The sequence below is a fragment of the Angelakisella massiliensis genome (assembly GCF_900104675.1).
GTDB lineage: Bacteria > Bacillota > Clostridia > Oscillospirales > Ruminococcaceae > Angelakisella > Angelakisella massiliensis.
In genome coordinates, this window is the sequence record NZ_LT629945.1 from 2020613 (window position 1) to 2078283 (window position 57671).

Genomic DNA, 57671 nt, shown 5'->3' on the forward strand with positions numbered 1-57671 from the left:
ACAGGGCTGATTGCGGAGAAAACCGTAGTCTATCAAAATGGTGAAGCGCGGCAATTTGATGCCATGTGGGTTTCCAGCCTTTGCGATTCCACTGCAAAAGGAAAGCCGGATATTGAGTTGGTTGATATGACCTCCAGATTCCGTACCATTGATGATATCATGGAAGTGACGACCAAGCCCATTATTTTTGATGGAGATACCGGTGGGTTAACGGAGCACTTTGTATACACAGTCAAAACACTGGAACGTATGGGCGTTTCTATGATTATCATTGAGGATAAAACCGGACTGAAAAAGAACTCTCTTTTCGGTACCGAAGTTGCCCAAACACAGGATACCATTGAAAATTTCTGTCACAAGATCGCCATGGGAAAAAAGGCGCAAAAAACCAGAGATTTTATGATCGTCGCCAGAATCGAAAGCTTGATTTTGGAGCAGGGGATGGAAGACGCGTTGACCAGAGCGTTTGCTTATGTAAAAGCTGGCGCCGATGGTGTCATGATTCACAGCCGTAAGAAAGACCCTGCGGAGATTTTTGAATTTGTGGAAAAATTCCGTGTTGAGGATAAAACAACGCCCATTGTGGTGGTCCCCACTTCTTTCAATGCGGTGACAGAAGAGGAATTTAAGCAGAGAGGCGTTAATGTTGTGATTTATGCCAATCAGCTTACCCGCAGTGGTTTTCCCGCAATGCAGGAAACTGCAAGGACAATTCTGGAGCATCACCGCGCCAAGGAAGCGGATGATAAGTGTATGCCGATTAAAGATATTATCACACTTATCCCAGAGGAAGTTTGAGAGCCCGATTAGGAGAAGATATGGAACAACAGATTTTAAAATCATCCGATGATTTTCAAGCCTTGTTGGATTATTTGCAGCAAAAACAAATCCGTAAATTGTTTTTGGTCTGTGATCAATCCATTAAACTACTGTCGCTGGATCATTTTTTTACGATGTTGCCTGAGAAATATCAGATTCAAGTGGAGCGGTTCAGCGATTTCCATCCCAATCCTCTGTATGAATCCGTAGTTGCAGGAGTGGAAGCGTTCCGCCGTTTTCAGGGAGAATTGATCGTTGCGGTCGGTGGCGGCAGCGCCATGGATGTAGCCAAATGTATCAAATTGTACAGCAACATGGACCCGAGCAAAAACTATTTGGAGCAGGAGATCGTTCCCAATGAGATCCCGTTTTTGGCGATCCCAACCACCGCCGGAACAGGTAGTGAAGCGACCAGGTATGCGGTGATCTATTATCAGGGGAACAAGCAGTCGATTAATCATGTCAGTTGCATTCCATCGGCGGTACTTTTCGCACCATCCTTGCTGAAGACCCTGCCGGAATATCAAAAGAAAGCCACAATGATGGATGCTCTTTGCCACAGCATCGAATCCGGCTGGTCCGTAAATTCCACAGATCAAAGTATGGAATACTCCTTAAAAGCAATTCGGAACATTATCGTTAATATGGAGCCTTATCTGAATGGTGATGAGCAAGCGGCCGCAGCGATGTTGTCAGCGGCAAATCTTGCAGGTAAAGCAATTGATATCACCCAAACAACGGCTGGACATGCCATGAGCTATAAGCTTACCTCTTTGTATGGTTTTGCTCATGGACATAGTGCGGCGCTTTGCTTGCCTCATCTTTGGCGGTATATGATTGGACATATGGAGCTTTGTGTAGACGGCAGAGGCGCGGATTATGTAAAAGGTGAGTTTCAAAAGCTGGCCGAAGCCATGGGATGCAGCAGTGCGGAAGAAGCTGCGGATTACATTAGCGATCTTCTGGGAAAATTGCGTCTTGGGCCGCCCAGCTCTTGGACACAGGAAAAAATTGACCTCCTATCAAAATCTGTTAATCCGGTGAGACTCAAAAATAATCCGGTAGCTTTGACAGAAGAAGCTTTGAGAGAGTTGTATCAGCACATCCTGGCAGGAAACTGAGAAAAGAGGCCTGAAATGGAAATTAAAAGCTTTTTGGACCAAATTGGAGTGGAATTCTTTGTAGGTGTTCCGGATTCACAGTTGAAAGCGCTGTGCGATTACCTGATGAATACCTATGGGATTGATCCCCACAAACATTTGATTGCGGCGAATGAGGGGAATTGTACCGCTTTAGCTGCCGGATACTATTTGGCTACAGGAAAGATCCCACTGGTCTATATGCAGAACAGCGGGGAAGGGAATATCATCAATCCTGTTGCGTCGCTGATGAATGATAAGGTATATGCAATCCCCTGTATTTTTGTGGTTGGCTGGAGAGGCGAGCCGGGGGTTCATGATGAGCCGCAGCATATTTATCAGGGCGAAGTAACGCTGAAGCTGTTGGAAGATATGGAGATCAAGACCTTGGTCGTTGGTCCGGATACCACAGTCAATCAGGTAGCGGCACAGATGGAAGAATGGAAGCCTTGGCTCGCTTCAGGACATCAGGTTGCTTTTGTGGTCCGTAAGGGCGCATTACAGTATGATCAGAAGGTCCGTTATGTCAACAACTTTTCCATGACACGGGAGCAGGCAATCAAAGACATTATTGCGGTGACTGGGGACGATATTATTGTATCTACCACGGGTAAAGCCAGCCGTGAGTTGTTTGAAGCCCGTGAGGCTTTGAGGCAGGGACATCAATGTGATTTTTTGACGGTGGGCTCCATGGGACACAGCAGTTCCATTGCCTTAGGTATTGCTTTACAGAAGCCCACAGAAAAAATTTGGTGTCTGGATGGCGACGGAGCGGCTCTCATGCACATGGGTTCCATGGCAGTGATTGGAGCCAATCATCCGACAAACTTGGTACACATCTTAATCAATAACCAGGCCCATGAGACAGTTGGCGGTATGCCTACAGTGTCTGGAACCGTGGACTGGCAGATGCTCGCCAAAGCTTGTGGATACCAGAAGACTGCTTTCGCAGACAATGAGGAACAGCTTCATGCCATTCTTCAAGAAGCAAAAACAGAAAATTGTTTGACATTTCTGGAGGTGCGCTGTGCCAATGGAGCCCGGGCAGATTTGGGGCGTCCTACAACAACTCCGCACCAGAATAAACAGCATTTTATGGAACGATTGACGAATGGCGGTTAAACGATTGGTCGTTTTTACTCTTGACGCAGAATAAAACATTTTGTAGAATATACAAAGATTCAGCGGGTGTTGCTGTGAGAAAAAGTAAAGGGGATATTTAATCTATGAAATTGTTCAATCGTTTGCTGTTAGCTGTTGGATTGATGGTCATGTTTTCCACCACCGCCTTTGCCTATCTGGACCCCTCGGTGATGACCTACACCATTCAGGTTGTTGCCGGCGTGGTTGTTGCGGTGGGTGCCGTGATCGGTATTTACTGGCGCAGAGCGAAGAAAAAGGTGCAGAACACTTTAGGCATTGATGAGAATGCCAAAAAAGAAGTGGAAGAAGATGTCATCGAGATTAACGATGATACCGCCAAAAAATAATCTCTTCAGTGATTTATTTCAGGAAGAATATGCAGAGGGCGACAGTGTGGTCAAAACCCACTGTCGCCCTTTTGTCATAGATGCATACCGTTTGATAAGGTAGAATGATAAGGGATAAGTGATAAGGTGGATAAGGTGAGTATCATCTCAATTTTATTTTGTTGATAAATTATTACAGCTTTCATTTAGCCAAAATGTTTTTTTAGTGCGAGACAGTGGTTTGTCAGTACCACATCAATGCCTTTGTTAACATAATATTTTGCCTCTTCCGGTGTATCGGACCAGAACAGATTACAAATCAAATTATTTTTGTGAGCTTCTTTGATCATCTCCTCCGTCAGAAAGAGCTTACAAAACTGTACCCGCCGGCACTGAAGTTCCAATGCATGTTGGATGATGCTGAAATTCATATGTCCTTCCAGGCAGCAGCGCTCTATATCCGGAGCCATTTTTAAAGCTGTTGTCAGCACATCCTTTTCTCCTGTAAAATAGACCCAATTTCTACACTGATATTGGTCAATCAAATCCAGAATTTTTTGGAAAACGCTTTCGGTATAAGGGGGAAGATTTCTGCTTTCCATCTCTGGGATGACGGCACCTTTTTCCGGGAGAAGATATTTGGGGGCGCTGCGTTGGTGTAAATAAATATCTTCCAGCAGACGTCCACGTTCCAGCATCTTTGTATCGCTGATCATGGGCCGGCATAGAGATTTGATATGGATATTCATTTTCACCTTGCCGCCTAATAAGCGAAGCACCTCTTCAAATGATGGAAGACAAACCCCACTGTAGTCAGGAGAAAATTTTATTCCCGCGTCAAGACCTTTGAGATATTTTGTAGATAATACATTGATTTCACCCTGTCCGTTTGTTGTACGGTTCACGGTTGGATCATGGCAAACTATGAGCTTTCCTTCGGCATCAGGCCATAAATCAAATTCGATTTCATCCGCTCCCAGTGCATAAGCGCACATAAAAGCGGGCAAGGTATTTTCCGGAGCCACCACATTGAACCCACGATGAGCGCAAAGTTTGGGGGAGATCTGTACTGACATTTGGCGTTCTCCTTTCTGTTAAGTCATGTTCTGCAACTTTGGATCCAGTTTGTCTCTGAGCCAATCTCCGATCAGGGAAATCTGGAAAATCAGCAGAATAATAACCATACTGGGTATAATTGCCAACCACCACTGGGTTAACATATAGTTTCTTCCTGTGCTTACAAGCACCCCCAATGATGTATTGGGCGGCTGAATTCCCAGCCCCAAAAAAGACAAGGTGCTTTCCAGCAAAATAAATTCACTCAAACTCATAGTAGCCTGCACAATCAATGGGGATGCTATATTAACAAGGATATGTTCAAAAAGAATCCTCAGACCGGAGGCGCCTATGGCCCTGCTGCTTTCAATGAATTTTACATGTTTGAGTTGAATGATCTGGCTCCTGACCAGCCTGCAGAAAGAGGACCATCCTGTCAAAGCGATTACCAAAATGATGGTAAAGGAATTGGCTCCCAAAATGCAAGCGCAAATAATACCGATAAAGGTTGTAGGAACAGATAGCCGCACATCTGTGAGAAAAGAAATGATAATGTCCACTGTTCCGCCGCATAATCCGGCAATAATACCGAAAACCGCCCCTATGGCTGTAGCAATAATCATTCCGGAAAAGGAGATCATGATGGTGGTCCGCGTTCCATAAAGAAGTCGAATTGCCAAATCCCGCCCCAAATCATCAGTTCCAAACAAATAAGGAGAATCAGGATCTCGAAAAACGGGATCTTTCAGCCTGTTAGGCAGATCAGTGACTGCTAAATCCACCGGAGCAATTACAGGAGCCAGTAAGGATAAAATCATGATTGCAACAAAGGTTATGATTAAAAACAGAATAAAAATGGGGATACCATATTGCCTGCGATATCGTTTCGGATTTTTCATTACTCTCACCTCAATAGCTGTCCCGGATTCTGGGATCAAGTAAGCCATAAGACAAATCCACCAGCAGATTTACAATGGTAACCGAACTTGCAATCACCAGAACACCAAATACCACAACTGGGAAGTCTCTTTGTTGCGCGCTGTTGACAATCAGTGTACCAATACCGGGCCACGCAAACACTGTTTCCACAACTACTGAGCCGCCAATGAGGGTGCTAAGCTGTGCGCCTAAAATGGTAATCACTGGTATCAGCGCGTTTCGTAAGCCATGTTTGAAAATTACTTTCCATTCCCGTACACCCTTTGCCCGGGCTGAATCCAAATAATCCTGACGAACAACGTCCAATAAGGAGCTTCTCGTTAATCGCGCGGCTGATGCTGTTGGCACAACCGCCAATGCGATCACTGGCAATACGTAGTACCGCCATAACGGTTCTCCAATATTTCCACTGGGAAACATCCGCAACTTCAGTGAAAAGAAAAAAATCAATAAAATTCCCAATACAAAATTAGGCATCGTATTGCCTACGATTGCAACCGCCATCGTCAAACGATCAGCGGGACGATTATGTTTGACGGCGGCGAAGACCCCCAAAGGAACACCGATGAAAATCGTAACCAAAAATACAATTCCACCCAGGGACAATGTATAGCCGATTCTTTCTGCGAACAGCTCTGAAACTGGACGGGCATAATAGTAGCTGTTGCCACTGTCACCGGTAAAGAGTCCTGCGAGAGAACGAATATATTGAGTGGATAGTGGAAGATCCAATCCAAGGTTGTGTCTAAGTTGTTGTTTTGCTTCTTCCGATGCTCCACCGGCTGCCGTCATCCATTCCACAGGATCTCCCGTCAGTCGCGCCAGGAAAAAGACCAACGTATAAACAAACCAAATGGTCAATATCGCTTTCAAAACACGCATCAATACATAGCGTTTCATAAAGTCTCCTCACATCCTTCCGCAAACAGGTGGCAGGCAACATAATGCTGCGCCGATGTATGCCGGAGGCCAGGCTTTTGACAATGGCATATTTCCTTTGCTTTGGCGCACCGGCCGGAAAAAGGGCATCCGGGGGGAGCGTTTAGTGGACTGGGGATTTCGCCTTTGAGAGGTATGCGCGCTCTTTGTCTTTCAGGGTCAGCTACAGGAATCGCACTCATCAGCGCTTGAGAATAGGGATGCAGGGTATGATCAAACAGTTCTTTTTTGGGGGCGATTTCCATAATCTGCCCCAGATACATCACAATGATCCGGTCACTGATATGACGAATTACACTCATATCATGGGAAACAAAAATCATTGTCAGATGATATGTCTCCTCCAAATCTTTGAACAGATTTAAAATCTGTGCCTGAATGGATACGTCCAATGCGCTGACAGGTTCATCACAAAGTAATAATTCCGGCTGAAGAATCAAAGCTCTAGCGATACCGATTCTTTGACGCTGCCCACCGGAGAATTCATGGGGATATTTCTGCAAAGCATTTTCATCAATGCCAACATTCTTCAGCAAAGGCAAAAGAATCTGCCTTTTTTCATTGGCGGATAATTTGGTATGTACACGCAGAGGTTCCTCAATAATGCGCCGGATATTCATTCTGGGATCGAGGGAAGAATACGGGTCCTGAAACACCATCTGAATTTTTTTGCGAAGATCGGCAGGCATCTCCGTATCAATTTTTTTCCCCAAAAAAGTGATTTCTCCTTCCGTTTGCTTTTCCAAACCCATAATCATTCTGGCCAAAGTAGTCTTTCCACAACCGGATTCTCCAATAATCCCCAGAGTCTCCCCGCGATATACTTGAAAAGAAACGTCATCCACGGCTTTTACCTGACCTACCGTTTTTTGTAAAATCAAGCCACGACGTACAGGAAAGTATTTTTTTAGACCGGATACGGACAGAATTATGTCCCGATTCATTATTTCACCTCCGCTGCATTAATCGTTTTCTTTCCCCTGCCGCTCCTCCATCAACCAGCATCTACACTTGCTGCCATTGGGCAGAGAAAAAAGCGGCGGTTCTTCCTTGCGGCAACGCTCGGTACAAGATTCACATCGGTCCAAGAACCTACATTGAGAAACAGGAACCGAAAAAACTGGCACCTGACCTTTGATGGAGTACAACCTCTGCCGGTCCTCTGTGACACTGGGGATGGATGCCAACAGCCCTTTGGTGTATGGATGACTGGGAGAGGCAAAGACCGTTCTGCAAGAACCCTCCTCCACCACTACGCCGCCATACATCACCAGCATACGGTCGCACATTGCCGCTACCACTCCCATGTTGTGGGTGATCAAGATAATGGCCATGCCCAACCTGCTGCGCAGTTCCTTCAATAAATCCAATATCTGAGCCTGTATGGTCACGTCAAGCGCTGTGGTAGGTTCATCCGCAATCACTAATTGGGGATTACAAGCCAGCGCGATTGCAATCAGCACTCGCTGCTGCATCCCGCCTGAAAGTTGATGGGGATATTCTTTCAGTCTGGTTTCTGGAGAGGGGATATGAACCAACCGCAATAATTCCACCGCACGGTCCTGGGCCTCTTTTCTTGATACAGAAAAATGAGTGGTCAAAGCTTCCGTCAGCTGATTACCAATAGTATACACGGGATTAAGAGCGGACAGAGGGTTTTGAAATACCATGGAGATTTCTTTGCCACGGATTTTGGAAAGCTCCTTCTCCTTCATTTTTAACAGGTCTGCGTCGCAAAACAGTGCTGTTCCTTCTTCCACACGAGCATAGGTGGGGTCAATCAAGCCGGTAATAGCTCTGACGACGGTGCTTTTTCCGCAACCCGATTCTCCCACCAGTCCCAGCACTTCGCCTTTTTCCAAGTGAAATGAAACGCCATCTACCGCAGGAACAATCCGCTTTTTTGAATAATAATAGGTTCGCAGGTTATCTACTTCCAAAAGATAGTTCATAAAAAACCTCCTTGGACATCTGTGTGAGTAAAAACGCCCGATTCATTTTGTGATAAAGATGAATCGGGCGTCCAAGATATTACATTACTTTACGAGGTTGCTCGAATATCACCGGCACGGAAAGGCATAATCTGATTTTCACAATAGGTCAGATCCCACTGAAGTCCATCACGAATACCATACAGATCTTCCGCCTGGTATAGGTAGGTACCTGGGCAATAAGTATCAAATACCTCCATCAGTTTCCAGGCTGCCTGCTGCTGCTGCTGTAGGTCGGAGCTGTGGATCAGTGTATCTCCCGCCGCCAGAAATTCCTCAGTGGGAGTCCAGCAGCCCTGTGTAACAGGATTGGAACCAGGGCCAAAGAGCAGCCAGAGCGCACCCAAAGGATTATCGAATCTGGAAGCCGAAGACCATGCATGAATATAATCAAACTCCCAGCTGAAGCTATCTTCATACTCCACCTGCGCCTTGACACCGATTTCGCCCAGCATGCTGCAAATTGCTTGAGCAGCTTGATCTCCGTTGGTATAATAGCCCTGCTTGAACTGAATTTTGATCACTTCGTTGCCATCATAGCCGGATTCCTGAACCAACTGACGCGCCTTTTCCAAATCATATTCGATTCCAGGATAATCCTCCAGGTACAAATCGCCGTAGGATGTGAATTGATGACCATTTGGAACAGTAGCGTAATCGGTCCATAGACTGTCCACAAGCATTTGCCTGTTAATCGCAATAGTTACTGCCTGTCTGAATTTCTCGTTGGACATGATATTGTCTTTTTGTGTTTGAAATACATAGATGTGAATGTTTTTGATACCGGTTCCCACCACATTCAAACCGGGAGTCTGGTCCACTGTGTCGCGCATATCTGTGCCAACATCATTAATAATGTCAACTTCTCCGGTCATCAAGGCGGTTACCCGTGCAGAAGGCTCCGGATAAAGAATAAATTGTATTTCTCTTGCTTCCGGAGCTTCTCCCCAAAATCCGTCATACCTTTCCAGAACATATTTCTCAGGGGAGTAGCTGACCATTTTGTATGGGCCTGTCCCAATGGGAGCGGTAGCGAAAGCCTCGTCTCCAACTTCGGTGGTATAATCCTTTGGGATGATGCTTGCGCCCCAAATGGACCCCAGCCGATCCTCAAATGCGGCGTCTGGAGACGACAGATGGAATTGGAGCGTTAAATCGTCAATGATGTCCACCGATTCAAGAGTTTCATACAAAACCGAAATGGTACCGTCGCCATACCCATTTAGGATTCTATCAAAAGTAAATTTAACATCTTCAGCTGTACAAGCCTCCCCGTTGTGAAAAGTAACATTGGGTCTGAGTTTGATATTCAGCGTGGTATCATCCAGCCATTCCCAACTTTCCGCCAATTGGCCAGTAATATTGCCTTCTTTGTCTGTAAAAAGCAGGGTGTCAAACATATTATAAAACACTTTAATACTGGCAATGCCAATACCATAGTTGGGGTCCAGTGTTGTAGGAAAAGCCGCCAGGCCGATTTTCAGCGTATCCAGCTGTGCTGGTTCAGCAGTTCCTGTCGATGAACCATCCGACGCAGGGGCCGACTGTGAGGAAGCAGAAGTGCTTCCACAAGAAGACAGCAGCATGACCACTGATATCAGAAACGCTAACCATTTCTTCTTTTTCATGACAAAGCTCCTTTCTCATCTCTCGGCTCTTATTGAAGATTTTTAAACATTAATTAAAAATCTCTTAGTACAATATTAGGTTATCACACAATTGTTGTAAAATTAATCTATTATTTAGATAAAAGCTGATATTATTTTATATATAATATACATAACAAGCTTTATTTTTGTACATATATTGAGTAAACATTAAATATATTTTGCGCATTTCCAAATTCCCTTATTGAAAAAAAACGTAAAATTTGCTTTAATTAAAATAGATTTATTTTTGACAACATGGTTTTCCAGAATGACAAAAGGGATGTGAGTTTCTTGCCAAAATCATCTCGAGCAACATTAGCGCAAGTTGCACAATTGGCAGGGGTTTCCCAAGCGGCAGCTTCGCTGATTCTAAAAGGGGATTCCAAGGTGTCTTTCGCTGAAAGTACTGTTGCCAGAGTTTGTGCGGCGGCAAAATATCTTGGCTATATCACGGAGGAAAGTACCGCCACCCCCGGGGGGATTTTTGAAAAAAAAGTCCTGGCCATCATTACTCCTTCTATTGCAAGTTACAGCTATTACAGTACGATCATTCAAGCAATTGACCAGGCGGCCAATTCCAAAGGCTTCGATACCTTATGTTTTCAGAGCTATTATGAAGAAGCACGGGAGATGCGTTGCATTTCCTATCTGTTGCACAGTGATATTGCAGGAGTTATTTTCACTTTTACACCCCATAATTTGGAATGGATTGTACAAATTTCCAATCAATTACCCGTTGTGATTTTTGGCAATAACGATCTTGATGTGCCGCTGGATATTGTCAAAACCGATAATTATGGCGCCGGCGTGATGCTTGCTGAGCATATCATTGATCTGGGACATCGGCGGGTTGCCTATTTACACTCTAAATCTGATCGGTGGGGATACCCTAGTTCGATTCGGAAAGAAGGCGTCATAGATACCTTTCGCCGTAAATGTCCTTCGGCGGAATTATTTGTCACTGAAAGGGAATGGAAAGGCGAGCTGGAATTAGGAATGTATGGTTTGAGCATCAAAAGCGGTTATGAAATGACTTTGGAATGTTTAAACGGTCCCCGTGATGTAACCGCTATAATCGCAAACAGTGATGCAGCCGCATACGGTGTTTTACAAGCTATCCATGAAAAGGGATATTCTGTTCCGGCGGATTATAGCGTTTGCGGTGTAGACAACCTGATTCAATCCTCCCAACCAGGAATAGATTTAACGACAATAGAACACCATATATGGGAAAAAGGACTGTTGGCTTTTCGTATGCTTTACCGGCAAATTTGCGGTGCCAACTATTCTGAACCTACGGGCATTACAACTACAGAATTTACAAATGAGCTGATTGTTAGGGGGTCTACTGGGCCGCCTGGAAGATAAGAATGGGGAATGGATTTATGACGCAAAGAGGGAAGGTTACTTTGACCCAAATCGCGCAAATTTCCGGTGTATCAAAGGCCACTGTCTCTTTGATCCTAAACGGCAATAAGGAAAACGCGTTTGCGCCTGATACCGTAAAAAAGGTGTTGGAAACCGCGTCGGTACTAGGTTATCGAAAAAATAAAGAACAACTGTTTGAAAACAAAGAAATTTGGATTCTGGCAGAAGCTCTTTATCGGGAAGAACAATTAAGACTTTTTCAGTCTTTACAAATAATGGCGCAAAAGCGAGCTTGCCCCATGCTCCTATATATCACCTCTTTCTCACCCCAGCGTGAGCAATGGTTTTGGGACCATATCAATCCGAAAAATGTATTGGGTGTCATTTGTCTGATGCCGCCTCGAAAAATCGATTCAGCACGGAACATCGCAGAGAAAATTCCTATCGTTACCCTCGTTTCTCAAAAGAATCATCCCATTGGCGATCAAGTGCTCATCAATTATTCTCAATCTGGAGCAATGCTGGCACACTATTTAATTGCGCAAGGGCACCGTTGTATCGGATGGATAGGCTTGCGCTCATCCAAGCCCGTCTACGCCGCCTTTTCAGAACTTTTTTCTCAAACGGGAAAAGACTCCTTGGTATTGAATGAGTTTTTAGAAGATGATTATATTTCTTCCAGGGAGCTGTGGCAATGGAGTACGCAGATAGCAGCTAAAATGCAATCCAGAGGGACAACAGCTATCATCTGTTCATCCACTGTGATTGCCTATGGTGTTATAGATTATTTGAAGAGCAGGAAAGTAGCCATACCTGAACAATGCGCTGTACTTACCTTCGGTGATCCTCAGCTTCAGCGATTCTCTGTTCCCATTACGATTGTTGACCAACATGAAGATCTAGCCGCAAAGACCCTTTTCGAACTATTGATGGATCGATCCGCAGCCGTGTATCACCGTATTCCTGCCGGCGTTTCTACTGTGGAGTATGTTTGTGATTTTACTGAAGAAAATCTCTTCCCTTTGATTGACGAGGCGGAATGAGGAAGCTGTCGCGGGCCTCGAGACCGGTTAAGAAATATGCAATTATTCTCGCATATGCGAAGGCGGTATCCAGAATAAGATTCGTTGATAAAGTTATGACCTCCCCGGCTTAGCCGGGGGCTTGTGTAAGTCCTAGAAGAACATCGTACCGGCAAGTCTCTTAAGAGGCACTGAAAAAATGCCACTTGCCCAACAGCCTGTAAGTGGGCACTGTTTATCTAAGATCAACTTTCTGACAATAGTAAAGTTGTCGATCTCTTTTCGCTTCTCTTGATGCTTGAAACTAAAGCTTTTTTACTCTCCCCAGCAGAGTTAGGGTTCTCATTTCGCTAAAGTATACAAAAGAAATTCGGACTGAGACTGGATATTCTCGACCCGGATTTTCAACTTATGTAGGAAGAACATGATATCCGTAGACATCCCTTTGAGGTCTAATGCCATGGCAGGAAGAGACATTCCTCTGTCGTAGATGGGATGCCCTGTTTCCTGACTTTAGAGAGACGATATATCGCCAAAGGAAGTATAATAAGCCACATGGCGTCAAACAAAAATTCACCCATGCTTAAAGATCAGCTATCTTAATAGACTTTTAAGGGAGATAGCCGAATGATTTAAGAGTGGTAGGTTAGGTATACTGATGATAAAAGATCCAGTATCAAAAGGTAAGAGCACACATGCAATTAGGCAAGAACTTGACATGCGAAGAATATTATTTGAAAGTGGATTTTCGAAGGCTTCAAAACTGCCCCCCCAAGCTGTAAAGGTTTGCCATGTAAGAGCGACACAGATAAAGAGCAAAGTTAGAGTGGTTAGTGCGGTATTGTAATCCTGGTCGCAGTTTTGTGTATCTGGAAAATCTGAACCGCCAAACTATTGCCTAGTGCAAGTTTGTGGGTTTTAAGTCCCACGGAACAACCTACGAAGTTTCGATACAGCGTTGGTACGGAAACCTTACTGCCTTTGTTGTAGCAAGAAACCAGAGATTCTACCGCTGAGAGATAAAAGTTGTGACCAAAGATGACCTGGTAAGTTTTGATGGAATCTGATATGGTGTGATACTATTTCACAGAGCCTGAAAGCCAAAAGGGGTCAAGGATTTTGTGCAAATTGATTTGTAATCTCTGGCCTGAACAATGAAGTCTGCCAGCAATAGAGGTGTTCTCTAGGGGAGACTCCAGGTATTTCATGTTCATATACTTCTTGTTGCCCCACTGGGTACCAGCCACATGGCGGAGCCGGGCACAGACCAGCATCAGTGCCGAGTTGCCGTCCGGGAAGCTGCCAACCACACGGGTCCGGCGGCGGATCTCCCGGTTCAGCCGTTCAATGACATTGTTAGTACGGATACGGGTCCAGTGCTCACTGGGAAAATCGCAGTAAGTCAGGGTTTCCTCAATGCCATTCTCCACCTTCTTGGCGGCCTCTTTCAGTTTCATGGAGCGCATTTCCTCCACCACAGCTTTAGCCTTTTCACGTGCAGCTTTCTTGCTCTCCTGAGCGTGGATCGCCTTGAGCATTTTAGCTACCAGCTTCACCTTGGAGCGAGGCGTGACTGAGAACACATTGCGGTAAAAGTGGACAGTACACCGCTGGTATCTGGCCTCAGGAAACACTTCGCCTACAGCCTCCAGCATACCAAGGCATTTGTCACCAACCACCAGTTTAACCCCGTCTAGGCCACGGCCACGCAGCCACTGGAAGAAGCTGACCCAACTGGCTTTGTCCTCTTTCATACCCTCAGCGGCACCTAAAACCTCACGGTATCCGTCCTCATTGACCGCAATCGCTACCAGAATAGCTACATTTTCAAACTCTCCGCCCCAGTTGCGGCGCAGGTAGATCCCATCCACATAGACATACGGATAGCGTCCGCCCTGCAGAGGACGGTTCCGCCAATCCTCAATATGGACATACGCTTTTTTGCTCAGCTCACTGATGGTGGAGGGAGAGACCTTGCTGCCCCAGAGGGCCTCGGTGATGTCCTCCACACGCCGGACGGATACGCCGGCCAGGTACATCTCAATGAGAGCCTCTTCCACACTGCTCTCCCGGCGGCGATACCGTTCAATGATGGCAGTATCAAAGGAGATTCCCTTGAGCTTAGGCACCTTGAGAGTGACATCCCCGGAAGTGGTGGTGAGGTTGCGGTTATAGTGGCCGCTCCGGTAGCCCTGGCGCTGCTCGTTGCGCTCGTACCGGGCCGCTTGGGTCAATTTCTCTGCCTCGGCCTCCAGCAACTCGTTGAGCGTTTCCTCTACGCTGCCTCGCACCAGCTCCTTGAGCTGCCCCTTGATTACTTCCTCGTTTAGCTGTACAATCTTCTCGGACATGGTTTGCTGTCTCCTTTTAAATGGTGTGTCGCAACTTCATCCTACCAGAGATCTGCAAACCATGTCTCTTTATTTTTACGAAACATATTCCGCCTTAGCATTGACGGAAACGAACATTTGTTCTATACTGAACTCAGGCGAAAGCCTGAATCTGCAGCTTTCCGGTGAGGTTCACACCCTGTGTGACCTCAGACATTCATGGACCCCGTAGGGCAAAATTGATCCCGTTACGATGGGAATTTTCATGAACGTCCACAGTATTTGGCGCTGTGCCGGCAGCGCAGGTGTGCGCTTTTCCGCGGAAAGCGGAAAGGATGCATATGGATTACGTTTCAATTGAATATAACGGGAAGCATTTATCAGTGCCAAAGGAGGTCGCAGACTTTCTCAGCCAGGACCGAAAGAGGCAGCAGGCACAGGAGCGACAGGACAGAAGGCATCTTAGTAAAAGTGATTTTGAAACGGTGCTGTCCTGGCACACCACCTATGATTCCTCAGAGGATCTGGTCTTGAGAAACCTCCGTCTTGAAAATCTGCGAAAGGCAGTTTCAGCATTAAGCGATGAGGAGCAGCAGCTGATCTCATTGCGGTATGACCAGGAACTGACCATGGAAGCGATAGGTAAAATCCTTGGTGTTTCCAAAATGGCTGTCTCAAAGCGACTGAAAAAGCTTCACAACCAGCTGAAGGGCTCTGTCCAGTAACAGAGCCCTTTGGCTTTTTTATTTTCTGGTTTACAAACTCCTTTTTCGTGTCCTGATAGATGAGGGGAATATGAAACCACCGGTTTCCCTCAATTCGAAAGAAAGGAGTTACCCATGAAAAAACGCCTACAATATGTGGATGGCGAAACACTGGCAAATACCATCCTGCCGCCCATCCGATTTGTGATCCATGAGCTGTTACCCCAGGGACTTCATGTGCTGGCCGGTGCGCCCAAGGTGGGAAAATCATGGCTGTCCCTCTGGATCTGTCTTTGTGTGACTCAGGGAGAAAAGCTCTGGGACTTCCCCACGCAGAAGGGCTCCGTTCTCTATCTTTGTCTGGAGGACAGCTACGCCCGGATCCAAAACCGTCTGCTGGACCTGACGGACGATGCTCCAGGGAACCTCTTTTTCTCCATCCTGTCTGAAAAACTCCATGAGGGTTTGGAAGAACAGCTGGAATCCTTCCTGGCAGAACATCCGGATACCGTGCTGGTAGTCATCGACACCCTCCAGCGTGTCCGCAATCCCATGAAAGACTCAAACCCTTACGCCAGCGACTATCGAGATCTGGGAGTTCTCAAGCAGTTGGCTGACCGCCATGGAATTGCTCTGCTGCTCATCCATCATCTGAGAAAGATGAACGACGACGACCCCATGAACATGATCTCCGGCACTACCGGCATCAGCGGCGCCACAGACGGGAACTTTGTACTCCGCAAGGACAAGCGCAGCACCGGCACCGCAACCCTCTTCTGCACAGGCAGAGACATCCCCTACCGGGAGCTGTCCCTGGCATTCGATGAAGACACCCACCGCTGGGAACTGCGGGAGGACAGCCAGGAACCGCTGCCGGAGCAGAAAACTGATCCCCTCATTGAGGATCTTCTCTCTTTTCTGAAACAGCATGGTGACTTCACTGGAACCGCCACTGAGCTAGCGACATCCATAGCCGATTTGTCCGGAGAAACGATCCAGCCCAATGTGCTGATAAAAAAGCTGATCCGCCGGCAGCAGGAACTGTCTCAGCTGGGAATCAGGCTCTCCAGCCGCCGCACTCACACCCGCCGGGAACTGTCTCTGACCATGGTTCGCGTCGGCTGCGTCAGCAATGACGGTAAAACAGATAGTTTACCAGTATCAGATTTCCCGTCGCAGCCGTCACAGCTGTCGCAAACAAACCAACAGGAGGTATCACAATGAAAGATTTTCATACCGCGCATAACCAGTTTCTCAAATCCCTGATTCAGCAGTCCCGGCAGGAGACACTCCAATATGTCAAAAACGGGATGGAAGAACAGCTGGGCAGTGCATCCCCCGATGAACAGACCCTGTGGCGTTATCTGCGAAATCCACAGCGCCATACCTCCCTCACCTCCTCCCAACAGCTGGTCGCCATGGATTTGCTGCTGGAATGGACGGAAATCAATTTCCGCACTTGCTGCGATCTGCTACGCTATCAGATGCTCCGGCAAAACGGTGTTGTTGATTCGGTGGAGGAGTTTCTCCAGCTGCTGCAAAAAGAAGCGGAATAGCCGCGGTACCAGGAGCCGAGATTTCCCTCCTTTGAGGAGGGAGCCAGCATCGCGTTTGTCTGGACGCCGCCACAGCCGCCGCCCCGCCAAACACCCTTTCCGGGCGGAAGCCCGGACCCACTTTGGAAAGGAGGAAAACACCATCAAAGACACAACCTTCAGCATCCGGGTCTCCACAAAGGATCTGGAGACTATCCGGGAGAAAGCAAAGCTGGCCCGTCTTTCCCAGAGCGACTATGTCACTCGCTGCTGTCTGGGCAGGCAGGTGGTTGTGGTGGAGGACCTGAAAGAGGTGCACCGTCAGCTCCGGGCTATCGGAACCAATCTCAACCGTCTGACTGCCCTGGACAATATGGGAAAGATCCAAACCGTGTACCTGGATCAGACCGTCGATGAGCTGGCAAAAGTGAGTACCGCTCTCCGGGAAATCCAGGAGCGTGGGAGGTGGAGAAAATAGCCATTGTTCATTTCGTCAACTCGCCCAAGGGACAGAACCGCAGCGGTATGGCAGCAGTCATGCGCTATGCAGCCCAGGAACAAAAGACTCTGTGGCAAGGTCAGTCTCTGATCTCCGGTGTGAACTGTCAAGCCAAAAGTGCCTATGATGACTTCCTCAGCACCAAGCTGCTCCACCACAAGGAATCCGGTCGGCTGTATTATCATCTGGTGCAGTCCTTCCCAAAAGAAGCACTGGTGGATCCTGTCACTGCTCACCAGGCAGCGGTCCGACTGGCAGGATTCTTTCAGGACTGGGAAGTGCTTGTTTGCACCCATGTGGATCGGGAGCATATCCACTCCCACCTCATCATCAACAGCGTCAGCATGGAAGAAGGGCGAAAGCTCCATGTATCACAAAGAGAGCTGGAAAATCTCCGCTGTCAGAACGACCTCATCTGCAAAGAGCTGAACCTGCCAATGTTTGAGGAAAGCGAACACACACGCTCCTCCGCTCTCTCCGGTGGGGAGTATCACGCCGCCGCCCGGGGAGAGAGCTGGAAGTTCCAGTTGATGAATGCCATTGACCGGTGTATGACCAGAGCCGCAACCCGGAAGGAGTTTCTCTCGCTGATGGAAGACCAGGGCTATCAGGTAAGATGGAGCGACAGCCGGACAAGCATCACCTACACCACACCCCAGGGGAAGAAGTGCCGGGACAACCGGCTGCATGAACCCAAGTATCTGAAAGGAGCGATGGAACTTGAATTCACCATACGAGCAGCGATACTCACTGGACGAACTCAAAGAGCGAAATTCCCTTCCGCCGAAGAACCAGCGTCCGGAGAATCCGACATCGAATACTCCAGTGCAGCCCATTGTGATTCAGTGCTGTCTGCCCAAAGAGATGGAGCAAATGCGTCAGAGCCTTCGCAGTCTGGAGCGGAATGTGGAACGACAGACCGAACTGCTGAGTCTTCTCTGGGATCAGATCCGCTCCTCCGGGACGTCCTCTCAGCTGTACACCATCAACCAGACGTTGACGGAAATGGACAAATCCCTGCAGCAGATACAATGGATGGTACGACAGGCTGGGAACCGGAACGAGAGGCGTTTCTCTCTTCCCTCACTGACATTCCCGCATCTGGAATGGAGTCCGGTCTACGGTCTGATTCTGATATCGGCGGCAGCCTTGCTGGCGATCTTGTTCACTTGGGTCGTTCTTTGGAAATGACCCAGCAGTCCAACGCAGATACTCCCTCCGGTCATCCTCACACCGACCGGAAGCTCCGAAAAAAGCAGCGGGAGAAAAAGAGGGCGCTGGGGCAGAAAGGAGAGGAGGGGATCACATGGCAGCCGAAGCTGTGACGATGAGTTTAGAAGGGTACAAAATGGTGAAAAATAAAGTCACAACGATATGCCAGGGGTGATAGATGGTTGAAAATCCGTGTCAGGGATGACAGCAAGATCGTGGAAGTGTGGCTGACCCGGGAGGAAAAAGAGGACGAAGCTCTGCGGGAAAGTTTGAAGCCGCTGTATCAGCAGTACAAGGAGCAGAAATATCTGGTGAGCGTGTTCCTGTCGGGGGAGGAAGATTTGTACCCCCTGACGCTGGACCTGCTGCGGAGCAACCGCAGGCAGAGCGCTCGGCGGGAACTGGAAGGGGGAGAGGAAATGGAATCGGTGGCGCTGGGATTTTAGCGGTGTGCGGAGGGGAGAGCGGGGATTTTCCATCGGTTTCCCCTGCCTTGGCCCTTGCTTTTGGGGAGGAGATACGGTACAATGTTATCTGTAAATATGGAATTGAGTTTGAATCTATATGGATAGAAAGGAGCGGGACCATGGAGAAAAGCCGAAAGAAACCGGACCACGCCCCGGGGAGAGGTGAGGGCGGATGATAGAACGGTTTGATATTGCCGGTTACTGCCGTATCTCGGTGGATGAGGAACTGGACCGGGACAACACCTCCATCGAAAACCAGAAAGCCATCATCTCGGATTTTGTCAAACGTCAGTTTCCCGACAGCACCCTCACCTTTTATGAGGACAGGGACCGGTCCGGCTACACCTTCGAGCAGCGGGAAGGGTATCAGACCATGCGCCGGGAGCTGATGGCCCACCAAAAGGACATCCTCATCGTCAAGGACTTCTCCCGTTTTTCCCGGCGGAACAGCCGGGGACTGGTGGAGCTGGAGGACCTGCGGGACGCCGGTGTGCGGATCATTTCTATCGGGGACAACATCGATTTCCCGGGTGGCGACGATTGGCTGAAGATTCAGTTTCAGTTTCTCATCAACGAAATGCCGGTCACCGACACCAGCAAAAAGGTCCGTTCGGTGGTCCGCCGCCGCCAGCAGGACGGCCAGTGGATCTGCGCTGCCCCCTATGGTTACATCATCAACAGCAAGCAGCAGTTTGAGGTGGTGCCCACCGAGGCAGAGGTGGTGCGGGAAATTTTCCGCCTCTATAACGACGAGGGTTGGGGCTATAAAAAAATCGCCAACCATCTTACCGCCCAGGGCATACCCACCCCCCGGATGTCCGAGCGGATGCGCAAGGAGGCGGTGGGGGAGGAGTGCCGACGGGAGGCGAAGTCCGCCTGGGCCATCGTCACGGTCCAGGGGATTCTGGACAACGATTTTTACATTGGTACTCTCCGTCAGGGGAAGTACACTCGGGCCAAAATCAACGGCAAGGACATACGCCGGGATGAGATGGAGCAGATCGTCATTGAAAACCACCATCAGCCCATTATCGACTACCGCACCTTCGCGGTGACCCGGGCCCTGCGGGAGCAGCGGACCCGTTCCAACTACCGGGGCACCAAGGTCAACGACAATGTCTATTCCGGCTTTCTGGAGTGCGGGGACTGCGGCGCTCCCATGTTCGCCATGAGCCGCCGGGACCTGAAGCCCGCCTATACCTGCGGCACCTACCACCGCCAGGGCCGGGCCGGATGCACCAGCCACCACATCCGGGTGGATAAGCTGGACGAGATCGTCAAGGGCTATGTGGCCCTGGTGCGGGAGAATTCCGCCGCCATGGTGGAGCGCCTCAACGCCGACCTTGCCCGGGAGGAGGAGGACGTGGCGGAGACGGAGCGGAGCGCCGCCAATCTGGAGGAGGTGCTGGCGGACCTCCAGGAGGAGCTGAAGGCCACCAAGCGGCAGCGGGTGCGGGACATCATGAAGCACCCGGACCAGGAGGCCATCCTGGAGGAGACCTACGACGAGCTGGAAAGCGACCTGACCCGGCGGATGGAGGGAATCCGCCGCCAGCTGCAAATGGCGGTGGACAAACGCAACACCATCCTCCAGGTAAACCGCACCGCCAAAACCGCCCTGGAGGTCTTCGACGACATCCTCCGCAAGGAAAAGCTGGACCGGAAGGACCTGCAGCTGGTCATCGAGAAAATCAGGGTGTACGAGGACCATATCGAGGTGCAGCTGAAGGGGGACATCGACAGCCTCCTCAAATGCGGCAGACTGCCGGAGAAAGAAAGAGAAACCACGGTAAATTTTAAGTCTGACATGGCAAACAGCTTACCGACGGCCAGCTCACCACTATCCAGTCCTTCAAAAAGCGGGCAGACAAGGCCGGCCATGTCAATGCAATCAGTCACGATCAGGCAGCACAGATAGTTGAAATATGATTTCCAGGACCTGCCATGGAGAAAAAGATACATAACTTTTTCCATTCTGCGCACAATACAGCTAAAAGAAAAAAACGGCAACCCGTTTTAATAGAAGGAGGATTTTTTCATGAAGGCGACAGGGATTGTGCGGCGGATTGATGATTTGGGCAGAGTCGTGATCCCCAAGGAGATTCGCAGAACGATGCGTATCCGTGAGGGAGATCCGCTGGAGATTTTTACTGATAATGACGGCGAGGTTATTTTTAAGAAGTATTCCCCCATCGGCGAGCTGGGTAACTTCGCGTCCGCCTACGCCGATGTATTGTATAAAACCTCTGGTTTTCCGGTGCTGGTCTGTGATCGGGACCATGTGGTGGCTGCGGCAGGGGTATCAAAAAAAGAAATACTTGAGCGGCGCATCTCCACTTCTCTGGAGGATATGATTGAGAACCGCAAAAGCTACAACGCCGGAAACGGAGAAAAGAAATTACAGCCGGTGGAGGGTGTGGACCATTACTGCCTGGCCCAGAGCCCCATTATCGCGGCTGGAGATGTTTGCGGCAGTATTCTGTTCCTGGCAAACGGTACCAGTGATGACGCCCGGGAGGTGGAAGTGAAGCTGATCCAGGCAGCGGCAGCCTTTCTGGGCAAGCAGATGGAAGAATGATGCCTGATGTTCTGCTAAAAAGATAAATACAGCTTTTACAGGCGATTTGTTCCATTTCATGTTCAAACCGGAAACTGGTTTTATCTTTTCAAAAAGGTTGGAAAAAATTTTGGTGCAAAGAAAAACTCCCGGGAAACGATGTTCGTCCTCGTTCCCGGGAGTTTTTATGATGGTCCTATTTTACGTTATCCATTGCCCTTTTTCAGATGTGTCATCAGGACGCTGGCGATATTCTCACAAGAGGCCTGTATCGTTACCGCCCCAATTTCCTGAGCGACCCCGGGCATTCCGTACACCACACAGGAATCTTTATCCTGTCCGATGGTGTAAGCGCCTGCTTTTCGCATTTCCAGCAGTCCGCTGGCGCCATCCCGTCCCATGCCAGTCATAATAATGCCTACCATGTGACACTTGACTGCTGAAGCCATGGAAGAAAACAGTACATCCACCGAAGGACGATGTCCGCTGACCTTTTCTCCCGGCAGGCAGGAAACAGTATACCGGTTGCCGATACGCACCACCCGGGTTTGATAATCCGCCGGAGCGATCAGAGCCAAACCCCGGTGAATCTCATCCCCATGAACCGCTTCACGCACCTCCATCTGGCACAGGCGATTGAGGCGTTGGGCGTACATTTGGGTGAAGCCAACAGGCATATGCTGAACAATCACCATGCCGGGAATATCTGCCGGCAAACGCTTCAGCACCTCCAGCGTGGCTTCTGTACCTCCGGTAGAGGCGCCTAATCCGATAATGGTATCGTTGAGGAAGCTGCCGGGGATGTTTCCCAGCAGGGGAGAAGCCGCTGGTTGAGGAGTATGGGCAGCAGGGCTGGGGGGAGTGGTGCTGCGGACAACGGGACTGCGAACCTTGGCGCAGGAGGCGATGGTAATTTTTTGAGCCAGAGAATGGATGAAAGAAGAAACGCTTTCGGTTCCGTCCGGCTTGCGGACAAAGTCCACCGCTCCAGCTGCCAGAGCGTCAAACACCCGAAGATTCAGGGAGGATACCAAGATCACCGGAAGGGGATGGGAGGGCAAAAACTGTTTGAGAAAATCAATTCCGCTGGTACCCGGCATCTCCACATCCATGGTAACGACATCAGGCGAAAAACGAAGAATTTTATTTTTTGCGTCCAAAGCATTGATAGCAGTTCCTATCACCTGAATATTGGGATGAGACGCCAGTCCCTTGGTAATCAGGTTCCGGGCTACGGCGGAGTCATCCACCACCAGAACGCGGATGGGATTTGAAGTGGAAAACATCAGGGTATCCTCCTTTTGGAATCAGGGATAGCAGTGCTGCTTTTGAAGCAGATAGAATGAACCGCGATCTCCTGAAATACCGATCTGTGTTGGTACTGGGAAAAATGCGGTACCTGATCAAGGCAAGGGAAGATGGAGGGAAGAAATCCTTGTTTCCTTCCAAACCTTTCAGCGCTTCATGGATATCCCTGTTATTTTTTTTGATAAACTGAAGGAGCCACCAGACGGAACAACGGATTGTGTCCCAGAGACTCCGAATGGCTGATGAACAAATATCCATTGGGGTTGAGTGCGTTGCAGAAGCGGGAAACCAGAGCATCCCTGGTTTCCTGATTAAAATAGATCATCACGTTGCGGCAGAAAATAACATCAAATTTTAATTTGAACTTAATGGGATCCATCAGGTTGAAGGAACGGAAAATAACATTTTTACGGATCACCGGAGCAACCGTATAGAGAGTGGAATCTACCTGTTTTACAAAATATTGTTTCAGCCATTGCTGGGGCATATCCGCAGGGAGCTGATAAACTCCGGCCTGGGCTTTGGCCAGGGCCTGCTGGGAAATGTCAGTAGCCAGAACCCGGGTATCCCACAGGGAGGCTTGGCTTCCAAAAAAATCCTTCAAATAGATGGACAGGGTATATGGCTCTTCACCGCTGGAGCATCCGGCGCTCCAAATGGACAGTGTATGATCTTTTTGATGCTTCTTGACCAGCTCCGGCAGGATATGGGACTGGAAAAAGGTAAAATGATCCTTTTCCCGAAGAAAATAGGTATAATTGGTTGTCAGCTTGTTGAGAACCAATTCCAGATCCGCAGGATCGCGGGTGGTGAACAGACGATCCAGAAAAGGATCCAGCTTGGTATAGCCTTTTTGTTTGAGAGCATGGGAAAGGCGGCCGGTGATCAAAGTCCTCTTTTTGCTCAGATCGATGCCATAGTTTTTTTGGATAAAGTCCACCAGTCGTTGGAAATCTGCATCAGAGACAGTCAAATCATTGAAAAAATCCATGGTTTTCAGCCCTTTCCTCTTTAAGGCTGCCGCAGCAGTTGAGCGCAGTCCAACAACAGCATGGTCTGCTCATCCGACAGTGAGCACATGCCGGATACCAGCCCGTTGAGGGTTTTGGAAGGACTGGGAAGAATAGTGGAAGGATCCAGCTCAATGATTCTTTCCACGCTGTCTACCAGCAGGCCCAGGATATTGTCCTCGATGTTCAAAGTGACAATGCAGTCATTTTCCGTTTTTTCACCGCCCAGCATGGAGCGGACATCAATAATGGGAATGATCTGTCCCCGCAGATTGATGATTCCCCGGATATAAGAGGGGACCAAAGGCAGTGTGGTGAAGGAATAGCCATTGATGATCTCCAGAGTATATTTCACCTGCACGCCGAAAAGAAGCTGATTGGATGTGAACAAAAGATATTTCTCTTTTCTTTCCGCATCTTCCAATTCAGATGGGACGGTCAAAGCGCCTTCTTCTGCTTCCACCAGATAATGCTCTTCCATATTTTAAATGCCTCCTGTCTGTTCCAGAGCGGACAAGTAAAAATTGCCCACATCCAGGATGATGCTGATGTTTCCGTCTCCCAGAATGGTGCAGCCGGCGATACCCCGCTGCTTGATGTTAAAGCTGTTGAGATAGGCGGGCAGAGGCTTGACCACAACCTGCTGTTCTCCCAGCAACTCGTCCACAAACAGACAATAAGAGCTTTCTCCGGCCTCCAGCCAGATGAGAATACCATCCTCAATGTTGGAACGACCGCCTTCGATTTGATACAATTCATTCATTCTTATTACCGGGTAGAAGCTGCCCATTCTCTTGAACAGTTCTCCTCCCGCGGCATCATGGGTCAGATCGGCGCTGGTTACCTTGAAGGACTGGCGGATGTTATGGATGGGAATGGTAAAGGTGGAAGGACCTACCGATACCTCCATACCATTCATAATAGCCATGGTCAGAGGGATTTTCAGGGTGGTGGTCATCCCTTTTCCAGGTTCGCTGGAAATGGTCACCGTTCCGCCGATATCCTCTACATTTTTCTTCACCACATCCATGCCCACACCACGGCCGGAAAACTCTGTTACCTCTGTGTTGGTGGAAAAGCCGGGAGCAAGAAGGAAGTTGAGGATATCCTTGTGGGAATATTCCCTGTCGGGCGAAGCAAGCCCCTGACGGATGGCTTTGTTGAGGGTCTTTTCATAATTTACCCCCTGTCCGTCATCCTTGACCTCAATGATCACTTCGCTGCCGGTATGGCGGGCGGAAAGAATGATTTCGCCCACAGGATCCTTTCCGGCGGCGATCCGCTCTTCAGCGGTGCACTCGATACCGTGGTCCATGGAATTGCGGACAATATGCATGATAGGATCGCCGATGCTGTCCACAATGGTTTTATCTACCTCAGTGTCCTCGCCCACCAGGGTCAAACGAGCCTGCTTGTTGAGCTTTTTGCACATGTCTCTTACAATACGGTTCATCTTTTGGAAAGTGCCGGAAACGGGCACCATCCGCAGAGACATGGACACGTCCTGCAGCTCATCGGTCAGCTTGCGCAGCTGTCTGGTGGATTTGGTGAAAGCATCCAGCTTCAGTCCTTTCAGATCAGGGGAAGAGGTGATCATGGATTCGGTAATCACGATCTCTCCCACTACAGCAGCCAGATGGTCCAGCTTACTGAGATTGACGCTGATCAAGCTTTCCTTGTGGTGGCTGACGCCTTCGGTCTTGGCGGCAGCGGCCGGTACAGGAGCAGCAGGCGGGGCCTTTTCGATTTGAGGAGTTTCCGCAGCAGCGGATACAGGCTGTGCCGCGGGAACTGGCGCAGCAGCAACAGCAGCGGGAGTGGGGGCAGGAGCAGGAGCGGGGGCGGGAGCAGGCTGGTCAATGGCCTGATAGGTGCGTACTGCTCCGGCGCCGGTGACTGCGTGAATGGCATTGTCCCGGTCCGTCTGATTACGGAAGCAGAGGAGAAAACCGGATTCCGCAATCTGGGCTGCGGTAGCAGAGTTATGCTCCACATCCGCGGGCTCAAAGGAAAAATCAGATTCACCGCAGATTTCCTGAATGGAAGTCACCAGCATCAGGGCCCGCAAATTTTCCATTCCGCAGCCTTCGTCGAAAAATACCTGCAGGCAATAGGGGAATCCCGGCTCGGACGAAACGGCCCCCTGGGAGGCCCCGGAGGAGGCGGACTTGTCAGGAGAAGCATTTGGTGAAATTTGCTCAATAAAGCTATTAATCTTTTGCTGTAAGCTGTCGATATTTTGTGTTAGAGGTTGTCCATTTTCGATTTGTTCCATCTGGGAACGGAAGAAGTCAATGGTCTGAAACAACAGATCAAACAGTTCCGGACGCAGTGCCTCGGGAACGACGGAGATGGATTTTTCCCGAATAATGGCAAACATATCCTCCGCCCGGTGCGCGATGGTCATCAGTGAGTTGAATTCCATCATGGCCGCGGAACCTTTGATGGTGTGCATAATGCGGAAGATGGTATTGATATCCTCGTCGGAAAATGTGTCCTCTTGCTCAGCGGCAAGTACGATGCTGTCCAATTGTTCCAGCAGACCGTTGGTTTCATACAGAAATGCTTCCAGAATGCTGTCGTTACCTGTATCCATAAGCAGAATCCTTCCTTTTAACATAACTTCTGCTTATTTATCGGCTCATTTTCTTAAAAAATAAGACCGGGCTGAAGCAAATGTGAAGCTGCTGTCTGTGGCAAAGGGAAAACAGATGAAGAGGATAGATCAGATCAAAAACAGGAAAGCAAGGGTGATACCATGGCAAACCTGATGGGAGTGACAAATCCGGTTCCCAATTATGATGGAGCCAATAATAATCGTGTTGCATCCGCAACAGTCAAACCGACGGATACCACGGTGCAAAATATACCGGATGCCACTCAGGTAGGGCGCAGCGATGCTAGGACGGAGGCAAACGGTGCTAAAAACACATTGCAGCCCGGCGTACATCGTTACGATTCCAATCTGCAATTTTATCTTCAGGTGCTGCGGGAGGCTCCTGATGTTCAGGAGGAGATGGCCCGTGCCATCAATGGGCTGCGGGGACAGATTTCCGCGCCGGGATTGTCGGAGGGAATTGCCCAGGAAATGGCCGGGTTCCTTCAAATGCTCCATCTGGATGCCGATGGATTCCGCAAGTTTTTTCTGCGGCAGATGGAAGCCGGCAATCGCTTTTCCGGTCCGCTGCTTTCTTTGCTGCGGCAGGAGTATCAAAAAATGTCCGGGGAAAATGTGCATCGGGCCATACTCCTTTTTCTCAAACGATACAGCGATTTTTCCTCCAGTGAGCATATTGCGAATAATCTTTCGATGCTGCTCAAGCAGCTTTGTGAGCATATGCCTAAAAGCTGGGCCGGACGTCTGGTGGAGATGTCTGCCCAATTGGAAAACGGTCTGAAAGCGGGCAGCCGGGAAGAGAATCTGAAGCTGCTTCAGAGCAAGATCATGCCTTATCTGGCAGCTTATGTGGAACGGACCCACGATATGGGTACGGCCAGAAAGCTCATCAGCCTTTTGATGCTCAATGTCACCCGATATGAAAATGGTGACGAGAAAGGGCTGCTGATGGCGTTCCGGCAGCTGAGCGGCTACAATGACTTTTTATCCGGTCTGAACAAGCTGGATGACGCGGCGCTGCTGAAGCTGCTCAAGGACAACAGCTTTACCCAGGCGGTAAGCGAGGACGTATTTGCCCGCCGGTTCGCCCAGCTGAGCGCCAAAGCCCTGCGGGGAGAATTTGGAAGCCAGGCCAAAGAGGCGTTCCAGGAGATTCTCCGGGCGATCCTCCTGAATGAAAGTGTGTATATGCCGCTGCGCCATGGCATTATTCCCATGGAGTGGGAAAATAAAATGGTGTATGCAGAGTATTGGGTGGATCCGGACGCGGAAAAATCCCAGGGTCATAACAGCGCCAAGGGCGGATCAGGCAAAGCGCAGTTCCTGTTTAAGATGGATGTACAGGATCTGGGATTTTTGGAACTGGCCATTGCCTCTCAGGAGGAGCAGGTGGACCTGGAGGTATATGGTCCGGCCAAGCTGGCAGAGCATCAGGCGCTGGTGGCGGAGGATTTACGGAATATTTTGGAGGATCATGGCTTGAAGGGAAAAAATATTCGTGTGGCCAAGGCGGAAAAACCGTTGGCCATTACCGATGTGTTCCCGGGTCTGTTTGAAGGGAAGCGAAGCGTCAATGTCAAAATCTGATTCCGCTGCCCGCTCAAAAGCAGAGCGTGCGGTTGCGCTTCAATATGGGGCGGATAAAGGTGTGCCGGTGATTGTTGCCTCTGGAATGGGCAACCTGGCGGAAAAAATGGTAGAGGTGGCCATGGAAAACGGTGTACCCGTTTATGAGGACAACTCCCTTGCCACCATTCTCTCCCAGATGGAGCTGGGACGGGAGATTCCGGAAGAGCTGTATGAGGCGATTGTGGATATTTATCTTTATTTTCTCAATTTTGATCCCAGTGATCCGGAGAAATACAGAAGACAGCGTCAGGAAAGAATGGCTCAGTCACAGCAGAAAGGCGGGGGACAATCATGACTTATAGATATCTGATCCTGGACAGCAAGGGCAGACCGGTAGCCCATTGCACATCTTTCCAGGGACTGGACGCGCCCACCTGGCAGCTGCAAGTGGACCCGGAGGATCTGGAATGCGTGATGGGGCACACCAGCATCAGGCTGGTGGGTACCTCCGACAAATATATTGCCGCGGAAGGCCAGATCCTTCGCTGGAATGGTCATTCCGTTTTGGTGAAAGCTGTGCGGGAACTGGACGGAAACCTCCGTAAGAATCTGCGGATGCCAGTGCGTTTTCCCAGTTTTTTGTATCCCATTACCGGCAAGTGGCAGGGACGCCGTCCAATTCTCAGCCATGATTTAAGCTGCGGCGGAATTGCCTTTTATTGTGGACAGCCGCTGGAGGAAGGGGAAGTGGCTCAGCTGGTGGTACCGGTGACAGCTCAGCCATTGCTGCTCTCTGTAACCATTTTGCACCGCAATCAGTCGGAGGAGCAGGTGCCTCTCTATGGTGCCAGGTTTACAGATCTTCTCCGTGAAGAGGAAAGCATGATCCGGGAAGCGGTATTCAATCTGCAGCTGCATCATCCCTGCAGCGGATCATAAAAGCAATCCGGATTCCTTGTTTGCCCAAAAGCCAAAAGGTGTGGTCAGCAAGATAGTTTTTCTGCTGGCCAGCGGAAGAAACAGTGCTGCTTGGGACTGCTGAGCAGCGGCAGGCGGCGAAAGAGAAAAGGTTCGGGCTTTATTTGTTTGAGTGAAAATTTGATCAGTATGATTTCCTCTTGTCCCACACAGCTGAAATCATGTCAGATGGTACCGAGGCCCTCGCCGGCGATTATAACGGTGAGGGTCTTTGGCAGGGCGAAAGGAAAACCGAAAAGAACAGTGCTCCCAAGATCCGGCAAGAGCAGCTTTCATATGTTCTGTAAAGGTTATGCATTGTGGGTATCCCATTCAGCCAACACAAACACATTAATAAACAGAAGATTGGGAGCATTTTACCCCTCTGTTGTGCTCCGCTGGCTTTTGGGAGACTGTGTACGGGAGCAAAGGAAATTTGGTGTACCGGTTTTGCAGCAGATAACGGAGGAAGATCAGTCAAAACAATATCTGGTGCCCTGTGGCTGTGCAGTTATACAGGTGCAGTGCTGGAAACAAGATGTCCGTTTGTAAGAATTTTTGTACAAAAAGAAAAGCGGGTTAGTCATTTGGCAGATGCTTTGGGGCGGCGAAGCGTCGGTACAATCTGTGTCTGTATAGTGTTACAGACAAAAGCAGTGCAGGCACCGGGGGTCCCTTGGGCTGACCACGGGAAGACTGAAATGACAACATAATTGGTACATTATGTCGTTTTCGAGGTCAAGGAGAGATGGTTTTTAAGAAATAAAGTCATATACCCTATATTAAATTTTACATAGATTACACAAAAAATTAGGTGACGGCAATTTATTGTAACAATAAATTCACACCTTATCTGACAACATTCGTGCAAAAGGTAAAAAATTGTTTGTATAATCGGTACAACCTTGAAAAGCTGAGATGAATGGTCTAAAATATAAATCGCGTTGATAAAACCGTGGAACCGGTTTAGTAACATAATGTGTCATTATGTTATTGGCGCACAATTTTTTTGAGCCGTAGATGTCGAAAGATGTCGAGATATCGCTCTCAAATTAGACAAAGGAGCTAAAAAAATCATGAGTTTCATGATTACTAACTCAAATTTGCTCATGCAGAGGTCAATGGAATATTTATGGACGAAGCAGTCCTGTATACTGAATAACATTGCAAATATAGAGACCCCTGGATACAAAAATCAATATGTAACCTTTGAAGATTCACTGGAAAAAGCCATTCAAAACGCTGCACAAAAGTCCAAATGCACCTCTTCTTCCTTCCGTCAGGCGATTGAAGATTCTGCTGTTGAGGTGCACCAGGCGGACGAAAGTGCAAGAATGGATGACAATGGTGTGAATATCACAGAGCAGGCAGTGGAATTGGCGAGAAATGGATACCAGCTGCAATATGTGATGGATGCCATTTCCAGTGATTTTTCATTGCTCCGTACAGCGATTCGTGGATAAGGAGGATGCGTGATGGCTTTTCTGAATTCAATGAGCATAGTGGGTTCCGGATTGACGGCGCAGCAGGCGAGACTGGATGTAATTTCAGAAAACATCACTAACGTCAACACCACACGCACCGAAGAGGGAGGCGCCTATCGTCGTAAGATGGTGGTGCTGGAAACCCAGGGCGCGCAGACGCCTTTCGAGACGATTCTCAACCGGGCCAGAGGAAATGCGGATAATGGTACCCGGGGCGGCGTCAGAGTAGCGGAAATTGTGGAAGATGATTCGGATCTGAAGCTGGAATATGATCCCACCCATCCCGACGCCAACGAGGATGGGTATGTGGAGCTGCCCAATGTAGACCTGATTAAAGAGATGGCGGATGCCATGGCGGTCAACCAGGCTTACGCAGCCAATGTCACCGCCTTCAATGTACTCAAGCAGGTGGTCGCAAAAGGTCTGGAAATCGGAAGATAAATGGAAAACGGAGTGAGTATCAATGAATATGCCGGCTATGGAAACGATTCAGCCCCTTTGGGGCAGCGGCTCGGTGGAAGAAGGCCGGGACATACAGCGTCAAGCGGGACCGGCAATTCCCTTCGCGGATATTTTTCAGTCAGCGGTGGAGAACGTGAAAGAAACTGACGCCCAGAAAAATCAGGCACAGTATCTGTTGGCTACTGGTCAGTTGGATAACCCTGCTGAGCTGATGATTGCCTCTACTGAGGCGGCTGTATCGGTGGAACTGCTGGTGCAGCTGCGCAACAAGGCGCTGGATGCCTACAGCGAACTGATGCGCATTAGTATGTAATGAGCGAGGGCAAGAGCTGTGCAAGAGAAGGTAAAGGGCTTTCTGGAAAGTGGAAAGCGTTTTTGGAAGAATACAGGGAAAAACGTTAAAATCGCTCTGGCTGTTTTGCTGGTGCTGATGCTGGCGGTCATCGGGATTCTGGTGGCATATCAGATCAACAAGCCCTATGCCACACTGTTTACCGAACTCAATCAAAGCGATTTGACGGCAATTGTTTCCTACATCTCCGATCAGGGGATCACAGATTTTAAAATAAGCGGCAATAACACCATTTTGGTGCCGGAGGACCAGGAAAACAGTTTGAAGGCGCAGCTGCTGACACAAGGTTATCCCAATTCCGGTTTTGCCTACTCCACATATTTTGACCATGTGGGAAGCCTGACCACTGAGGCTGAAAGAAATACATTGATTCTTTATGAATTACAGGACCGCACCGCCGCCGTCATCCGCAGTATGGATGGTGTGCAGGATGCGGTAGTTCAGTTTACGCCGGGAGAAGACAATACCTATGTGCTGGATGCAGGCAACGTGGTGGAGGCTTCCGCCTATGTAGCGGTGACCATGAAGGCCGGAAGAACCCTGGAAGCCACCCAGGCCAAAGGAATCCAGACCTTGGTCAGCCGTGCCCTTCAGGGGCTGAAGGTGGAGAACATCAGCATTGTGGACTCCTACGGCAATGTGTATTCCCCGTCTGATACCGTGGGCAATATTCAGGATTCTTCCCAGCTGAAGCTTCAGCTGGAGACCCAGGTCAACAATACTGTGCGGACCAACATCATGCAGGTGCTGGCTCCGCTGTACGGTACAGACAATGTCCGTGTGAGTGTCAACAGCAATATCAATGTTGACCGTATTTATACCGACGCGACCGACTACAGCCTGGAAGATTGGGCACAGGGCGGCAGTACCGGCGGCGAAGGGATCATCGGCAAAAAGATTTATGATCAGCAGGTGGTCCGGGATGATGGTACTGTTGCAGGTGGTATAGCCGGCAGCGAGACCAATTCTGATATTCCTACTTATAATGAAGATGAGCTGGAAACAAACGGGAACGAAACGGCTTCCAGCATTTCCGGTGAAAAAGAGTATCTTGTGGACCAGCAGAAGCAGCAGACGGAGCATATGGCCGGAACCGTTACCGACCTGATGGTTTCTGTAACCATCAATGCCGATGCGGGCGGATCGGTGAGCGAGGAGGATCTGTACGCTCATATTGCCCGGGCAGCCGGTATCAGTGCTGTGCAGCAGCAGGAAAAAATCCATGTGCTGGTTGCTCCTTTCTATCAGCCCAGCGTGCTTCCTCTTCCTTCTCCGGAGGAGCTGCCTGAATGGGTGCTGTATGCCGCTATAGGCGGCGGAGCTCTGGTGCTGATCCTGCTGTTGGTGCTGCTGATTTCTCATCGCAGACGCAAGAAGAAGGCGCGTCTGGCTGAGAAGGCGCTGCAGGATGCTCAGGCACGGGAGCGGGCTCGCACTATAAAGGAGGGAGCCGAGATCATGGATATGCAGACGGAAAAGAGCATGGAGCTGCGGAAGGATGTCCGCAAGTTTGCGGAGGAAAATCCTGAGATCGCGGCGCAGATGGTCAAGAGCTGGCTGCGGGAAGGAGATAGTACAGAATGAGCGACACAGCAGGAGCGGCTGGTGTGAAAAACGGCCACGGGTCTCAGAAACTGGCCAGGCAGCAGAAGGCGGCTGCGGTGATCGTTTCGCTGGGCGCGGACAAAGCCTCCCAGTTATATCAGTATATGGATCCTGAAGATGTGGAGCAGATCACATTGGAGGTCGCTAAGCTGGGATATGTGGATTCCGAGACCACTGAAGAGGTGCTCAAGGAATATTATCAAATGTGCCAGACCAACAAGGCGGTAACAGAAGGCGGCCTGGAGTATGCCAGAGAGGTACTGAAAAAGGCTTACGGCGTTCAGGCTGCGGACAACCTGTTGGACAAGGTGACCAAGACCCTGAAAAACAGAGAGTTTTCCTTCCTCAACAAGGCGGATGAGAAGTCTCTGTATGCGGCGCTTCAGCATGAAAGACCTCAGACCATCGCTTTGGTACTTTCTTATGTGGATCCGGAAAAGTCTGCTGCCGTTATTGAGGAGCTGGACCCGGATATACAGATGAATGTAGTGGAGCGGATCGCTAACATGGAAAGCGCTTCTCCTACCGCTGTCAAGATCATCGAGGCGGAGATGGAAAAGAAATTCACCAATCTGGTCAGCACCAACAATGTCAAGGTGGGCGGCGTGGATTATGTCGCCAGCATCATGAACAATCTGGATCGCGCCAGTGAGAAGAGCATCTTCGATCATCTCTCTGAACGCAACAAGGAACTGGCGGATGAGATTCGCAAGCGGATGTTCGTGTTCGAGGATATTATCACCATGGACGACCGCTCGGTGCAGCGCTTCCTGCGGGAGTGCAATCCCAGGGATCTGGTTTTGGCCCTCAAAGGCAGCAACAACGATGTGGCCCACAAGATATTTTCCAATATGTCCAGCAGAATGGCCCAGAGTATCCGGGACGATCTGGACATTACCACCAACGTCCGCATCCGGGATGTGGAAGAGGCACAGCAGCGCATCGTTTCTGTCATCCGGGACCTGGAGGAGAAAAACGAGCTGATCATTATCAAGGGTGGAAAGGACGAGATCATTGCCTAGTATTTTCAAAAGCTTCCTGAAGCCGGCGGTGAACCAATTTGTGTTCCAGGACGTGGATGAAATCGCCGTGGACACAGATGACGCGGCTGAAGGCAAGGATGAACAGCAGGATTCTGCCGAACAAAAGCAGGAGCAGCAGCCGGAAAACGGCGGATCGGTAGTCAGTTTCGCCAAGGTGCAGGCCCAGGAGATCATGGAAGACGCTCAGCGCCGGGCCGAGGAGCTGCTGGAGGAATACAGACGCCGGGGAGAAGAAGAGGCAGCGCAAATCCGGGAAGAGGCCAAGGCGGATGGATACCGTCAGGGCTATGAGGAAGGCCTGCGGAAAGCTCAGGTGGAAGGTCAGCGCAATCTGGAACAGCAGATGCATGATCAGACGGAGCAGGTGCAGCAGTTCCTGGTCAAGGCCACGGAGGCCCGGGATGAAATGCTCCAGCAATATCAGGATGAAATGCGGGATCTGAGCATTGCGGTTGCGGAAAAGGTGATCCATATCAGCCTTAAAAGCAGCTGCGCCGTTATTGCCCGAATGATTCAGGTGGCCACCGAAAAGCTCAAACGCCGCCAATGGGTCCACATTTATGTGGGCGGTTACAGCGCCAAGGAGCTTGCTCAGATCACACCGGAACTGATGACCTCCCTTGCGGGACTTTCAGAGCATATCAAGATCATCCCCATGCCGGAGGATGAGGCGGGCACCTGTATTATTGAGATGCCTGATGAAATCATTGACGCCAGCGCGTCTACACAGCTTCAGAATATCAGAAACATACTCAGTGAAGAGTGACGGTGCAGATGATCTTTTGGATCAATCCACATCCAGTGGTCCGGAAAGAAGGTGAAATGGATGTTTCAGAAAATGATTCAGCAGGTACGGGAGGCTGAAACCATCAGCTATACCGGAAAAATTGAAAACATTGTGGGAATGTCCATTGAAGCCTCGGGACGGGCCGCGGTGGGGGATATCTGCCAGATTTACAATGGCAGCTCCGGCGGACAGGTGATGGCAGAGGTGGTGGGTTTTAAAAATGACCACCTTCTGCTGATGCCTTATTCAGATATGAGCGGCATCTCCGCTGGTAACTTTGTCCGCAACACCGGCAGGAGGCTCAGCCTGATGATGGGTCCTTTTCTGAAAGGACGTGTGATCAACGCCCTGGGACAGCCCATCGACGGCAAGGGGCCATTCCCGGAAGGAACGCTTTTCTGTGTGGAGAATAACCAATATATCAACCCCATGACCCGTCCTCCCATCCGCCAGCGAATGGAGTTTGGCGTCAAGGCTATTGACAGCATGCTCACCATCGGCAAAGGCCAACGTGTGGGCATTTTTGCAGGCTCCGGAGTGGGAAAAAGTACCCTGATGGGTATGATCGCAAAAAACGTCAAAGCGGATATCAATGTGATTGCCCTGGTGGGAGAGCGTGGCCGTGAGGTGCTGGAATTTATGGAAAAGGATCTGGGACCTGAGGGCATGAGACGTTCTGTACTGGTAGTGGCAACATCCGATCAGCCTGCCATGCTTCGTAAACAATGTCCTTCCGTGGCCACTGGCATTGCAGAGTATTTCCGTGATCAGGGGTATGACGTACTGCTGATGATGGATTCATTGACCCGTTTTGCCATGGCTCAGCGGGAAATCGGTTTGGCGGTGGGGGAGCCTCCCGTCTCCCGTGGTTATACTCCCTCCATTTATGCCCAGCTTCCAAAGCTGCTGGAGCGCAGCGGAAATTTCCAGAAGGGTTCCATCACCGGGGTTTATACCGTGCTGGTGGAAGGTGACGATACCAACGAGCCCATCGCCGATACTGTGCGGGGTATTTTGGATGGTCATATCGTCCTTTCAAGAAAGCTGGCCAACAGCAGTCATTTTCCCGCCATCGACATCAGCGCCAGCATTTCCCGTCTGATGGCGGATATCGTTTCCGATGAGCATAAACGGCTGGCGGCGCAGATCCGGGATGTAATGGCGGTCTATGAAAAAAATGCGGACCTTGTTTCCATCGGCGCTTACAAGGCGGGCACCAACGCCAAGCTGGACTATGCGCTGAGCAAGATCGATGGCATCAATCAGTTTTTGATGCAGGGTGTCAATGAAACCTTCTCCTATGAAGAGGACCTGGAGGTCATGCGCAATCTTTTGTAAAAGGAGCGGCTGAACGATGAAAAACTTCAAGTTTTCTTTGGATTCGGTTTTGGGTTACAAGCAGCAGGTTCTGGATGAGCTGCAAAATGAATATGCCATCCTGACCGATCGGGTGCGCCGCCAGGAACTGAAGCTGGCCCAAACCAAGGAGGCGTATCGCTCCTGCAATCAGGAGTTCCGCAGCGCGGAAGCCGAGGGAATCACCATTGCGGAGGCCCTCCGTTTTGAAAATGATCTGCGCTTTTGGGAGAAGGAAGTGGAACAAAACACCCAGCAGCTTCTTGCCTTTCAGCAGGAGGCGGAGGAAAAACGGGCTCAAATGATCCTGGCCCGCCAGGACACCACTTCCCTGGAAAAGCTTCGGGAAAAGAAACATACCACCTATCTCAAAGAGGTGGAAAAGAGCGAAGAAATTTTTATTGAAGAATTGGTAGCCGCCCAGCGTGTCATGTCTGCGGGCGCATAAAGATTTGCTGTGTTCTGAAAAGCGGCGAAAGGAGGTGAGACAAGATGAAGATGAACGATATGATTTTGCAGATGACTTACGCGGCCAGTCAAACGATCCAGCCGCAGATGTCCCAGTCAGCTTCCAAACCGGAGCAGACAGAGGAGAAAAGCGGTTTCCACAGCCTGCTGGAGGAGAAAAAAACAGAGGCCGACAGACAGGAGGATAAAAATCCTCAGGGTGTTTCGGCACAGGAGAATCCATCCGCCGCGGAAAGCACCGCCGCGATGACCTCAGGTCAGTGGCTGACTTCTCAGGCCCAGCTGGCAGCAGGGATGCAGACCTTTCAGACGGCCGATGCGGTGATGGAAGGCATGACACCACTGGCGTCAGTCCAGGGAGAGGCGATGCCTGCGGCACCGGCGATTTCCCAGGTGCTCCAGACAGCAGAGACAGCTGATCCTGCCGCGGCAGCACAGCCCCAGGATGGAATGCCGGAAACGCAGCCGATGACGGACAAGGTTTCTCAGCTGGTACAGGCGCCGGAAGAACAAAATCCTCAGATCCAGCAGGGGCAGGGTGCCCGGTCCCAGGGAAATGGCAGTGCCATGGCGGAAGAAAAGGATGATTCTTTTCATGGACATCTGACAGATGTTCAGGTTTCCGCTTCCCGCGCCGGACAGACAGAACAGCCCTTGTTTGAAGGGGTGGAGTCCATGCCCCAGCGAGTGGGTGACGTTCCATTGGATACACAGGCGGAGGATTTTGACAACCGTCTGTCTGGGGAGATCTCTCAGGCTTTGGACAGCGGTGCTCAACGGTTGGAGCTGAAGCTGAGTCCGGAACATCTGGGCGAAGTGACAGTGGAACTGCTCCAGGATGGTGAAGGGGCGCTCCATGTGGTGCTTCATACTGACAACAACCAGGCAGCCAAGCTGCTCAGCGAACATTCCGGCACATTGGGAATGATGCTGCAGAATGGGCGTCAGGGAGAGGTTCATGTGGAGGTACACCACCAGAATACCGATGGACAGCCATGGCAGCAGCGCCAGGGAGAGGGACACAGCGGACAGGAGCAGCAACAGCAGCAGCAACAGCACCGCCGGTCCCAGGAACGGACAGATGAGTTTTTGCATCAGCTTCGTTTGGGACTTGTTCCATTGGAAGTCTGAAAGGAAGGAAAGAAAATATGAGCAGTGAATTTATGCCGCTGTCTCTGGATACGATGGCGGGGAACAGCGCCTATACATCCCGAACCACAGCGGCGCCTACCGATGAGGATTTGGGCAAACTGGGCATCACCGTCAAGGATCCGGATGATTCTGGGCTGGAATTTGAGGACTTTCTTCAGTTGATGGTCCAGCAGCTCCAGAACCAAACAATGGATAATACTGCGGATACCAGCGAGATGCTCAACCAGCTGGTACAGATGTCTACAGTAGAGATGCTTGCCACTGTGAAGGACAGCGTGGAGGCCATGGTGGATGCCAGCACCCTCAACTATGCCGCGTCACTGGTGGGCAAAACCGTTACAGTAGGCCGTTTGGATGATGACAACAAGCTGGAAGAAATCGTCGGCACTGTAACAGGTACAGGAACCTATCAGGGAATTTCGGTCATCTTTGTGGATGGAGAAATGTATGCCCTCAGCGACATCATGGCAGTGGGTACATTGCCGGAGGTTCCGGAAGAACCGGATGGCGGCGAGGGTGAAGGCGAAGGAGAAGGCGGAGACGGCACCGAAGGTGGCAGCGAGGTTCCGCCCACTACTGAGTAAACAGGGCGAAAGGATGAAAACGCCGATGATTGATGGTGTAACAAGGCAGATTGCTCTGGACCCCGCGGCACAAAAAGTGGATACCGGCAGCTGCGGCAGCACATCTTCCGGCGGTACGTTCCAGCAGGAGCTGGAGAAAGCACAGGCCCATCAGGTGGCTTTTTCCAAACACGCCATGGAACGGGCGGAAGAACGAGGAATCGAAGTGACGCCCCATCTGGTCAGCAGGCTTACCGATTCGGTGGAGCGGGCGCAGGCAAAAGGCGCTACCAACATTCTGGCTTTGGACCGCAGTCTGGCTTTTATTATCAACGTCCCCAACAACCGGGTCATCACCACGATGTCCCAGGATGAAATGAAAGAAAATATTTTTACCAACATTGACGGCGCGGTGATTCTGTAAAAACAGGAAGCAGGACCGAAAGGATGCTTCGGGAAGGATCCGATTGATCGTTTCCCGGTAACGCGCCTCAAGGCAAAAGACAAAGGAGTATGGTTAATTATGGCTCTTACAGGAGCGATGAGCGCAGGTATTGCGGGCCTGAAGGCCCATATGGATGCCCTGACTGTGGTGGGCAACAACGTGGCAAACGTCAATACACCTGGCTACAAGGCTGGTCGGGTCACCTTTAAAGAAAGCATTTATTCCACTCAGGCAGCTGGTTCCAACGGAACAGATACCATAGGCGGAACCAATCCCCGCCAGACCGGTTATGGATGCAGCGTGGGTACCATCGACCTGGATATGTCCTCCATGAATTTGGAATCCACCGGCAATGCCGCCGATGTGGCAATCCAGGGAGACGGTTTCCTGCTGGTAGGCAGCAAGGAAGGTGTGGATCTGGATAACCTGGATAAGCTGCTGCTTACCAGAGTGGGCGATTTGCGTGTTGATAACAACGGCTATCTCACCGATGGCTACGGCAACATTGTCTATGGCTTTGTTACCTGCAACGGCGATGAAAACGGCAAGAACACCACTCCTGGTTTGACGGGAGACGCCATCAGCACCCAGCTGGTGCCCATCCGTCTGCCCAGAGCAGCCACCAAGGATGGAGAGCCGGCAGGAGCCAGCGTGGGTGATGCCATTTATCCCGGCGTAAACGCTGACGGTACCAACAATTATGACAAATACGATGACTACGACTGCATCAGCTACAACAGCCTGAGCATTGATGCCAGCGGTAAGATCACCTGTTTCAACGGCAAAACCAAAGATCCGGTGACCATCGGCTATATCGCTTTGGGTACTGTTCCCAATCCCAGCGGTCTGACCCACACCGAAGGACCTTATTATCAGGCTTTGGAGGGCGCCGGTGATCTGAGCATCTGTGCTCCCGGCGGTTCTCTGGGCGGGCAGTATCTCAACAACAAGACACAGGGCGATTTGAGCACCATGCTGGGCTCAGGCGGCGCGTCCCTGCTTCCTGGCTTCCGGGAAGGTTCTGGTACCGATTTGGCTACCGAGTTTGCCAATATGATTACTTATCAGAGAGGCTATCAGGCCAATACCCGTATCGTTACGGTAACTGACTCCATGCTGGAGGAACTGGTGAATATGAAACGCTGATCCCATAGGGTCGGCTCGGTGAACCGGCGGGCCGTCAGGTCCGCCGGGGAAAACGCAGGAGGGTGAGTTTTATGATCGTGCTGAAGAAAATGAACGGTGAGAAGTTTTTGCTCAACCACAACCAGATTGAGTATATCGAACTGATTCCCGAAAGCAAGATTGTTATGATGAACCATGACTACTACATTGTGCAGGACAAGGTGGACGAAATTATCCAGAAGATCGCGGAGTATAACGCGAAGATACAGGATATTCACCGGGCGATCACCGTTTCAGACAAGCGCAGCTGAATAAGCCGGACATCGGAGAAACAGAGGACGAGATATGAATATCGTATACTTGATCGGTATGCTGTTGGCCGTATTCTTTGTAGGCTTTGGCATTGTGGTGGATTTGGGGGCTGATTCCTGGCTCAATCTGGACGCCCTGAAGCTTTTTCTGGATCCTGCCAGCGCCCTGATCGTTTTGGGCGGCACCTTTGCGGTGGTTGTGGCTTGCTATCCCAAGCAGGTACGTTCCATTGTGTCTCACTTCCGCATCATGCTCCATACCAAAACCTTTGATCCGGAGAAATACATCGATGAACTGACGGAGCTGGCGCAGATCGCCCGTAAAAACGGTCTGCTGGCTCTGGAAGAAAGGGCCAACCAGCAGGAAGATCCTTTTTTCAAGCAGGCGATCATGCTGATCGTGGATGCCACCGATCCGGACCGGGTACGCAGCATCCTTACCAATGATATTGAACAGACCTCGGAACGTCATGGAGAAGTAATCGCCATGTATGAGCGGGGCTCCAATGCCGCTCCCGCCTTCGGTATGGTGGGAACACTGATCGGTCTGATCAAAATGCTTTTCAATCTGGAAGCCGCTGATATGAGCTCTATCGGACCCAATATGGGCGTGGCTCTGATCACCACCTTTTACGGCTCTTTGCTGGCCCATGTACTGTTCAATCCCATTGCGGCCAATCTGGCGGCCCGGGATGAGGAGGAAGTGGTTTGCCGGGAGATTATTCTGGAAGGAATTATGGCCATCCAGTCCGGTGAGAATCCCAAGTTCCTCCGTGAGCGTCTGCTGACCTTTATGAATCAGAAACAGAGAGATCGCGGCGCGGGAAATGGAAAAAAGGCGAAACGTGGGCAGGGACAAAACGACCAGGCGCAGTGATGATGTCGCTGAGCTGATGTTGGGGGGATGGAACTGATGAAAAAAAAGAAAGGTGGCAGTGGCGGCGCCAACTGGATGGATACCTATGGCGACATGGTAACGCTGCTGTTATGCTTTTTCGTGATGCTGTATTCCATGTCCAATATGGATAAGAACAAATGGATCGCCCTGGTGGCGTCCCTTAATCCCAGCCAGAATATAGAGGAAGTTGTCAACCAGGAACAGGGCGGCGGTGTCACTCAAACAGAAATTGATCAGAATATGGATGAGCTTTACCAGACGTTGTCTCAATATATCGCCGAATCTGGATTGAGCGACAAAGCAAGTCTCACCAGAGGAAGCGGATATGTCTTTGTATCCTTTGACGATACAGTGTTTTTTGACGGGGACAGTTATGTGCTGCGGGAAGACGGAAAAAAGGTATTGGATCAAATCGCCCTGCCACTGTCCGAAGCAGGGGAATCCATCAATGAGATCCGGGTTTTGGGACATACCGCGCAGATGGTACCCGACCGTCCCAATAATGTGGAAGCGGACCGCTTTCTGGCCTCCAATCGGGCCACGATGGTGACGATTTATTTACAGGAGAAAAATATCATTGATCCAGCAAGACTGGTCAGTGTGGGATATGGTCAATGGCGTCCTGTGGCGGAAAACGACACTTCCGCGGATCGGGAGAAAAACCGCCGGGTAGAGCTGGTGGTAAGCGGTCTGCAGCTGGACGGCGAATATGGAGACAGTATTACACAGTATTATACCATGCGGAGCGAACAAGCCAATGAATGAGACTGCGGCGAAACGGCGGCGAAAGGCCGTTGTAAGCATCACCAGTAGCTGTAACCGGACGGGAGGTGAGAAAAATGGCGGAGGTTCTGTCACAAAGTCAGATTGACAGCCTGCTCAAGGCCGCGCGGAGCGGGGAAATGGATCTGGAGGCAACAAAAGAAAAGAGTGGGGAGAAAAAGTACCGCAAGTATGATTTTTACAGCCCCCGTAAGTTTACCAAAGACCGGTTGAAGATGCTGGGGAGCATTTTTGAAAATTATACCCGGATACTCAACTCCAGAATCAACGGTCTTCTCCATACCACCTGTGAAATCGAGGTGGAGTCGGTGGAGGAGCAGCGGTATTACGAGTTTTCCAACGCCCTTTCCGAAGGCGATGTACTTTCCCTGGCAGAGGTGGAAATTGAAAAGAAGCCTCAGCAGGAGGAGACCCCTGTACTGTTCCATTTCACTACTTCGCTGATGCTCAGTATGATGGATCGTCTGATGGGTGGTGACGGAAATTTGGGAATGAGGATTTCCGCCGGCTACAACATGACCGATCTGGAGCTGAAGCTTTATGAGAGTATCGTTAAGGACATGATCCAGATACTGGGGAACAGTTGGGAAAATTATCTGGATGTCGACTTCAAATTCCGCCGGGTTGAAACCAATCCAACGTTGGTGCAGCTCATCGGCGTGGATGAAACAGTGGTTATTGTTGGAGTCAGCATCCGGTTTCCCAACGTTTCCGGACAGATGAATATCTGCTTGCCGGGGATGATGCTCACCAATATTTTCGGCAAGATCACATCCGGGAATCAGACCGGCCGGGGCGGAGGAGAAGACAACTCCGAAGAAATTATGGGAATTCTCCGGGATTCCCAGCTGGAGCTCACCGCCGAATTGGGCCGTACCACTTTGCAGCTTCAGGATATCTATTGCCTCCATGTGGGCGATGTGATTGATTTGGGACACGCGGCTTCGGAGCCTGTTCAGCTTTATGTGGGAGGCAGGCCGTGGTTCAGTGGAAAAATAGGTACGCAAAACGACTATATGGCGGTCAAAGTTGTGGAGACCTATGAGGATCATGGAAGAAGGGAAAAGTAAGGGCTATGGAACAAAAAGTATTTAACGCGATGGAATTGGATGCCATTGGCGAAGTGATGAATATCAGCCTGGGTTCCTCGGCCACCGCGGTTTCAAATCTGCTGGATCACAGGGTGGATATCACCACGCCGATGGTATCCGTGGTACCGGTGGAGGAGTTCAGTCTGGGAGATCTGGAGCCGGCCATTGCGGTGGAAATCAAATATGTTTCCGGACTGGAAGGCAGCAATATCATGCTGCTCAAACGCAACGACGTCAAGGTGATTGTGGATATCCTGATGGGTTCGGAAATGCCGGAAGAGGAGTTTGAGCTCAATGATCTGACCATCAGCGCGGTGTGCGAAGTGATGAATCAGATGATGGGAGCAGCATCCACCGCTCTCTCGGATTTTCTGGGCCGGCCGGTGAATATCTCAACCCCCACATCCTACACCCTGGATGATTTGGCGCAGTTTAAAAATGACCATTTCCGCACGGCGGACGGTTTGCTGGTGGTTGTGCGCTTCATGCTGCGCATCGAAAACATTTTGCAGAGCGAATTTGTCAATGTTATGTCGGTGGATTTGGCACGGGAACTGCTTTCCGGTTTTGGTATGGGAGAAGACAGCCTGTCAGCCAGCGCGGCACCCAAAACAGTTTCCGCTCCGGAGCAGCCACAGCAGCCTGCGGCGCAGCAGGCGGAAACCGGTTCTTCCGGTGGTACGCTCAGCCAGGAGGAAATTGAGCGCCTGATGGGCGGCGCAGCGCCATCCGGTCAGCAAACGCCGCCGCAGACACAGCAGAATCCCTCCGGCGGCAAGCTCAGCCAGGAGGAGATCGAGCGCCTGATGGGCGGTATGGCCGCACAGCAGACACCTCCTCCCCAAGCAGAGCAGAATCCATCTGGCGGAAAACTCAGCCAGGAGGAAATCGAGCGTCTGATGGGCGGCATGTCGGCCGAGATGGCAGCGCAGCAAGTGTCTCCTGTCCAGCCCGCTCCCGCACCCTATCAGCAGCCGGTACCGGCACAGCCTCAGCCGGTTTATCAGCAGCCCCCCGTTTACCAACAGCCTGTACAGGCACAACCTGCTTATCAGCAGCAGCCGGTCTATCAGCAGCCTGTTTACCAGCAGCCTCAGCCTCTTTATCAGCCGGCTCCCAAGGTGATCAATACAAAGCCGGTACAGCTGCCGGAATTGGATTTGACCAAAACACTGGGAGAGGAACAGGCACGGAATCTGGATCTGATCATGTCCGTTCCCCTGGAAATCTCGGTGGAGATCGGCCGCACCAGAAGAAAGGTGGAGGAAATCCTCACCTTCTCCAAAGGCTCTCTGGTGGTGCTGGACAAGCTGGCTGGAGATCAGGTGGACATTCTGGTCAACGGACTGTGTGTGGCACGGGGAGATGTGGTGGTCATTGATGACAACTTTGGTGTGCGTATCACCGAGGTGCTCAAGCAGCCCCATTTGTTGGATCTGGCTCAAAAGAGCTGAAGCATAAACTACAAAGGAAAACCTACAGAAAAGGATGAGAAAAATGGCCAAGATTTTGATTGTTGATGATGCCGCTTTTATGCGGAAGGTGATTCGCGACATACTGACCAAAAACGGATACAGCGACATCCATGAAGCGGTGGACGGAATGGACGCAGTGGAGAAGTATAAACAACTCCAGCCCGATCTGGTGCTGATGGATATCACGATGCCCAACATGGATGGCCTGGCAGCCCTCAAGGAGATCCGTGCCGGTGACAAAAACGCCAATGTGGTTATGTGCTCCGCCATGGGCCAGGAGGCTATGGTGCTGGAGGCGGTACAGGCAGGCATCAAGGACTTCATCGTCAAGCCCTTTAAAGAGGACCGGCTGATGAAAACTGTCACCACCATTCTGGGCAGCAAGTAAACACCATGACCACAGAGTTGATGGATGTGCTGCGGACGCTGTTTGTGACAGCAGCGATTCTGGTTTTGGCTTATCTGTTCACCCGCCATGTGGCCGGTCGGTCAGCTTCCGGAGGAACGGGCCGTCTGTTCCGGCGCTCCATGACGATTCTGGAACAGATACCTGTGGGAAAGGACCAGAAACTGCTGTTGGTGAAGGTTGGCGATGACTGCTACCTTTTGGGCTGTACACCTGGGGGCATCACCTGTCTGAACCGTTTTACCAGGGAAGAAGCTGAAAGATGGCTGTCAGCGGAGCGGCAGTCCGTCACACCGGCAGCGGAGACCTTTGAGCAGCTGCTTCGGAACAAAATTTTGCGGCAAAAGCCCGATGGGGAAGGAGAGGAAAAAAATGGACGCGCTGATTAATGTCAACGGCGAACAGGTGCAAACTCTCCAAATCATCTTTATTACCACTCTTCTTACCCTTCTGCCATCCATGGTGGTGATGATGACTTCTTTTACCAGATACATCATCTCATTTTCCTTTCTGCGCTCCGCCATGGGTCTGCAGCAGAATCCGCCCAACATGGTGCTGATCGGAATGGCCTTGTTTCTGACCCTCTTTACCATGTCGCCGGTGGTGGATGACATTCGGGTGGATGCCTATGAGCCTTATATGGCTGAGGAAATCACCCAGGAGGAGTTCTTTACCCGGGCAGAGCAGCCGCTGAAGGAGTTCATGGCCCGGCAGACGGAAAAAAGCTCTCTGGAGCTGTTCTGCGGTCTGGCCAAGATAGATGTTCCTCAGGGGGAGAATGTACAGGATATCCCGCTGCGTGTTTTGGTTCCTGCTTTTATGACCAGCGAGCTGAAACGGGCTTTTATGATCGGTTTTTATCTGTACATACCTTTTGTGCTCATTGATGTGGTGGTTGCTTCCACGCTGATGTCCATGGGAATGATCATGCTGCCGCCATCAATGATCTCCATGCCCTTTAAGCTGCTGCTGTTTATTGCCCTGGATGGTTGGGAGCTGCTGTTTTCCACACTGGTACAGGGTTTCCGATGAGGGAAGGAGGTAGGCCTGGATGGACGTAGTGGATGTACTGCGCCAGGGAGTGGGCGTCGCACTGAAGCTGGGAGGACCCATTCTGCTTCTAAGTATGCTGGTGGGTATTATTGTAGCCATTTTCCAGGCGGTCACTCAGATTCATGAGCAGTCCCTTTCCTTTGTGCTCAAACTGCTGGTAGTGGTATTGGTTCTTCTGGTGGGCGGCGAATGGATGTTGGAGACGCTGCTGGATTTTTCCAGATATCTGTTCACTTTGATGTAAAGGCGGAGCGATGGTGGATTGGGCCCAATTGTTTTTAATGGAATTGATTTTCATGCGGATGTCGGGCTTTGTCCTGTTTAACCCGCTTTGGGGCCAGCAGCAGGTGCCGGGTTTGGTGAAGGCAGGATTTATTATGGGCTTGTCTGCTGTCGCCTTCGGGCTGTGGAACGGAACGGCGCCGCCGCTTCCTTCCAATCTGGTGGCCTTTACAGCAATGATGCTGCTGGAACTGGCTGTTGGATTCGCCCTGAGCTTTGTGATCCGTCTGTTTTTGTCTGTGGCCCAAATGGGAGGAGAGATCATCGATACCCAGATGGGCATGACCATGGCGCAGATTTACGACGCCAGTATGCAGACCAATATGACGGTGACAGGATCGCTGCTGAATATTTTATTGATCCTGGACTTTTTTGCGGAGAATGGACATTACACCCTCGTTCGGATTTTGACCCTTTCCGGAGAACTGCTGCCTTACGGGACAGCGGCGCTGGGGGAAGCGGCAGCCTCATACATAGCAGAGATTTTTCTTTCCTGTATGGTTTTGGCTGTGAAGCTGGCGCTGCCGATTCTGGCGGCGGAGCTGCTGGGTGAAATCGGAATGGGAATGCTGATGAAAGCGATCCCTCAGATCAACGCTTTTGTAATCAATATGGAGCTGAAGGTAATCATTGGATTGGGACTTTTCTTTCTCTTTCTGACACCCATCAATGAGTTTTTACTGGATGTGGAGCTCCAGATGCTCTCCCGGCTGCAGCAGCTGTTTGCGGTTTTGGTGGGTCCATAACCGTTTTTCCCTTGGCCGATATGGGAGGTGGTTGGCTTGGCCGACAGTTCCAAAACTGAAAAAGCAACCCCTAAACGACGGCGGGATGAACGGGAAAAAGGCAATATCTTTTTCAGCAACGATGCGGTTTCGGTCCTGGTGCTGCTGTGCAGCTTCGGCGTGATCCGCCTGATGGGGCCCGGAGCGGTGGAACAGCTGGAAAATTTCCTTCGTTATTGTATGGTTTTGGCTTCTCAGCCGGAACTGCCTGTAACAGATCAGCTCAGGGAGCTGCTGGAACAGTTTGTGCTCACTTTTGTCAAGGCAGGCGGACCGATTCTGGCGGCGGCGGTGGCGATGGGTGTGGCGGCTACATTGTTTCAAACCAAAATGCTCATTTCCAAAGAAGCACTCAAGCCAAAGTGGGAACGCCTCAACCCCATTCAGGGAATCAAACGGCTGTTTTCCCTGCGCAGCCTCATTGAGGCGCTCAAAGGCATCCTGAAGATCAGCCTGCTCCTTTGGCTCATTTACAGTTTTCTGTCCGACGTGGTGACGCTTTTCCCCAAATACTTTTACACCGATCTGCCCTCTGCGGCATCCCATTTGTTCGGTCTTTCCTTTCAGCTGGTGATGCAGATCCTGCTGGCATACATTGTCCTTGCGGGAGCGGATGTTTTCTATCAGTGGTGGGATTATGAACGTCAGCTGCGGATGTCAAAGCAGGAGATCAAAGAGGAATATAAACAGACAGAGGGCGATCCTCAGGTAAAGGGCAAAATCAAACAGCTCCAGCGGCGGATGGCTCAGTCCCGGATGATGCAGCAGGTGCCCCAGGCGGATGTGGTGATCCGAAATCCCACCCATTTTGCTGTGGCGCTGCGGTATCATGCTGAGACGGATCAGGCCCCGGTGGTGCTGGCGAAGGGACAGGATTATCTGGCGCTGCGGATCGTGAAGATGGCGGAGCAGCATCATGTGGCAGTGATTGAAAATGTACCCCTGGCCCGGGCGCTTTATGCCACCACAGAGGTCAACCAGCAGATCCCCCCGGAGCTGTATAATGCGGTGGCGGAGGTCCTGGTGTACCTCTACCGGCTGGAAGAAAAGATGAAATAGGGCGAGAAAGTAGGAACCTGTAAGCTATGAAACGAATCATGAACAACGCTGTATCCTTGCTTGTGGTGGTAGTGGTATTGTTTTTGGTCATACCGCTGCCTACCTTTATGCTGGATATTTTGATTGTTGTGAATATCTCTTTGTCCATCATGATCCTCATGATCACGATGAACATTTCAGAAGCGCTGGATTTTTCCATCTTTCCCTCGCTGCTGTTGATCACCACTCTGTTTCGCTTGGGGCTTAACGTTTCTTCCACCCGGAAGATCCTTTCCCAGGGAGGAGACGCCGGTGTAGTGATCCGTTCTTTCGGACAGCTTATTACCCAGGGCAATATCGTCATCGGTGTACTGATCTTTCTGATTATTGTTTTGGTACAGTTTATCGTCATTACAAAGGGCGCGGAACGTGTCGCTGAAGTGGCGGCCCGTTTCACCCTGGACGCTATGCCCGGTAAGCAGATGGCCATTGACGCGGACCTCAATTCCGGCATGATTGATGAAAAACAGGCTAGAGCGCGCCGGGAAAAGATCCAGAAGGAAGCGGATTTTTACGGAGCCATGGACGGTGCAACCAAGATCGTCAAGGGCGACGCGGTAATGTCTCTGATCATCACCGCCATCAACTTTGTGGCGGGCATCATTATTGGCGTGGTTCAGGGTGGAGGCGATCTGGCCTCTGTCATGAGTGTTTATTCCATTGCCACCATCGGTGATGGACTGGTTTCACAGCTGCCGGCGCTGATGATTTCCACCGCAACGGGTATGATCGTCACCCGTTCTGTTTCCGACGGCAGCTTGAATGAAGATGTGGTTCACCAGTTCAAGGCGCAGCCTCGGGCGATCCTCTCCACCGGTATCATTCTGGTGGTGCTGGGACTGATCCCGGGTTCACCCACAGTACCACTGGTGTTTGTGGGTACGGCTTTGTGCGTTGGAGGATACATCGGAAGTCAGCGGATGTCCCAGGAAGCTGCTGTAGCCCAGCAGGAGGCTGCGGAAACCGCGGCGCCTGTGCCGGAGACCCAAGCGGTCAGCGAGGCGGATTATTACAAGGATATCAATAATGTTTACTCGCTGCTGACGGTGGAGCCCATTGAGATGGAATTCGGTTACAGCCTTATTCCGCTGGTGGACGAGCACAGCGGCGGCAAGCTGATCAACCGGATTGTGATTTTCCGGCGGCAGTACGCTCAGGATATGGGCTTTGTCATTCCCTCCATCCGTCTCCATGACGGAGCCTCTTTGGGTACCAATCAGTATGTGATCCGTATCAGGGGAGAGGAGGTAGCCCGGGGAGAAATTCTGGTGGACTACTATCTGGCTCTGGAGCCCTCCAGTCCCTCCGGTGAGATCGACGGCATTGAGACAGTGGAACCTGCCTATGGTATTCCGTCCCGCTGGATTTTGCCGGAGAACAAAGAGATGGCGGAGATTTATGGCTACACGGTCATTTCTCCCTTGACGGTAATGCTTACCCACCTGTCTGAAACCATCAAAAAGCACGCTTACGAGCTGCTTAATCGTACTGAGACAATGCAGCTGGTGGAAAATCTGAAGAAGACGGAACCGGATCTGGTGGCGGACGCCATCCCCAATGTGGTGACCTACGCCAACCTGGAAAAGATTCTCCGCAGTCTTTTGAAGGAAGGTATTCCCATCAAGGATCTGAGCGTGATTCTGGAAACCATTGTGGACGCTGGTTCTACCACCCGGGATTTGGATCTGATTACCGAACAGGTGCGCAGCGCTTTGAGCCGTACCATTACCAGAAAGTTCTGCGACAATGGTCAGCTGCGGGTGGTGACGCTGGATGCGGAGCTGGAAACCAAGATCCTCTCTGCCCTCACCAAGAAGGAGCATGGAGTATATCTGGCGCTGAGCCCCGATGTGATGCAGCAGATGATTGCTCAGCTGGGGGACCTTCGCAAAAAGTTCGAGGAGCTTTCTCAGACGCCGGTGGTGCTTACCAGCCAGGTCATCCGTGTCTATGTCAGCCGGATGATTTCCCAGTTTTATCCCGATGTTTATGTGCTGTCTTTCAATGAGATCACCAGTGATGTGCAGATCCAGGCCATCGGGAATATTTCTCTCCAGCCGCAGCAGCAGCGGGCTTAATTTGCTAACAAAAAAAGGATGGTCAGTCCATGAGTATCGCGACACAAGAAATCCCCGTCGTTTCCCAAACGCCGCGGGAAGTAAAGGAGGATCTGAAGCAGCTGGATAATGACGAGCTTATCCGTCGTTATAAGGAAACAGGGGACAACGAGCTGAAGTGGGAGCTGGTGCTGCGCTTCGAGGATCAGATCCGCCGTGTGGCGCTGCGTACCTGTGGCCTTTACAGCAGCTTCAGTCAGCTGGATGATGTGATCCATGAAGGGGTGCTGGCGCTGCTGAGCGCGGTGGACCGCTTTGATCCATCCAAAGGCGTCAAGCTGGAAACCTATGTGGCTAAACGCCTCAGGGGCATGATCATCGACCTGAGCCGCAAACAGGACTGGATGCCCCGACAGCTGCGGCAGACCGCCAACCGAATGAGCCGGGCGGTGGAAGAGCTTTCCATTGAGCTGGGCCATATGCCGGTCAGTCAGGAGGTGGCGGACTATCTGGGCGTCACCAAGGAAGAGTACGAAAAGATGCTCTCCGACACAGCGGGAGCCAATCTTCTCTCTTTTGAAGCGCTGCTGGAAAACTACGGCAGTGTTTCCGGGGCCATGGCAGAGAAAAAAGGCGGCGAAGATTCTCCGGAAGAGCTGTGTGAGGAGAAGGAACTGCATGAATGCCTGGCTGAAGGAATCAAATCCCTGCGGCCCAACGAGCGGCTGGTGCTGTCCCTTTATTATGAAAAAGAGCTGACCATGAAGGAGATCGCCCGGGTGATGGATGTCAGCCCTCCCCGTGTTTCACAGATCCACAGTCACGCCATTCAGCGACTGCGAATCTTTCTGAAGGAACGAATGGAGCAGTAAACGCCAGGAAAGGAATGGTTTTGATATGACAAGAGGATTTTATGATCTTACTTCCGGGATGCTTTCCCAGAGCAGAAGACTGGATGTGGTGGGCAACAACATGACCAACCTCAGCACTCCGGGTTATAAGCAGCAGCAGTATACAGATACCACCTTTGGTGAGGTGCTCATCAGCCGTATAGGAAATTCCGATAAGAGCGGCAATCAGGTGATCGGTCAGAGCAGCAGTATGCTGGCTCCCGGTGAAATGACCATAGACTATGGCCAGGGGGCATTGGAAGAAACCGGTTCCAACCTGGATTTCGCCATCCAGGGAGAGGGGTTCTTCGCGATCCGCACCGATAACGGTGTGGAATATACCAGAAACGGCAGTTTTTCTCTGGATAAAAACGGTTATCTGTACCTGCCTGGTTATGGACGGGTGCTGGATGAGGATAAACGGCCCATCCAACTGGATACCGACCAGATCCGGGTGGATTCCCGGGGAGGAATTTATGGCCAGGAGGACGGCGAATATTACGGCAAGGTGGGTGTGTTTACCTTCCGGGACAATGACCGTCTGACCATCAGCGAAAGCGGACTTTTTGACGCCGGCGGCCAGGGAGCGCGGGAAGCGGATACACCGGTGATCTGGAAGAGCCTGGAGAGCTCCAATGTGGATATGATCCGGGAAATGAGCCAGATGATGAGCGCGCAGCGGGCGCTGCAAAGCGCGGCCCAGGTGCTCAAGCTCTATGACGGTGTGCTGACCAAGGCCACCTCAGAGCTGGGAAGAATGTAACGGACAGGGGGAGATCAGGATGATTCAGGGATTTTACAGTGCTGTGACAGGGGCTTCTCAGCAAATGAAGCAGATGGATGTTCACGGAAACAATATTGCCAATGTCAACACTTATGGATTCAAAGCGGAAAAGCCTTCCTTTCAGGCACTGATGTATGATATGGTAGATGGTGTGGATGGGGAGCGTCTTCCCAAGGGCAGCGGTACCTTGATGGCTTCCACCGCCACGGATTTCAGCTCTGTGGGGCTGACTCAAACAGGAAGAAACCTGGATTATGCCATTGAAGGGGAAGGCTTTTTTGCCCTGTATGATCCGGATACCGAGGAAATTTCCTATACCAGGGATGGGTCCTTTACCCTCGCCTCCTTTGATGGAGATGATGGGGACGGCTGGTATCTCAGTGACGGCCAGGGCCGTTTGGTGCTGGACGCGGATGAGGAACCCATCAAGGTGACCGATCCGAAGAAGCTTCAGCCGGTTGGGGTATTCACCATCCAGTATCAGGATGGCCTGCAGCATGTAGACAGCAGCCGTTTTGTGGCTTCCAAGAAGAATGGGGATATTGAGGCGGAGGATATTACTGTATTGCAGGGATATCTGGAATCCTCCAATACAGATCTGGCTGCGGAGCTGGGAAAGGTTATTGAAGCTCAGAGAGCCTACACCTATGCCTTGCGGATGGTAACCACCGCCGATGAGGTGGAGACCACCATCAACAATCTGACCACTTAAAAGGCGGGACGCAAAGATGAAAGATTATAGTGAACTCAACGGCCTGGAGCTGGATACCCTCAGAGAGATTGGCAGCATCGGCACCGGCAATGCCGCCACCGCCCTTTCTTCTATGCTGGGATGCACCGTCCACATGGAAACGCCGGAGGTTCGAATCATGGGCTATAACGAAGCCATTGAGTGGATCGGCGGCCCGGAAACGGTTACAGCCGGTGTTTTGGCACGGGTGGAAGGGGAAATCGGCGGCATCATGCTGGCGGTTCAGAAAATGGAGTTTGTCAATGTGGCCCTGCAGCGGATGGTGGGCCATCAGATCGGAGAATATGATCAGCTTGATGAGCTGGATATTTCCGCACTGGTGGAAGTGGGGAATATCATGATTTCCGCTTTTATCAACGCTCTGTCCGGCCTGACCAATATGACCATCAAGCTGTCGGTGCCGGCTTTCGCGGTTGATATGCAGGGGGCTATTATCGCTGTGCCTATGGCGGAGTTTGGCGGTCAGTCTGATTATATTATGGCCATCGGAGCGGAGCTGATCTGTGAAGGACATACCATGCCTTGCCGGATCCTTCTTTCTCCCGACATCCGTTCCCTCAATTTTTTGCTCAAGCGTTTGGGGGTATTGGATGAATAGCAATAAGGTTGTGGTGGGCATCGCGGACATGAAAATTATCCAGGGCAGCGGCGAACTGGTCACCTACGCTCTGGGGTCCTGCATTGGGATCTGTCTGTATGATCCTGCCATCAAGCTGGCGGCATTGGTTCATATCATGCTGCCGCTGAACATGGAGACCGGGCGCAAATCTCCGATGAAATATGCTGACACTGGTATCCGGGAAACCCTCAAGCAGATGGAAAGCTGGGGAGCAAAACGGATCCGGATCGTGGCAAAAATTGCCGGAGGCGCCAAAATGTTTGAGATTCCCGGGGGCGGGAGCCTGGGCAATATCGGACAGCGGAACATTGAAAGCGTTCATCTCAACCTCAAACGGGAGGGAATCCGCCTGCTCAAGGAAGATGTGGGAGGAACGGTGGCCAGAACCCTGCGCTTTGACGCGGCTACAGGGCAAGGCTACATTCACAGCTACGGCAAGCCGGAATCCATCCTGTAAAAAGAAAAGGGAGAAGAAAGCGGGGGACATACATCATGGAACAGGAAAAAAAGGGGATCTTGCTGGAATCAGGCACCAATGAGATCGAGATTTTGCAGTTTACCATTGACGGCAGCCTGTACGGGATCAACGTGGCAAAGGTGCGGGAAATCATGATGTCTGCACCGGTACATTTTATGCCCCATTCCCATCCGGCGGTAGAGGGAATTTTCAAGCCCAGGGACGCGGTGATCACCGTGGTCGATCTGCCGGAATATCTTACCGGGCATCCAACGGAGAAGAAGCCCAAGGATCTGTTTATTATCACCTACTTCAACAAAACCCTCATTGCCTTCCGGGTACATACAGTGGTAGGGATCTGCCGGATCTCCTGGCAGGATATCCAGAAGCCTGATCGAACCGTTTCCGGCGGACCTGATGGAGTAGCTACCGGAATTGCACAGTGTGAAGGGCATCTGGTGACGATTCTGGACTTTGAGCGGATCGTTGCGGAGATCGCGCCGCAGACCACCATTCAGATGTCGGAGGTGGAGGCCCTGGGAGAGCGGTCCCGGGATACCCACCCCATCTGGATAGCGGAGGATTCCATTCTGCTTTCCACCATGATCAAGCAGGCGCTGACCAAGGCGGGGTATACCAATCTGAAGATGTTTGCCAATGGCCAGGAGCTTTGGGATGCGCTGCAGCAGTGGAAAGAGGAGGAGGATCCCAGGCCCAACGTGTCCCTGGTGATCACCGACCTGGAGATGCCGCAGATGGATGGACATCGTCTGACCAAGCTGATCAAATCCAGCCCCAACTTTAAAAAGATACCGCTGATCATATTCTCCTCGCTGATTACTGATGAGATGCGGATCAAGGGAAAGCAGTTGGGCGCTGACGAGCAGTTGAGCAAGCCGGAGATCGGCCATTTGATCAAAGTGGTGGATGAACTTCTGGAGCGGAGCGCCGCGGAGAAATAAAGGGGGAGCGTTGCATGAGCAAGTATATTGTTCGCCAGCCTATCAAGGATCGGGACAGTAAGATCATCGGTTATGAGATTCAGTACCATGGTGAAAACACAGCCTTTGGTGATGACAAAAACGCCGTGCCGGCTTCCAACGACTTTGCCGCCGCGGACACCATTTACAGCTTTTTGACCCAGAACACCGATAAGCTTCTTCGTGGTTCGCTGAATTTTATGACCTTTACCACCACACTGCTGATGAAAAAGACCCCCAGGCTCTTCGACAAAAATGAGCTGGTGATCCAGATCGATGACAGTGTGATCATTCATCCTCTGGCAATGCATTTGGTGCAGCAGTATGTAAAGGAAGGGTATCGGGTAGCGGTCAATGAGTTCCAGTTTGCCCCCCGGTATCTGGCGCTGCTGGACAGCATTGACTATATCAAGCTGAACCTGAAGAGCACACCCATGGTGACGCTGAAAAACATTGTGGACATTGCCCACAGCATGAGCAAGCAGTGCATCGCCATTGATATTGATCGGGAGGATCTGTATCAGAAGGCCATCAAGCTGGGTGTGGACGCTATGGAAGGCCCCTATGTGGCGGCAAAGCTGACCACAAAGGCTCACAGCAGCGGATATCTTCAGAGCAATTTCTTCCGGCTGTTGATGGCCATCACCCAGGAGGAGCCGGATGTGGTGGAGATCGAGCAGATCATTTCAGTGGATGCCACCCTTACTTATGGACTGCTGAAGATGGTGAACTCCTGCTATTTTGCCGCTCGCCGGGAAGTGACTTCGGTCCGTCAGTCCATTGTGATCATGGGCTTGAGTGAGCTGCGGCAGTGGGCATATCTTCTCAGCGCCAGCAATGCGGAGAATCCCATTGAGGAAGGGGCGGAAGAGTTCCTGCGCCTGTCCTTTATGCGGGCCAATTTTTGCAGCAGCCTGATGAACTATGCCCAGCAGATGCCCATCTCCAAGCCGGACGCCTATCTGATGGGTATGTTTTCTACCCTCAATTACCTCATAGATGCTCCGCTGGACGAAATTCTTGCCCAGATCCCTCTGCGTCAGGAGATCAAAGACGCTTTGCTGGAGCACAAGGGCCGGTGCGGAATGCTTTATGACCTGGCCATCAGCTATGAGCGGGCGGATTGGAGCCGGATCGATCAGCTGGCAGGGGAGTTGGGTATTCCAACCAATCTTCTTACCAGTCTTTACTTCAACTGCATGGAGGAAGTGAACCGGATCTGGAATGAAATTACCCGGCCCAATCCCAACCAGACAGCTGCCCCAGAACTGAGCAAACAGCTTCAGATGAACAAATAAAACGGATTTTCGGGCAGCGGCGACGCTGAATCACAGTGCGGCTGATACCGGAAAATGTCTGTTGCAGTACAAACAAACGCCTGTCATGATCAGCAGTGGTCATGGCAGGCGTTGTATTTTGGAGAAAATATTTGTTTTATGCCCTCATCCCATCAATAGCAAAAAACCATTGGGGACGACAAAACATCCTTTCCGGGAGGCTGTGGGTGTCAATGGTCATCCAGCTGGTGGCGGGGATGTTCCAAAACCTCCTTGCAGGCGAAAATAACCTGTGCGGTTACGGTAGACTCGTACTTTGCCCGGTACAGATTCATCATGGGAGCACAGGCGCCTTCAGACAGCACGACATATTTGGCAGGCAGCCTTGAAAGGGCCAAAGCCATAGCGTCGGCCAGGCAGCGGGGACAATTGCAAAGATGGAACAGCTTTACATACCGCTCCAGCTTTTCTTCCACCAGTATAGGCATCACATTGATGAAACGGGCTCCGTCAGCAAGAGAAATTTCCCACTCCATGCGGGGCGGTGTGGAAGCAGCAGAAGAATCGGACAGATCCCCGGTGATTTGAGGAGACAATGCTTCCTCATCGGTGGGGGAGGGAGGAACGGTATCAGTATCGCAAGCGGAGGCATCTGACAGATCAGAAGCAGAGGGCTCCGGAGTATTCGTATTGGGCAGGGGTACAGCGGGTGGAAGGTCCTCCTCAGTGGGAGCGGCAGGGACAACGGGGGCGGCCGTTTCCGCCGGCTTGGGAGGCTGCTGCTCCAGCTCCTGCATCAAAGCCTGCTCCAGAGCGTCGTGGATTTTCCCTTCCACCGCTTCGTTATTGGTGCGGGCAACTTCCAGAATAGGAGGGGAAAGCTGTGACTGTACCGGAGCGGGAACGGGCTGTACCGGTGTGGGAGCAGAGTTTTCCCGCTGAGAAACAGCCGGTGATGGTTCCTCGTCAGGGGAAGAGAGCAGATGCAGAACGTGATCGGTTTTGCTGGTTTTGGCGCTTTTCTTGGTTGCCATTATTTCATCTCCCCTTTGCCCTGGATCCCTGTAATTTCTTCACACAAAGCCGCAAAATCCAGTGCCGGCTTGGAGCGGGGAGCGTAATCCACCACGCTCAAACCGTGGGCAGGCGCTTCTGCCGCCGCGACACTGTTGTGGATTTTGCTGACGAAGACCTTGGACTGCAGCTGCTGAGCGATCTGTTCCGCCAGCTCCAGCATCTCCTGGCTCAGGTTCAGACGGGGATTAAAGCGGTTGAGAAGAATACCCATGACTTTCAGGCGGGAGTTGTAATAATTGCGTACGCTCTTGACGGTTTCCTTGATTTGGGAGACGCCCAGCAGGCTGAGGACCTCCGGCGCCATGGGAATAATCAAATTGTCTGAAGCCACATAGGCGTTGACAGTGAGAATATTCAGGGCAGGGGGGGTATCGATGATGATGAAATCATAGTTTTCCTCCAGCTTTGAAAGGGCGGTTTTCAGTAAAAATTCCCGGCCGGGCTTGTTAAACTCCAGTTCCGCCGCCGAAAGCAGAATATTGGAAGGCAGCAGGTCACAGATGTCTGTGTGAGCAAGCACCTGCTGAGGTTCAAGATCGCCCCGAAAGACGTCATAAAGAGTGTGACAATGTTCAATATCCAGCCCCATACTGAATCCC

General features: G+C 50.8%; 60 protein-coding genes and 1 pseudogene (2 of these 61 running past the window's edge). 48 read left to right on the top strand and 13 right to left on the bottom strand.

The window, feature by feature from the left end; translation table 11 throughout:
* The 4 genes from aepX to BQ5383_RS14920 form a co-directional block, all read left to right on the top strand.
* Positions 1-798, top strand: the 3' portion of a protein-coding gene (gene aepX, locus BQ5383_RS22015) for a phosphoenolpyruvate mutase (protein WP_420835671.1). Its footprint begins 468 nt before the window's first position; only the last 798 of its 1266 coding nucleotides appear in the window; its start codon lies beyond the left edge, outside the window; it ends in the stop codon at positions 796-798.
* A gap of 20 nt (positions 799-818) precedes the next feature.
* On the top strand, positions 819-1940 hold the full coding sequence (locus BQ5383_RS14910; RefSeq protein ID WP_071433257.1) for a phosphonoacetaldehyde reductase: 1122 nt from the start codon (positions 819-821) through the stop codon (positions 1938-1940).
* A 15-nt stretch (positions 1941-1955) separates the two neighbouring features.
* On the top strand, positions 1956-3080 hold the full coding sequence (gene aepY / locus BQ5383_RS14915) for a phosphonopyruvate decarboxylase (RefSeq protein WP_071433259.1): 1125 nt from the start codon (positions 1956-1958) through the stop codon (positions 3078-3080).
* A 104-nt stretch (positions 3081-3184) separates the two neighbouring features.
* Positions 3185-3448, top strand: a complete 264-nt coding sequence (locus BQ5383_RS14920; protein WP_071433261.1) for a hypothetical protein — start codon at positions 3185-3187, stop codon at positions 3446-3448.
* Positions 3449-3633: 185 nt separating this feature from the next.
* Here the strand turns inward: BQ5383_RS14920 and BQ5383_RS14925 are convergent, their stop codons facing one another.
* The 6 genes from BQ5383_RS14925 to BQ5383_RS14950 form a co-directional block, all read right to left on the bottom strand.
* A complete protein-coding gene (locus BQ5383_RS14925; RefSeq protein WP_071433263.1) occupies positions 3634-4503 on the bottom strand; it encodes a glycerophosphodiester phosphodiesterase in 870 nt (289 codons plus the stop codon).
* A gap of 18 nt (positions 4504-4521) precedes the next feature.
* Positions 4522-5430, bottom strand: a complete 909-nt coding sequence (locus tag BQ5383_RS14930; protein WP_083390003.1) for an ABC transporter permease — start codon at positions 5428-5430, stop codon at positions 4522-4524.
* On the bottom strand, positions 5393-6322 hold the full coding sequence (locus BQ5383_RS14935; RefSeq protein ID WP_071433267.1) for an ABC transporter permease: 930 nt from the start codon (positions 6320-6322) through the stop codon (positions 5393-5395). Before BQ5383_RS14935 ends, BQ5383_RS14930 begins: the two co-directional genes overlap by 38 nt.
* Positions 6319-7305 (bottom strand): ABC transporter ATP-binding protein, encoded by a 987-nt coding sequence (locus BQ5383_RS14940; RefSeq protein WP_071433269.1) that lies wholly within the window; start codon positions 7303-7305, stop codon positions 6319-6321. Before BQ5383_RS14940 ends, BQ5383_RS14935 begins: the two co-directional genes overlap by 4 nt.
* Before the next feature lie 18 nt (positions 7306-7323).
* The gene (locus BQ5383_RS14945) at positions 7324-8313 is read right to left on the bottom strand and encodes an ABC transporter ATP-binding protein (RefSeq protein ID WP_071433271.1); all 990 of its coding nucleotides are present in this window, start codon (positions 8311-8313) and stop codon (positions 7324-7326) included.
* An 89-nt stretch (positions 8314-8402) separates the two neighbouring features.
* Positions 8403-9980 (bottom strand): ABC transporter substrate-binding protein, encoded by a 1578-nt coding sequence (locus BQ5383_RS14950; protein WP_071433273.1) that lies wholly within the window; start codon positions 9978-9980, stop codon positions 8403-8405.
* A 312-nt stretch (positions 9981-10292) separates the two neighbouring features.
* Here BQ5383_RS14950 and BQ5383_RS14955 point away from each other — a divergent pair, with 312 nt between their 5' ends.
* Both BQ5383_RS14955 and BQ5383_RS14960 read left to right on the top strand, forming a co-directional pair.
* Positions 10293-11369, top strand: a complete 1077-nt coding sequence (locus BQ5383_RS14955; protein ID WP_076944491.1) for a LacI family DNA-binding transcriptional regulator — start codon at positions 10293-10295, stop codon at positions 11367-11369.
* 41 nt (positions 11370-11410) lie between these two features.
* The gene (locus BQ5383_RS14960) at positions 11411-12412 is read left to right on the top strand and encodes a LacI family DNA-binding transcriptional regulator (protein ID WP_172724642.1); all 1002 of its coding nucleotides are present in this window, start codon (positions 11411-11413) and stop codon (positions 12410-12412) included.
* 1169 nt (positions 12413-13581) lie between these two features.
* Here BQ5383_RS14960 and BQ5383_RS14965 read toward each other — a convergent pair.
* Positions 13582-14742, bottom strand: a pseudogene (locus BQ5383_RS14965) (IS256 family transposase); the annotation flags it as partial.
* A 362-nt stretch (positions 14743-15104) separates the two neighbouring features.
* Between BQ5383_RS14965 and BQ5383_RS14970 the strand changes: the two are divergent.
* The 8 genes from BQ5383_RS14970 to BQ5383_RS15010 all read left to right on the top strand — a co-directional run bounded on the left by BQ5383_RS14970 (position 15105) and on the right by BQ5383_RS15010 (position 21716).
* Positions 15105-15446, top strand: a complete 342-nt coding sequence (locus BQ5383_RS14970; protein ID WP_172724643.1) for a sigma-70 family RNA polymerase sigma factor — start codon at positions 15105-15107, stop codon at positions 15444-15446.
* 114 nt (positions 15447-15560) lie between these two features.
* Positions 15561-16649: an AAA family ATPase gene (locus tag BQ5383_RS14975; RefSeq protein ID WP_071433281.1), complete on the top strand. Its 1089-nt coding sequence runs from the start codon at positions 15561-15563 to the stop codon at positions 16647-16649.
* Complete coding sequence (locus BQ5383_RS21635) at positions 16646-16981, top strand: hypothetical protein (protein WP_071433283.1); 336 nt, start codon at positions 16646-16648, stop codon at positions 16979-16981. The genes BQ5383_RS14975 and BQ5383_RS21635 overlap by 4 nt, the downstream gene beginning before the upstream one ends.
* Before the next feature lie 55 nt (positions 16982-17036).
* A complete protein-coding gene (locus BQ5383_RS21640) occupies positions 17037-17438 on the top strand; it encodes a MobC family plasmid mobilization relaxosome protein (protein WP_235821995.1) in 402 nt (133 codons plus the stop codon).
* Positions 17426-18784: a relaxase/mobilization nuclease domain-containing protein gene (locus BQ5383_RS14990; protein WP_071433285.1), complete on the top strand. Its 1359-nt coding sequence runs from the start codon at positions 17426-17428 to the stop codon at positions 18782-18784. The genes BQ5383_RS21640 and BQ5383_RS14990 overlap by 13 nt, the downstream gene beginning before the upstream one ends.
* A gap of 69 nt (positions 18785-18853) precedes the next feature.
* On the top strand, positions 18854-19117 hold the full coding sequence (locus tag BQ5383_RS14995; protein WP_071433287.1) for a hypothetical protein: 264 nt from the start codon (positions 18854-18856) through the stop codon (positions 19115-19117).
* Between the two features lie 193 nt (positions 19118-19310).
* A complete protein-coding gene (locus BQ5383_RS15005; protein ID WP_071433290.1) occupies positions 19311-21056 on the top strand; it encodes a recombinase family protein in 1746 nt (581 codons plus the stop codon).
* A gap of 120 nt (positions 21057-21176) precedes the next feature.
* A complete protein-coding gene (locus BQ5383_RS15010) occupies positions 21177-21716 on the top strand; it encodes a stage V sporulation T C-terminal domain-containing protein (RefSeq protein WP_071433292.1) in 540 nt (179 codons plus the stop codon).
* 185 nt (positions 21717-21901) lie between these two features.
* Here BQ5383_RS15010 and BQ5383_RS15015 read toward each other — a convergent pair whose 3' ends face one another.
* From BQ5383_RS15015 to BQ5383_RS15030, 4 genes are all read right to left on the bottom strand, one after another.
* On the bottom strand, positions 21902-22981 hold the full coding sequence (locus BQ5383_RS15015; protein ID WP_071433295.1) for a protein-glutamate methylesterase/protein-glutamine glutaminase: 1080 nt from the start codon (positions 22979-22981) through the stop codon (positions 21902-21904).
* Positions 22982-23172: 191 nt separating this feature from the next.
* The gene (locus tag BQ5383_RS15020; RefSeq protein ID WP_071433297.1) at positions 23173-23994 is read right to left on the bottom strand and encodes a CheR family methyltransferase; all 822 of its coding nucleotides are present in this window, start codon (positions 23992-23994) and stop codon (positions 23173-23175) included.
* 20 nt (positions 23995-24014) lie between these two features.
* The gene (locus BQ5383_RS15025; RefSeq protein ID WP_071433298.1) at positions 24015-24494 is read right to left on the bottom strand and encodes a chemotaxis protein CheW; all 480 of its coding nucleotides are present in this window, start codon (positions 24492-24494) and stop codon (positions 24015-24017) included.
* Between the two features lie 3 nt (positions 24495-24497).
* Entirely contained in the window at positions 24498-26609 is a 2112-nt protein-coding gene (locus BQ5383_RS15030; RefSeq protein ID WP_071433300.1) for a chemotaxis protein CheA, read from the bottom strand.
* Positions 26610-26771: 162 nt separating this feature from the next.
* Here BQ5383_RS15030 and BQ5383_RS15035 point away from each other — a divergent pair, with 162 nt between their 5' ends.
* The 34 genes from BQ5383_RS15035 to BQ5383_RS15200 all read left to right on the top strand — a co-directional run bounded on the left by BQ5383_RS15035 (position 26772) and on the right by BQ5383_RS15200 (position 56016).
* Positions 26772-28217 carry a hypothetical protein gene (locus BQ5383_RS15035; RefSeq protein WP_207646818.1) on the top strand — a complete coding sequence of 482 codons (1446 nt, stop codon included), beginning with the start codon at positions 26772-26774 and terminating at the stop codon, positions 28215-28217.
* Positions 28204-28554, top strand: coding sequence for an EscU/YscU/HrcU family type III secretion system export apparatus switch protein (locus tag BQ5383_RS15040; RefSeq protein ID WP_071433302.1), 351 nt, complete (start codon positions 28204-28206; stop codon positions 28552-28554). The genes BQ5383_RS15035 and BQ5383_RS15040 overlap by 14 nt, the downstream gene beginning before the upstream one ends.
* Entirely contained in the window at positions 28551-29138 is a 588-nt protein-coding gene (locus tag BQ5383_RS15045) for a PilZ domain-containing protein (protein ID WP_071433305.1), read from the top strand. Before BQ5383_RS15040 ends, BQ5383_RS15045 begins: the two co-directional genes overlap by 4 nt.
* A 1094-nt stretch (positions 29139-30232) precedes the next feature.
* A complete protein-coding gene (gene flgB, locus BQ5383_RS15050) occupies positions 30233-30619 on the top strand; it encodes a flagellar basal body rod protein FlgB (RefSeq protein ID WP_071433307.1) in 387 nt (128 codons plus the stop codon).
* A gap of 12 nt (positions 30620-30631) precedes the next feature.
* Positions 30632-31081: a flagellar basal body rod protein FlgC gene (gene flgC / locus BQ5383_RS15055; RefSeq protein WP_071433309.1), complete on the top strand. Its 450-nt coding sequence runs from the start codon at positions 30632-30634 to the stop codon at positions 31079-31081.
* A 22-nt stretch (positions 31082-31103) separates the two neighbouring features.
* The gene (gene fliE, locus BQ5383_RS15060; RefSeq protein WP_083390006.1) at positions 31104-31415 is read left to right on the top strand and encodes a flagellar hook-basal body complex protein FliE; all 312 of its coding nucleotides are present in this window, start codon (positions 31104-31106) and stop codon (positions 31413-31415) included.
* A gap of 18 nt (positions 31416-31433) precedes the next feature.
* Entirely contained in the window at positions 31434-33038 is a 1605-nt protein-coding gene (gene fliF, locus BQ5383_RS15065) for a flagellar basal-body MS-ring/collar protein FliF (protein ID WP_071433311.1), read from the top strand.
* Positions 33035-34081, top strand: a complete 1047-nt coding sequence (gene fliG / locus BQ5383_RS15070) for a flagellar motor switch protein FliG (RefSeq protein ID WP_071433313.1) — start codon at positions 33035-33037, stop codon at positions 34079-34081. The genes fliF and fliG overlap by 4 nt, the downstream gene beginning before the upstream one ends.
* Positions 34074-34868, top strand: a complete 795-nt coding sequence (locus BQ5383_RS15075; protein WP_071433315.1) for a FliH/SctL family protein — start codon at positions 34074-34076, stop codon at positions 34866-34868. Before fliG ends, BQ5383_RS15075 begins: the two co-directional genes overlap by 8 nt.
* Positions 34869-34928: 60 nt before the next feature.
* Positions 34929-36227: a FliI/YscN family ATPase gene (locus BQ5383_RS15080; protein WP_071433317.1), complete on the top strand. Its 1299-nt coding sequence runs from the start codon at positions 34929-34931 to the stop codon at positions 36225-36227.
* 16 nt (positions 36228-36243) lie between these two features.
* Complete coding sequence (gene fliJ / locus BQ5383_RS15085; protein ID WP_071433319.1) at positions 36244-36693, top strand: flagellar export protein FliJ; 450 nt, start codon at positions 36244-36246, stop codon at positions 36691-36693.
* Positions 36694-36737: 44 nt separating this feature from the next.
* On the top strand, positions 36738-37844 hold the full coding sequence (locus BQ5383_RS15090) for a flagellar hook-length control protein FliK (RefSeq protein ID WP_071433321.1): 1107 nt from the start codon (positions 36738-36740) through the stop codon (positions 37842-37844).
* 17 nt (positions 37845-37861) lie between these two features.
* Positions 37862-38449, top strand: a complete 588-nt coding sequence (locus tag BQ5383_RS15095; RefSeq protein ID WP_071433323.1) for a flagellar hook assembly protein FlgD — start codon at positions 37862-37864, stop codon at positions 38447-38449.
* 25 nt (positions 38450-38474) lie between these two features.
* Positions 38475-38852, top strand: coding sequence for a TIGR02530 family flagellar biosynthesis protein (locus BQ5383_RS15100; RefSeq protein WP_071433325.1), 378 nt, complete (start codon positions 38475-38477; stop codon positions 38850-38852).
* Positions 38853-38951: 99 nt separating this feature from the next.
* Positions 38952-40019 carry a flagellar hook-basal body complex protein gene (locus tag BQ5383_RS15105; protein ID WP_071433327.1) on the top strand — a complete coding sequence of 356 codons (1068 nt, stop codon included), beginning with the start codon at positions 38952-38954 and terminating at the stop codon, positions 40017-40019.
* A 71-nt stretch (positions 40020-40090) separates the two neighbouring features.
* On the top strand, positions 40091-40309 hold the full coding sequence (locus BQ5383_RS15110; protein ID WP_071433329.1) for a flagellar FlbD family protein: 219 nt from the start codon (positions 40091-40093) through the stop codon (positions 40307-40309).
* Between the two features lie 34 nt (positions 40310-40343).
* The gene (locus BQ5383_RS15115; protein WP_071433331.1) at positions 40344-41186 is read left to right on the top strand and encodes a motility protein A; all 843 of its coding nucleotides are present in this window, start codon (positions 40344-40346) and stop codon (positions 41184-41186) included.
* 36 nt (positions 41187-41222) lie between these two features.
* Positions 41223-41972 (top strand): OmpA/MotB family protein, encoded by a 750-nt coding sequence (locus tag BQ5383_RS15120; protein ID WP_071435162.1) that lies wholly within the window; start codon positions 41223-41225, stop codon positions 41970-41972.
* A 74-nt stretch (positions 41973-42046) separates the two neighbouring features.
* Positions 42047-43060, top strand: a complete 1014-nt coding sequence (fliM, locus tag BQ5383_RS15125) for a flagellar motor switch protein FliM (protein WP_071433333.1) — start codon at positions 42047-42049, stop codon at positions 43058-43060.
* A gap of 5 nt (positions 43061-43065) precedes the next feature.
* Positions 43066-44535 carry a flagellar motor switch protein FliN gene (fliN, locus tag BQ5383_RS15130; RefSeq protein WP_071433335.1) on the top strand — a complete coding sequence of 490 codons (1470 nt, stop codon included), beginning with the start codon at positions 43066-43068 and terminating at the stop codon, positions 44533-44535.
* 43 nt (positions 44536-44578) lie between these two features.
* On the top strand, positions 44579-44944 hold the full coding sequence (locus BQ5383_RS15135) for a response regulator (RefSeq protein WP_071433337.1): 366 nt from the start codon (positions 44579-44581) through the stop codon (positions 44942-44944).
* Positions 44945-44949: 5 nt separating this feature from the next.
* Entirely contained in the window at positions 44950-45351 is a 402-nt protein-coding gene (locus BQ5383_RS15140; protein ID WP_071433339.1) for a FliO/MopB family protein, read from the top strand.
* Entirely contained in the window at positions 45335-45994 is a 660-nt protein-coding gene (fliP, locus tag BQ5383_RS15145) for a flagellar type III secretion system pore protein FliP (RefSeq protein ID WP_071433341.1), read from the top strand. Before BQ5383_RS15140 ends, fliP begins: the two co-directional genes overlap by 17 nt.
* 19 nt (positions 45995-46013) lie before the next feature.
* A complete protein-coding gene (locus tag BQ5383_RS15150) occupies positions 46014-46259 on the top strand; it encodes a flagellar biosynthetic protein FliQ (RefSeq protein ID WP_071433343.1) in 246 nt (81 codons plus the stop codon).
* Positions 46260-46296: 37 nt separating this feature from the next.
* Complete coding sequence (locus tag BQ5383_RS15155) at positions 46297-47043, top strand: flagellar biosynthetic protein FliR (protein ID WP_268874642.1); 747 nt, start codon at positions 46297-46299, stop codon at positions 47041-47043.
* Between the two features lie 27 nt (positions 47044-47070).
* The gene (gene flhB / locus BQ5383_RS15160) at positions 47071-48141 is read left to right on the top strand and encodes a flagellar biosynthesis protein FlhB (RefSeq protein ID WP_235821996.1); all 1071 of its coding nucleotides are present in this window, start codon (positions 47071-47073) and stop codon (positions 48139-48141) included.
* Between the two features lie 26 nt (positions 48142-48167).
* Positions 48168-50258: a flagellar biosynthesis protein FlhA gene (flhA, locus tag BQ5383_RS15165; protein WP_071433349.1), complete on the top strand. Its 2091-nt coding sequence runs from the start codon at positions 48168-48170 to the stop codon at positions 50256-50258.
* Positions 50259-50287: 29 nt separating this feature from the next.
* Positions 50288-51109 (top strand): sigma-70 family RNA polymerase sigma factor, encoded by an 822-nt coding sequence (locus BQ5383_RS15170; RefSeq protein ID WP_071433351.1) that lies wholly within the window; start codon positions 50288-50290, stop codon positions 51107-51109.
* Between the two features lie 25 nt (positions 51110-51134).
* Positions 51135-51890 (top strand): flagellar hook-basal body protein, encoded by a 756-nt coding sequence (locus BQ5383_RS15175; protein ID WP_071433353.1) that lies wholly within the window; start codon positions 51135-51137, stop codon positions 51888-51890.
* A gap of 19 nt (positions 51891-51909) precedes the next feature.
* On the top strand, positions 51910-52623 hold the full coding sequence (locus tag BQ5383_RS15180) for a flagellar hook-basal body protein (protein ID WP_071433355.1): 714 nt from the start codon (positions 51910-51912) through the stop codon (positions 52621-52623).
* Between the two features lie 16 nt (positions 52624-52639).
* Complete coding sequence (locus BQ5383_RS15185; RefSeq protein WP_071433357.1) at positions 52640-53260, top strand: chemotaxis protein CheC; 621 nt, start codon at positions 52640-52642, stop codon at positions 53258-53260.
* Complete coding sequence (locus BQ5383_RS15190; protein ID WP_071433359.1) at positions 53253-53738, top strand: chemotaxis protein CheD; 486 nt, start codon at positions 53253-53255, stop codon at positions 53736-53738. The genes BQ5383_RS15185 and BQ5383_RS15190 overlap by 8 nt, the downstream gene beginning before the upstream one ends.
* A 35-nt stretch (positions 53739-53773) precedes the next feature.
* Positions 53774-54700, top strand: a complete 927-nt coding sequence (locus tag BQ5383_RS15195; RefSeq protein WP_071433360.1) for a chemotaxis protein — start codon at positions 53774-53776, stop codon at positions 54698-54700.
* 14 nt (positions 54701-54714) lie between these two features.
* On the top strand, positions 54715-56016 hold the full coding sequence (locus BQ5383_RS15200; RefSeq protein WP_071433362.1) for an EAL and HDOD domain-containing protein: 1302 nt from the start codon (positions 54715-54717) through the stop codon (positions 56014-56016).
* 209 nt (positions 56017-56225) lie between these two features.
* Here the strand turns inward: BQ5383_RS15200 and BQ5383_RS15205 are convergent, their stop codons facing one another.
* Positions 56226-57029: a late competence development ComFB family protein gene (locus tag BQ5383_RS15205; RefSeq protein ID WP_071433364.1), complete on the bottom strand. Its 804-nt coding sequence runs from the start codon at positions 57027-57029 to the stop codon at positions 56226-56228.
* A protein-coding gene (locus tag BQ5383_RS15210; RefSeq protein ID WP_071433366.1) for a ParA family protein crosses the window boundary here: on the bottom strand, positions 57029-57671 show its 3' portion. The gene runs 137 nt beyond the window's last position; the window shows 643 of its 780 coding nt (coding positions 138-780); its start codon lies beyond the right edge, outside the window; it ends in the stop codon at positions 57029-57031. The genes BQ5383_RS15205 and BQ5383_RS15210 overlap by 1 nt, the downstream gene beginning before the upstream one ends.

Bases quoted from the DNA above. Each gene is read 5' to 3' on its own strand.
- BQ5383_RS14950 (WP_071433273.1), bottom strand. From the start codon at position 9,980: ATGAAAAAGAAGAAATGGTTAGCGTTTCTGATATCAGTGGTCATGCTG.
- BQ5383_RS15185 (WP_071433357.1), top strand. From the start codon at position 52,640: ATGAAAGATTATAGTGAACTCAACGGCCTGGAGCTGGATACCCTCAGA.
- BQ5383_RS15190 (WP_071433359.1), top strand. From the start codon at position 53,253: ATGAATAGCAATAAGGTTGTGGTGGGCATCGCGGACATGAAAATTATC.
- BQ5383_RS15120 (WP_071435162.1), top strand. From the start codon at position 41,223: ATGAAAAAAAAGAAAGGTGGCAGTGGCGGCGCCAACTGGATGGATACC.
- BQ5383_RS15155 (WP_268874642.1), top strand. From the start codon at position 46,297: ATGGAATTGATTTTCATGCGGATGTCGGGCTTTGTCCTGTTTAACCCG.
- BQ5383_RS15150 (WP_071433343.1), top strand. From the start codon at position 46,014: ATGGACGTAGTGGATGTACTGCGCCAGGGAGTGGGCGTCGCACTGAAG.
- flgC (WP_071433309.1), top strand. From the start codon at position 30,632: ATGGCTTTTCTGAATTCAATGAGCATAGTGGGTTCCGGATTGACGGCG.
- BQ5383_RS15035 (WP_207646818.1), top strand. From the start codon at position 26,772: ATGGCAAACCTGATGGGAGTGACAAATCCGGTTCCCAATTATGATGGA.
- BQ5383_RS15100 (WP_071433325.1), top strand. From the start codon at position 38,475: ATGATTGATGGTGTAACAAGGCAGATTGCTCTGGACCCCGCGGCACAA.
- BQ5383_RS15045 (WP_071433305.1), top strand. From the start codon at position 28,551: ATGACTTATAGATATCTGATCCTGGACAGCAAGGGCAGACCGGTAGCC.
- BQ5383_RS14930 (WP_083390003.1), bottom strand. From the start codon at position 5,430: ATGGCTTACTTGATCCCAGAATCCGGGACAGCTATTGAGGTGAGAGTA.
- BQ5383_RS15010 (WP_071433292.1), top strand. From the start codon at position 21,177: ATGAAGGCGACAGGGATTGTGCGGCGGATTGATGATTTGGGCAGAGTC.
- BQ5383_RS15205 (WP_071433364.1), bottom strand. From the start codon at position 57,029: ATGGCAACCAAGAAAAGCGCCAAAACCAGCAAAACCGATCACGTTCTG.
- BQ5383_RS15095 (WP_071433323.1), top strand. From the start codon at position 37,862: ATGAGCAGTGAATTTATGCCGCTGTCTCTGGATACGATGGCGGGGAAC.
- BQ5383_RS15135 (WP_071433337.1), top strand. From the start codon at position 44,579: ATGGCCAAGATTTTGATTGTTGATGATGCCGCTTTTATGCGGAAGGTG.
- BQ5383_RS15105 (WP_071433327.1), top strand. From the start codon at position 38,952: ATGGCTCTTACAGGAGCGATGAGCGCAGGTATTGCGGGCCTGAAGGCC.
- BQ5383_RS14940 (WP_071433269.1), bottom strand. From the start codon at position 7,305: ATGAATCGGGACATAATTCTGTCCGTATCCGGTCTAAAAAAATACTTT.
- aepY (WP_071433259.1), top strand. From the start codon at position 1,956: ATGGAAATTAAAAGCTTTTTGGACCAAATTGGAGTGGAATTCTTTGTA.
- BQ5383_RS15080 (WP_071433317.1), top strand. From the start codon at position 34,929: ATGTTTCAGAAAATGATTCAGCAGGTACGGGAGGCTGAAACCATCAGC.
- fliG (WP_071433313.1), top strand. From the start codon at position 33,035: ATGAGCGACACAGCAGGAGCGGCTGGTGTGAAAAACGGCCACGGGTCT.
- fliM (WP_071433333.1), top strand. From the start codon at position 42,047: ATGGCGGAGGTTCTGTCACAAAGTCAGATTGACAGCCTGCTCAAGGCC.
- BQ5383_RS15170 (WP_071433351.1), top strand. From the start codon at position 50,288: ATGAGTATCGCGACACAAGAAATCCCCGTCGTTTCCCAAACGCCGCGG.
- BQ5383_RS15040 (WP_071433302.1), top strand. From the start codon at position 28,204: ATGTCAAAATCTGATTCCGCTGCCCGCTCAAAAGCAGAGCGTGCGGTT.
- BQ5383_RS14920 (WP_071433261.1), top strand. From the start codon at position 3,185: ATGAAATTGTTCAATCGTTTGCTGTTAGCTGTTGGATTGATGGTCATG.
- BQ5383_RS15025 (WP_071433298.1), bottom strand. From the start codon at position 24,494: ATGGAAGAGCATTATCTGGTGGAAGCAGAAGAAGGCGCTTTGACCGTC.
- BQ5383_RS15175 (WP_071433353.1), top strand. From the start codon at position 51,135: ATGACAAGAGGATTTTATGATCTTACTTCCGGGATGCTTTCCCAGAGC.
- fliJ (WP_071433319.1), top strand. From the start codon at position 36,244: ATGAAAAACTTCAAGTTTTCTTTGGATTCGGTTTTGGGTTACAAGCAG.
- BQ5383_RS15020 (WP_071433297.1), bottom strand. From the start codon at position 23,994: ATGGATTTTTTCAATGATTTGACTGTCTCTGATGCAGATTTCCAACGA.
- BQ5383_RS15195 (WP_071433360.1), top strand. From the start codon at position 53,774: ATGGAACAGGAAAAAAAGGGGATCTTGCTGGAATCAGGCACCAATGAG.
- BQ5383_RS15090 (WP_071433321.1), top strand. From the start codon at position 36,738: ATGAAGATGAACGATATGATTTTGCAGATGACTTACGCGGCCAGTCAA.
- BQ5383_RS14935 (WP_071433267.1), bottom strand. From the start codon at position 6,322: ATGAAACGCTATGTATTGATGCGTGTTTTGAAAGCGATATTGACCATT.
- BQ5383_RS14945 (WP_071433271.1), bottom strand. From the start codon at position 8,313: ATGAACTATCTTTTGGAAGTAGATAACCTGCGAACCTATTATTATTCA.
- BQ5383_RS15140 (WP_071433339.1), top strand. From the start codon at position 44,950: ATGACCACAGAGTTGATGGATGTGCTGCGGACGCTGTTTGTGACAGCA.
- fliP (WP_071433341.1), top strand. From the start codon at position 45,335: ATGGACGCGCTGATTAATGTCAACGGCGAACAGGTGCAAACTCTCCAA.
- BQ5383_RS14925 (WP_071433263.1), bottom strand. From the start codon at position 4,503: ATGTCAGTACAGATCTCCCCCAAACTTTGCGCTCATCGTGGGTTCAAT.
- BQ5383_RS15015 (WP_071433295.1), bottom strand. From the start codon at position 22,981: ATGTTTTCCACTTCAAATCCCATCCGCGTTCTGGTGGTGGATGACTCC.
- BQ5383_RS15115 (WP_071433331.1), top strand. From the start codon at position 40,344: ATGAATATCGTATACTTGATCGGTATGCTGTTGGCCGTATTCTTTGTA.
- BQ5383_RS15180 (WP_071433355.1), top strand. From the start codon at position 51,910: ATGATTCAGGGATTTTACAGTGCTGTGACAGGGGCTTCTCAGCAAATG.
- flgB (WP_071433307.1), top strand. From the start codon at position 30,233: ATGAGTTTCATGATTACTAACTCAAATTTGCTCATGCAGAGGTCAATG.
- BQ5383_RS15110 (WP_071433329.1), top strand. From the start codon at position 40,091: ATGATCGTGCTGAAGAAAATGAACGGTGAGAAGTTTTTGCTCAACCAC.
- BQ5383_RS21635 (WP_071433283.1), top strand. From the start codon at position 16,646: ATGAAAGATTTTCATACCGCGCATAACCAGTTTCTCAAATCCCTGATT.
- BQ5383_RS15200 (WP_071433362.1), top strand. From the start codon at position 54,715: ATGAGCAAGTATATTGTTCGCCAGCCTATCAAGGATCGGGACAGTAAG.
- fliN (WP_071433335.1), top strand. From the start codon at position 43,066: ATGGAACAAAAAGTATTTAACGCGATGGAATTGGATGCCATTGGCGAA.
- BQ5383_RS15005 (WP_071433290.1), top strand. From the start codon at position 19,311: ATGATAGAACGGTTTGATATTGCCGGTTACTGCCGTATCTCGGTGGAT.
- BQ5383_RS15030 (WP_071433300.1), bottom strand. From the start codon at position 26,609: ATGGATACAGGTAACGACAGCATTCTGGAAGCATTTCTGTATGAAACC.
- BQ5383_RS14910 (WP_071433257.1), top strand. From the start codon at position 819: ATGGAACAACAGATTTTAAAATCATCCGATGATTTTCAAGCCTTGTTG.
- flhA (WP_071433349.1), top strand. From the start codon at position 48,168: ATGAAACGAATCATGAACAACGCTGTATCCTTGCTTGTGGTGGTAGTG.
- fliE (WP_083390006.1), top strand. From the start codon at position 31,104: ATGAATATGCCGGCTATGGAAACGATTCAGCCCCTTTGGGGCAGCGGC.
- BQ5383_RS14975 (WP_071433281.1), top strand. From the start codon at position 15,561: ATGAAAAAACGCCTACAATATGTGGATGGCGAAACACTGGCAAATACC.